This window comes from Pseudooceanicola sp. (assembly GCF_029213205.1).
GTDB lineage: Bacteria > Pseudomonadota > Alphaproteobacteria > Rhodobacterales > Rhodobacteraceae > Pseudooceanicola.
This window is the reverse complement of sequence record NZ_JARGNH010000004.1, coordinates 110,163-164,315: the sequence shown is the minus strand read 5'-3', so window position 1 is coordinate 164,315 and position 54,153 is coordinate 110,163. Positions and strand designations below refer to the sequence as shown.

Genomic DNA, 54,153 nt, shown 5'->3' with positions numbered 1-54,153 from the left:
GCCCCCTCCGGCGGCGCCGCAAATCGTCCCCCCTCACGTGTCCCTTCGCGGACAAGGATTTTACATGCAACCTGAATGGATCATGGGCCTCATCGGCGGCCTGGTAATTGGCGTGGCAGGTGCCGTCTACCTGCTTGGCAACGGCCGAATCATGGGCGCCAGCGGCATCATCGGCGGGCTCGTCGATGGGTCCGGCCGGGGCGGCAATACCGAACGCGCCGCCTTTGTCGCCGGGCTGTTCGGCGCACCGCTGATCGCGACGCTGTTTATTGGCACACCGGACACCCATGTCAGCACGAATCTGGCGGTGCTGGTCGCCGCCGGGCTGCTGGTCGGCATCGGTACAAGGATCGCCAATGGCTGCACCTCCGGCCACGGCGTCTGTGGCATCTCGCGGCTGTCATTTCGCGGCATGATCGCCACGGTGTTCTACATCCTCGCCGGCGGGCTGGTGATGGTTCTGTTCCGTCATGTTCTGGGAGTCGTGTGATGCGCAATCTGCTCGCCGTTGTGGCTGGAAGCCTGTTTGGCATCGGCCTGATGATTTCCGGCATGACCGACACCAGCCGAGTTCAGGGCTGGCTCGACCTGTTCGGCCAATGGGACCCGACGCTGGCCTTTGTCATGGGTGGGGCAATCCTGCCGATGATGGTGGCCTGGCGCCTGACCCGGCGCGGTCGACCGCTGGCCGGTGGCACATTCCCACCGCCGCCGCTGCCCGAAATCGACCGCAAGCTGGTGATCGGATCGGTCCTGTTTGGCGCGGGTTGGGGGCTTGGCGGGCTCTGCCCCGGACCCGCGGTCGCCTCGCTGTCCTATGGCGGCGTTGGCGGGCTGACTTTCCTGGTCGCGATGCTGGTCGGAATGTGGGTGGCACCGCCCCTGCGCAGCCGACTGGACAGCGCCGTTCCCGCCGAATAAGGCTAGCCGCATGGACATTCGCACACTCACCCCCCGCTATGCCGTGACGCCGCAGATCACCGCCGAAGACATCGACGCGATCAAGGCCGCCGGCTTCACCCGTGTGATCTGCAACCGCCCGGATGCCGAGAACCCGCCTGACCTTTTCGCCGCCGAAATCGAAGCGGCGGTGCGGGCTGCCGGGCTCGAGTTTGTGGCGTTGCCGCTGACCTATCCGACGATGACGCCCGAGGCGATCGCCCAGCATATGGCGGCGCTCGAAGCCGATGGGCCGGTGCTGGCCTATTGCGCCTCCGGCACCCGCTGCACCACGATCTGGGCGCTGGGGCGCGCCGGTCAGGGAGCGAATGTGGATGACATCCTCGCCGCGGCAGCTCGCGCCGGATATGATCTGGCGTCACTGCGTCCGCGACTGGACGATCTCGCCGCCTCGGCCTGATCGGGCTATTCGATCAGCGACAGGCCAGCCCGTGGCACGGCGGCAAAACCGGTGGTTTCGCTGTCCTGCCCGGCCTGCGGATCCGGCAGATCGTCGGCACCGCCGAACCCGGAAAATGACGGTTAGGTGAGGCGCGCGATGGTGACCAACTGCGCTTGCGCAATTAGCCAACCCGGCCCTATTGCGTGGCGATCGCGGGTTTTTCTGGCAGGCTGACCCGAAACGCCGCGCCGCCCTGCCCCGGCAGATAGGCGACGGCGCCGCCCAGCCGCGCCATCACCTCGCGGCAGATCGCCAGGCCCAGCCCGGCGCCCCCGGCCTTGTGATGCCCCACCCTTGAGAATTTCTCAAAGATCAGCCCGTGCATATCGGCGTCGATGCCAGAGCCGTTGTCGATGAAATCGACAATGATCAGCCCGTCGCGCCGCTGCACCGCCAATGTCAGCACCGGATCTGCCGCGTCGCAATATTTCTGCGCATTGGCGATCAGATTGATGAACACCTGCGCCAAACGGTCGAAATCGGTCTCGATCGCAATCATCTCATTGTCAGGCTCGCGCAGGATGGTCAGCCGCCCGCCCTGCACCGCCGTCGACACCGCCCGGTCCAGCACTTCGGCCAGGGTGCCAGAGCGGATGTTCAGGCTCACCTGACCATTTTCCAGCACGCTCAGATCCAGCAGGTCGTCCAGCAGCCGGGTCAGCCGCAGCGCCTCGTCATGGATGATCGAGGCATATTTGGCCCGCTCCGCCCCGGTCAGCCCGTCGGTATCGCGCAGGATTTCGGAAAACGCCCGGACCGAGGTCATCGGGGTGCGCAGCTCATGGCTGATCTGGCTCAGGAAGGCATCCTTCTGCACCGAAATCTGGGTCAACTTCTCGTTCACGGCCCGCAGCTGTCGGGCGCTGCGCGCCAGCTCTTCGGATTTGGTTTCCAACTGGCTGGAATATTCCATGATCTGCGCGGTCTCATCGGCCACCGCCATCAGCTCTTCAACCGAGACACTGGCGCCGCCGACGATCTGGCCGACCATCGCATGGGCGGTGGCGGCGCCGACCGACCCGGACAATTCCCGCTCAAGCCGTTGCAGGAATCCCGCCGAAGGTTCCGGCAGGAACCCGGCCAGGCCCTGCCGACGTGCCTCGTCCTGAAACAGCGCCTGCGCCTGACCGGCGCCCAGAATGCGCTGCGCCATGATCATCAGATCCTCGCTCTGCGCCGCGCCGCCCTGCCAACCCTGCGGCGCAGTGGAATGGGCAAAGACATTGACGAACTGGGCGCCCTGCAAGCGTTCCATCGGCGAGGGAAAGGTGAACACCGACACCAGAAAGAACGCCGTGGTGTTGCACAGCATCGACCAGAACACCCCGTGAATCAGCGGGTCCAGGCCGGTGATCCCGAACAGGCCATGCGGGCGCAGCCACCACATTCCAAATGGCCCGAATTCCAGGACGCTGGCGGGCAGGATCACCCCGGTGCCAACGCTGGGCAGGAACAGGCTCCACAGCCAGATCGCCGACCCGACGATCAGGCCAGACAGGGCGCCCAACCTTGTGGCGCCGCGCCAGAATATCCCGCCCAGCAGCGCCGGTAGAAACTGCGCCACGCCCGAGAACGAGATCAACCCGATCGAGGCCAGCGCCGCGCCGCCCCCCGACACCCGGTAATAAAAATAGCCGAGCAGCAGAACCCCCACGATCGACAGCCGCCGGGCCAGCAGCACCACATTGCGCACGTCGCCCGACACCGTGGCGCCGCCGCCATGGGCGCGCAGCCAGATCGGCATCACCACATGGTTGGACACCATCGTCGACAGCGCAATCGAGGCGACGATCACCATCGAGGTGGCCGAAGAAAACCCGCCGAGGAATGACAGCGTCGCCAGCCCCTCACGGCCCTGGCTCAGCGGCACGGTCAGCACAAACAGGTCGGGGTTCGATCCCGCCGGCAACAGCTCAAGCCCGGTCACCGCAATCGGCACCACGAACAGCGACATCAGCATCACATAGGCCGGAAAGGCCCAGGAGGCGGTGCGCAGATGGGTCTCGTTGTCATTCTCGACCACCAGCACCTGAAACATCCGGGGCAGGCAGAGAAAGGCCGCGGCAGACAGAAAGATCAGACCGCTCCAGCGCGAACTGGCCATCTGCCAATGACCCAGTTGCGAGGCATCGATCCGCGCCAGCGTTTCCGAGACGCCGCCGCCGACCCCCCAGACCACAAAGATCCCGACCGCCAGCAGCGCCACCAGCTTGACCACGGCCTCGACCGCGATGGCCATCACCACGCCATGGTGGCGCTCGTTGGCATCCAGGTTGCGGGTGCCGAACAATACCGTGAAGAACGCCAGCCCCGCCGCGACCCAAAGCGCGGTTGAGGCGCTGTCGCCGCCACGCCCGGCACCGGGCACCGACTCCGGATCGGCAGCGGCAAAGCTGGCAAAGCTTTCGACCACCGATTGCAATTGCAGCGCGATATAGGGGGTGGTGCCAACCACCGCCAGAATGGTCACAAGGACCGCCAGCAGGTTGGATTTTCCATAGCGCGAGGAAATCAGATCCGCGACGCTGGTGATCCGTTGCGAGCGCCCGATTCGCACCACCTTGCGCACCCCCCAGAGCCAGCCGATCATCACCAGGCTGGGACCGATATAGATCGTCAGATATTCCAGCCCCGACCGGGCCGCGTTGCCGACCGCGCCGTAAAACGTCCAGGCGGTGCAATAGATCGACAGCGACAAGGTATAGACCAGCGGCGAGTGCAGCCAGTGGGCGCGCCCACGCAGCGCCACCCGTTCAGCAGCAAAGGCCACCGCGAACAGCGCCGCCACATAGCTCAGGCAAACCACGATCAGCACATTCAGAGATCCCATCAGCCGCGGCCCCGTTCGTCAGACAGCAGCGGACGCGGGCCGCTTTTTGGATCGACCTCGGGTTCCAGCCGCCGCGAAGCCAGCCAAGCGGCCAGGACCACCAGCCCCGCCCAGACGCCAAACAGCCAGAGGATCGCATGCGAGGTAACGGTGCCGCCCGCGCCCTGTACCCAGAACAGCGGCACCATCAGCAGCAGCACCATCCCGATCACCGGCAACACCCGCGCCAGATCGGCGAGACGGCGGCGGCGATAGGTGCGGTGGTCCAGGAACACCTGCCTGGGGACATCGACCATGGGCTAGTCCCGCGCCAGGTCGCGCACCGCTTCAAGCACTTCGGCATTGGAAAAGGGCTTGGTCATGAACCGCGAGGCGCCATAGCTTTCTGCCAGTTCACGATCCTTGGACTGGCCGCGCGCGGTCAGCAGCAGCACCGGCAGATCGGCGGTTGTGGCGCTGGCGCGCAGCTCCTGCAGGATATCATAGCCCGAGCGCCCAGGCAGCATCACGTCGAGGATGACCAGATCGGGATTGCGGGTGCGCACCGCCTCGACCGCATCGACACCATTGAAATGGTTCGCCACGCGCCAACCGTCGCGGGACAGGATGAATCCGATTGCCTCGCTAATATTGGGTTCGTCCTCAATGACCAGAACGGTCTTGCTCATCCGGTCCTCCCCTCCCATCCGAGCCGCGCCAGCGTTGCGCATTGGAATTGTTATCTCTTACCCGGGGCGGCCTGTCAAAAGCCGAATTCCGCATCGCGGACAGGCAGGTGTCGCGTCACCCGGTTTCAGCCATGATCGACGGCTCGCGGCGGCCGCGGCAATTCAGCTTGGGACAGATCCGGCAGGTCACCCCAACCCGGCGGTCGCTGTCGTCATCCGGCGCGGCGGGGCTGGGCAGGATCAGCATATGCGCTTCGAACAGCGGCTCGCGTCCGGCCCGCATCACCCCGACCGGTTCGGCCACCGCATGGACGGTGAAGCGCCCCTCGGAGCGGCTGGCCAGGCGCAGGGTCTGGCGGATCGGCACCAACGGCCGCGACAGTGATTGGAACAGCGGCCAGAGCGGACAGGCGGCCCCAAAGCGCGGCAGCGGGAACGACGGCAACGGGCGGCGAAAGGTCAAGGTGCCGCTGGCATCGCAGACCACCAGCCCGAACGGCCCGCCCAGCTCTGCGGCCACCGCCCCCGGCAGGGTCGCCAGCCGTCGCATCATCCGCCCGGTTTCGACCCCGAAGCGCGCCGCCAGCGCCGCCGGGTCAATCTCATCCGCCGATCGGATCGCCTCGACCACTCCCGCCACCGGCAACCGCGCCACATCTTCGCGGTAGCGCGTCAGGATCCGGCGTGCCAGGTCGAGCGCCGCCGCCGAGGTCAGCCCCTCCTCGCCCCCCGTCAATACATCTTGCACCGTCGCGTCGCCGCCGCGCTCAAGCTCGGCGATGTGAAAGCCGCGCGCCGATAGAAACGCCTCGACCTCATCCTGCGGCGCGTTCAGCGTCGCATCCTTGCGCTGGCCGGCGTCCAGCTCGGCCACCAAATGCTGCGCGCCTTCGGACAGCCGCTGGCTGTCCTCGCTGATATTGCGGTGAAATCGCTCGCGCCATTCCGGCTCTAGCTCCTTGGTTTCGACCAGGATCGAAGCGGTGGAATGAATCGCGGTAATGGTCGAAAGCACCTCATGCAGCGAAGCTGCCAGATGCGGGTCATGGGTCAGCCGGTCGGTCAGCGCCTCAACCGTCTGTTCGAGGCTGGCAATGGCGCGGTGCTGTTCAGATGCCAGCGCCGCCCAGCCCGGAAATCGACCGGCAAATTCCTCAAGCATGTCCAGTTCGGCACCCGCCCGCGGCCGGTCGGCGGCGGCTTCTCGCAGGGTGGCGATCAGCGCCGCCTCCGCCCCCTCTGACAGCAGCGATGCCTCGACCTCCAGCGCCGCAGCGATGTCGAGCAGCAGCTTGCCCCCGATTCTGCGCCGGTTGTGTTCGATCAGATTGAGGTAGGAAGCCGAGATCCCAGCCCGCCGCGCCAGCTCGGCCTGGCGCAGGCCACGGATGACCCGCCGCTCACGGATCCGACTGCCGGTCAGGGTCGTTCTAAGCATGGTGTTTTTCCTGCAAAAACAGCGCGTTTCTGCACTGCAAAATAATTTCTTTACAAACCATACACCAAAATTGTGCATGTGTTTACAAAAAAATCATTAGGAATAAAGCGCTTGTTGCCTAGTTTTCATTTTCTCTGCGATAGTAACTTTGCACGAATGTGCGTTCTGGGCCGTGAGGAGACGCGCCCCGAACTCACCTAAACGGGAGGATTACATGTCCAATACCAACTTCACGCGTCGAGGCGTGCTCAAAACCGGCGCCGTCGCCGGGGCGGGCCTTGCCTTGCCCACCTATCTGTCGGCGGCCAGCCATTCGGGCTATACCAACGCCCCGCAGGGCAGCACTGTCACCCTCGGCTTCAACGTGCCGCAAACCGGCCCCTATGCTGACGAAGGCATGGACGAACTGCGCGCCTACGAGCTCGCGGTCGAACATCTGAATGGCGAAGGCGACGGCGGCATGATGTCGACCTTCTCGTCGAAGGCCCTGCAGGGCAACGGCGTCCTGGGCAAGAAGGTGGCCTATGTCACCGGCGACACCCAGACCAAATCGGATGCGGCCCGCGCTTCGGCCAAGTCGATGATCGAAAAAGATGGCGCCATCATGATTTCCGGCGGCTCGTCCTCCGGTGTCGCCGTGGCGGTCCAGGGGCTCTGCCAAGAGGCCGGGATCATCTTCATGGCGGGTCTGACCCACTCCAACGACACCACCGGCAAGGACAAGAAGGCCAATGGCTTCCGCCACTTCTTCAATGCCTATATGTCGGGCGCCGCCCTGGCACCGGTGCTGGCCAAGCAATACGGTCCGGACCGCAAGGCCTATCACCTGACCGCCGATTACACCTGGGGCTGGACCCAGCAAGAATCGATTCAGGCCGCAACCGAAGCGCTGGGTTGGCAGACCGTCAACAACGTGCTGACACCGCTGGCCCAGACCGATTTCTCGTCCTACATCGCACCGGTTCTGAATTCCGGCGCAGATGTTCTGGTCCTGAACCACTACGGCGGAAACATGGTCAATTCGCTGACCAACGCCGTGCAGTTCGGCCTGCGCGACAAGATGGTGAACGGCAAGCAGTTCGAAATCGTCGTTCCGCTCTATTCGGAACTGATGGCCAAGGGCGCCGGTCCGAACATCAAGGGTATCCTGGGGTCGACCAACTGGTCCTGGACGCTGCAAGACGAAGGCACCAAAGCATTCGTCAAATCGTTCGGCACCAAATACGGCTTCCCGCCGTCGAACGCCGCTCAGACCTGCTATGCGCAAACGATGCTCTATGCGGATGCTGCGGCACGGGCCGGGTCGTTCAACCCCTGCGCCATCGCCGAAGCCCTGGAAGGCTTTGAATTCGATGGTCTTGGCAACGGTCCGACGCTGTACCGCGCCGACGATCACCAGTGCTTCAAGGATGTGCTGGTCATGAAGGGCAAAGAGGACCCGGCAAACGAGCATGATCTGCTCGAAATCGTCGAAGTGACCCCGCGCGCGCAAGTCGAATATGCGCCGGATCACCCGATGTTTGCTGGTGGCAACCTCGGGACCTGCAACCCGGGCGCCTAAAACCCCAAGGGTGCGTGCCAAGGCACGCACCCTGTCGTTTTCGCCTGGCGCCTCTGGCCCCGGCGGGCCCTGATCCGCGGTAGGGTGCGTGCTTGCACGCACCACCGTCTTTCCCATGAGAGAGACAATGGACGCAATCATTCTGCAAATTCTGAACGGTCTGGACAAAGGATCGGCCTATGCGCTGATCGCGCTCGGACTGACCCTGATCTTCGGCACCCTGGGGGTGGTCAATTTCGCCCATGGTGCGCTGTTCATGCTCGGTGCCTTCTGCGCCGTCACCCTGAACAAACTGCTGAGCTTCAGCTTTGAAACCATCGATCCGACCAAGACGGATTTCCTTGGCAATCCAGCCAAGGTCAAAACCGCCTATGTCGAAAGCTGGTTCGGCCCCGATGTCGGCGCCGCAATCATTGATTGGTCGGTGCCACTGGCGATCCTGTTCTCGATTCCGATCATGGTCGGCATCGGCTATGTGATGGAACGCGGGCTGATCAAGCATTTCTACAAGCGCGAACATGCCGACCAGATTCTGGTGACCTTTGGCCTGGCCATCGTCATTCAGGAGTTGGTCAAGCATTACTACGGTGCCAACCCGATCCAGACCCCTGCCCCGTCGGCGTTTCGCGGCTCGCTCGATTTCGGCGCGATGTTCGGCTTTGATCCGAATGTGATCATCTATCCCTATTGGCGGCTGGTCTATTTCGCCTTTGCGGCGGTGGTGATCGGTGCGGTCTTTGCCTTTCTGCGCTTCACCACCTTTGGGATGGTGGTGCGCGCCGGCATGGCCGATCGCGAGACCGTCGGGCTGCTCGGCATCAATATCGACAAACGCTTCACCATCATGTTCGGCATCGCCGCGGCGGTGGCTGGGCTGGCCGGGGTGATGTATGCGCCGATCAATTCGCCCAATTATCACATGGGGATGGATTTCCTGGTGCTGTCCTTCGTGGTGGTGGTGGTCGGCGGCATGGGCTCTCTGCCCGGTGCCGTCGCGGCCGGGTTCCTGCTCGGCATCCTGGAAAGTTTCGCCTCGATGAACGAGGTCAAGTCGCTGCTCCCGGGCATCGACCAGATCATCATCTACCTCGTCGCCATTATCATTCTGCTGACCCGTCCTCGTGGCCTTCTTGGCCGCAAGGGCGTGATGGAGGAGTAATCCATGCTGGGTCTTCACAGCAAAGACTTCAAAACCCTGGTCATCGTGGCCGTGCTGACGATGTTGGCACCATTCATCCTCAACCCCTTCCCGAGCGGCAGCGCCATGGCGCAGTTCAACGCGGGCTATCCCGACCTGATGCAGCGATTTGTGATCTTTGGCATCTTCGCCATCGGCTTCAACATCCTGTTCGGGCTGACCGGCTACCTCTCCTTCGGCCATGCCGCCTTTCTCGGGGTCGGGTCCTATTCCGCGGTCTGGATGTTCAAGCTGCTCAGCATGAATGTCATTCCGGGGATCATCCTGTCGGTGATCGTCGCCGGGATCTTTGCGCTGATCATCGGCTTTATCTCGCTGCGGCGCACGGGGATCTATTTCTCGATCCTGACACTGGCCTTTGCACAGATGTCATTCAACCTGGCCTATTCGGTGCTGACCCCGATCACCAATGGTGAGACCGGGCTGCAACTGACCCTGAACGATCCGCGCATCCTCGGGGTTTCGGCCACCGAAAGCGGCGGCATCCCGGTGACCAACTTCTTTGGTGCCGAGATGCGCTCGACCTACGAACTGGTCGTCGGCGGCTGGGATTTCCAGTTCAACACCGGCTACTACTTCTGCGCAATGATGCTGCTGCTGGCCTTCTATCTGTCGATCCGCATCTTCCGCTCGCCATTCGGGCTGATGCTGCGGGCGATCAAGGCCAACAAGACGCGGCTGAACTACACCGGGCTGAACACCCGCCCCTATGCGCTGGCCGCCTTTGTGATCTCGGGCATGTATGCCGGTCTCGCCGGTGGTCTGCTGGCGTCGATGGACCCGCTGGCCGGGGCCGAGCGGATGCAATGGACCGCGTCGGGCGAAGTGGTGCTGATGACCATCCTTGGCGGGGCTGGCACCCTGATCGGGCCGGTGGTCGGCGCTGGTTTCATCAAGTATTTCGAGAATATCTTCTCGAAAATCAACGACAGCGTGTTGCATGGCTGGTTCGACTTCCTGCCGCAGGGCATGGAAAATGCGGCGGTCTGGGTGACCGAGCATTTCGTCGGACCGGGCTGGCACCTGACCCTCGGGCTGCTGTTCATGCTGGTGGTGACCTTCCTGCCGGGCGGGCTGGTCGAAGGCGGTCAGCGGTTGGCACGGCTGTTCCGGCGCAAGTCCGGTGACAAACCCGACGCCGCTTCGCAATCCAAACCTGCCGAATAAGGAGAGACCAAGATGGGCATCCTTGAAATCAAGAACGTAGGCAAACGCTTTGGCGGTCTGCAAGCGCTTGGCGATGTGAACCTCAGCATCGCCGAGAACAGCGTGCATGCGATCATCGGACCGAACGGCGCGGGCAAATCCACCCTGCTGAATGTGCTGGTGGGCAAGCTGATCCCGGACACCGGCAGCGTCATGTTCGACGGGCAGTCGGTGTTGGGGCGCACCCCCTATGAGATTAACCAGATGGGGATTTCCCGGGTGTTCCAGACGCCTGAGATTTTCGGCAACCTGACGGTTATTGAAAACATGCTGATCCCCTGCTTTGCCAAGCGCGACGGATCCTTTGAATTGAACGCGATCACCTCGATCGCCGGTCAAAAGGACATCATCGAAAAGGCCGAGCATATGCTGGAAAGCATGAACCTGGCCAACAAGCGGCACATGCATTCGGCCTCAATGTCGCGCGGCGACAAGCGGCGGCTGGAAATCGCCATGTGTCTGGCCCAGGAACCACGGCTGTTGCTGCTCGACGAACCCACCGCCGGGATGGCGCGGGCCGACACCAACAACACCATCGACCTGCTGAAGCGGATCAAGGACGAACGCGACATCACCATCGCGATCATCGAACACGATATGCATGTGGTGTTTTCCCTGGCCGAACGGATCACTGTGCTGGCTCAGGGCACCCCGCTGGTCGAGGACGTGCCGCAGAACATCAAAGGCCACCCCAAGGTGCGCGAAGCCTATCTCGGCGAAACGGCCGTGGCCTAAGGAGCGACAGAGATGAACGTCAAACCCGACTTTTCCAAAGGCAAGAACCTCGCCGAAACCGCCCCCGCGTTCCTGAGCGTCTGGGACATGGAATCCTATTACGGCGAAAGCTACATCGTCCAGAACATCAGCTTTAACGTGCATGAGGGCGAAATCCTGGCGCTTCTGGGCCGCAATGGCGCTGGCAAGACCTCGACGCTGCGCTCGATCGCGCGGATGGACGATCCGCAGGTGACGCATGGCGAGATCTGGCTGGATCACCAGCCGCTGCACCTGATGTCATCCTATCAGGCCGCACAGGCCGGGATCGGCCTGGTGCCCGAAGATCGCTGCATCATCCCCGGCCTCACCGTCGAGGAAAACCTGCAACTGGCGCAGATCGCCCCGCCAATCGGCTGGTCCCTGGACCGTCTTTATGAGCTGTTTCCGCGCCTCGGCGAGCGCCGCAAGCAAGAGGGCGTGACCCTGTCAGGCGGCGAACAGCAGATGCTGGCCATCGCCCGCGCCCTGGCCCGCGACATCAAGGTGCTGCTGCTCGACGAACCATATGAGGGGCTGGCACCGGTGATCGTGGACGAGATCGAAAAGACCCTGCGGATCATCAAGGAGCAAGGGATCACCACGATCCTGGTCGAACAGAATGCGGTGCGCGCCCTGGAACTGGCCGACCGCGCGGTGATCCTGGACACCGGCTCGGTGGTGTTTGACGCCAGCGCCGCCGAGGTGCTGGGCAATGCCGAGCTGCGCGCCGAATATCTGGCGATCTGAGATTTGCCATCCGCGTGTTGCATCTCGCGGGTGGTTGAGAGACGTTTGATCCGACAACCAAAAGACGAAGGCCCGACCATGACCGATGCAATCTATTCCCCGTCAGCCGATTTTGTGGCCAAGGCCCATGTCGACGCAGCCAAATACGCCGAGATGTATAAGGCCTCGATTTCTGACCCAGATGCCTTCTGGGCTGAGCAGGCCCGCGCCCGCGTCGATTGGATCAAACCGTTCAGCAAGGTCTCCGAGGTGGATTTCACCCTTGGCTCGGTCGGCATCAAATGGTTCGAAGACGGCACCCTGAATGTCGCCGCCAATTGCATCGACCGGCACCTGGAAACCCGGGGCGATCAGACCGCGATCATCTGGGAACCGGATGATCCCAAGGATGACGCGCTGCATATCTCGTATCGCGACCTGCACCGCAGCACCTGCCGGATGGCCAATATCCTTGAGGATATGGGCGTGCGCAAAGGCGACCGGGTGATCATCTATTTGCCGATGATCCCCGAGGCCGCCTATGCAATGCTGGCCTGCGCCCGGATCGGCGCGGTGCATTCCATCGTTTTTGCCGGGTTCTCGCCCGATGCGCTTGGCGCCCGGATCAACGGCTGCGATGCCAAGGTGGTGATCACCGCCGACCACGCCCCGCGCGGCGGCCGCGCCACGCCGCTGAAATCCAACACCGATCAGGCGCTGTTGCATTGCAAGGACAGCGTCAAGGTGCTGATGGTGCGCCGCACCGGGGCGCAGACCACCTGGATCGACGGGCGCGATCACGATTACAACGAATTGGCGCTTGAGGCGGACGATTATGCCAAACCCGCCGAGATGAACGCCGAGGATCCGCTGTTTGTCCTCTACACCTCAGGCTCCACCGGGCAGCCCAAGGGCGTGGTGCACACCACCGGCGGCTATCTGGTCTATGCGGCGATGACGCACCAGATCACCTTTGATTACCACGACGGTGACGTCTTTTGGTGCACCGCCGATGTCGGCTGGGTCACCGGCCACAGCTATATCATCTACGGACCGCTGGCGAATGGCGCCACCACGCTGATGTTCGAGGGCGTGCCGACCTTTCCCGACGCCGGACGGTTCTGGGCGGTCTGCGAAAAACACAAGGTCAACCAGTTCTACACCGCCCCCACCGCAATCCGGGCGTTGATGGGCCAGGGCAAGGAATGGGTCGAAAAATATGACCTCTCCGACCTGAAGCTGCTGGGCACCGTCGGCGAGCCGATCAATCCCGAGGCCTGGAACTGGTATAACGATGTGGTCGGCAAGGGCATCTGCCCGATCGTCGACACCTGGTGGCAGACCGAGACCGGCGGCCATATGCTCACCCCGCTGCCCGGCGCCACCGCGACCAAACCGGGATCGGCCACCCTGCCGTTCTTCGGGGTGCAGCCGGTGGTGCTCGACCCCCAAACCGGCGCCGAGATCACCGCCACCGAATGCGAGGGTGTGCTGGCCATCAAGGGCAGCTGGCCCGGCCAGATGCGCACGGTTTATGGCGACCACGAGCGCTTTGAGACGACCTATTTCAGCGATTACGAAGGCTATTACTTCGCCGGTGACGGCTGCCGACGCGACAAGGACGGCTATTACTGGATCACCGGCCGGGTCGATGACGTGATCAACGTCTCTGGCCACCGGATGGGCACTGCCGAGGTCGAATCCGCCCTCGTTGCCCATGTCAAAGTCGCCGAGGCCGCCGTGGTTGGCTACCCGCATGAGATCAAGGGCCAGGGCATCTATGCCTATGTCACCCTGATGAACGGGGTCGAGCCGGATGAGGCGCTGCGCAAGGAGCTGGAAACCTGGGTGCGCACCGAAATCGGCCCGATCGCCAAGCCTGACCTGATCCAATGGGCCCCCGGCCTGCCGAAAACCCGGTCGGGCAAGATCATGCGCCGGATCCTGCGCAAGATTGCCGAAAACGACTATGGCGCGCTTGGCGACACCTCGACCCTGGCCGATCCCAGCGTGGTGGACGAGCTGATCGAAAACCGGATGAATTGCTGATCCCCGCTGAGGGCGGATGGCGCTGGCGGGTCCGTTCGGGCCCGCCATTTTCATGCCAGGGCCGGCCCGGCCCCGGGGTTTTCGCCTGCCCGAGGCCACGACGGCGCATAGGTCACTTTTCACCGGCCTTTCCATCGCCTATAAGCGGCGGGTGCGGACCACAGCGAAGGGTCCCGTAATATCATCGAGGACAGCATGACCAACAAGTCGCACGAGACCGATGTTGATTTTATCCGGGCCCTTGCGGGCCTGCTGCGCGAAAACGATCTGACCGAGATCGAGGTTAAACGCGAATACGGCAAGGATGACGGGCTGAACGTCCGCGTCAGCCGCACCAACACCGTCGTGACAAGCGTCGCCGCTGCCCCGGCCGCCGCACCCATCGCAGCCGCACCCATCGCCGGGGCCCCGGTCGCCTTGGTCTCCAGCGGCGGCGGAGAAGATCCGGCCAGCCATCCCGGCGCGGTGACCTCGCCGATGGTCGGCACCGTCTATCTGCAACCCGAACCGGATGCCCCGGCTTTCGTCTCGGTCGGTGACAAGGTGGCCGAAGGCGACACGTTGCTGATCATCGAAGCGATGAAGACAATGAACCAGATCCCCGCCCCGCGTGCGGGCACGATCAAGCGCATTCTGGTCGAGGACAAATCGGCGGTCGAATACGGCGCGCCCCTGATGATCATCGAATAGGGCCACCGCAATGTTCGACAAGATCCTGATTGCCAACCGTGGAGAAATCGCTCTGCGCGTGATCCGTGCCGCCCGCGAAATGGGCATCCGCAGCGTCGCGGTGCATTCCACCGCCGATGCCGATGCCATGCATGTGCGGATGGCCGACGAATCCGTCTGTATCGGCCCGCCCGCTTCCAGCGAAAGCTACCTGCATATCCCGGCGATCATTGCCGCCTGCGAGGTCACCGGCGCCCAGGCGATCCACCCCGGCTATGGCTTCCTGTCGGAAAACGCCGGATTCGTGCAGATCGTCGAGGATCACGGGCTGACCTTTATTGGCCCGACGGCGGAACATATCCGCATCATGGGCGACAAGATCACCGCCAAGGACACGATGAAGGCGCTTGGCGTGCCCTGCGTGCCCGGCTCGGACGGCGGGGTTGCCGACCTTGCCACCGCCAAACGGCTGGGCGACGAGATCGGCTATCCGGTCATCATCAAGGCCACCGCCGGTGGTGGCGGACGCGGCATGAAGGTGGCGCAGACCGCCGCCGACATGGAAAGCGCCTTTCAGACGGCCCGCGCCGAAAGCAAGGCGGCCTTTGGCAATGATGAAGTCTATATCGAGAAATACCTGACCACCCCGCGCCATATCGAGATCCAGGTGTTTGGCGATGGCAAGGGCGGTGCCGTGCATCTGGGCGAACGCGATTGTTCGCTGCAACGGCGTCATCAGAAAGTGTTCGAAGAGGCGCCCGGCCCCTCGATCAGCGCCGAAATGCGTGCCGAAATCGGCAAGACCTGCGCCGATGCGATCGCCAAGATCGGCTATGCCGGGGCCGGCACCATCGAGTTTCTTTATGAGAACGGTGAATTCTTTTTCATCGAGATGAACACCAGGCTGCAGGTCGAACATCCGGTGACCGAGGCGATCTTTGGCGTCGATCTGGTGCGCGAACAGATCCGGGTGGCCGAGGGCTATCCCCTGTCCTTCACCCAGGACGATCTGCAAATCAACGGCCATGCCATCGAGGTGCGGATCAACGCCGAGCGGCTGCCCGATTTCGCGCCGCGCCCCGGGCGGATCAGCCATTACCACGCTCCCGGCGGCCTTGGCGTGCGGATGGATTCCGCACTCTATGACGGCTATTCGATCCCGCCCTATTACGACAGCCTGATCGGCAAATTGATCGTGCATGGCCGCGACCGGCCCGAGGCGCTGGCCCGGCTGCACCGCGCCCTGTCCGAACTGATCGTCGACGGGGTGGAAAACACCGTGCCGCTGTTCGACGCGCTGCTCGCCGAACCGGATATCCAGAGCGGTAACTACAACATTCACTGGCTGGAAAAATGGCTCGCGGCCAACCTCACCGCCTGAGCCGCCCCAGCTTCCGCCCCGAATAACGCGCAATCCAACCGCTCGCCTCCCCCTAATGGGGGGCGGGTCAGCGTGGGGGCCGCCACCCCCCCCCTCGCATCCGGCCTCGCCAAACCCTGCGCCCCATGCCACTCTGGCCCGGCCATGAAAGACTCGGACTCCCTCACCACCGCTCTGCTGTTGCATGCCTACACGCTGGGCATTTTCCCGATGGCCGAAAGCCGGGACGATCCGGATATCTTCTGGGTCGATCCGCGCCGTCGCGGGATCTTTCCGCTCGACGGGTTCCATGTCTCGCGCTCACTGGCCCGAACCCTGCGGCGGATGGACTATCAGGTCAGCGTCAACCGGGATTTCGCCGGGGTGGTCGATGCCTGCGCCGATCGCCCGGAAACCTGGATCAATGCCGAAATCGCGCAGCTCTACCTTGAACTGCATGAGCTCGGCCACGCCCATTCTCTGGAAATCAGCGCCGGGGGACAATTGATCGGTGGGGTTTACGGGGTGACCATCGGCGCAGCTTTCTTTGGCGAAAGCATGTTCTCGCGGCGCCGGGACGGGTCAAAAATCGCGCTGGTCTGGCTGGTGGATCGGTTGCGGCAGGCCGGGTTCACCCTGTTCGACACCCAGTTCATCACCCCGCATCTCGCCTCGCTCGGCGCCATCGAAATCTCGCGCGCCGAGTATCAAGCCCGCCTGCACGAAGCGTTGGCGCGCAGGGCGGATTTCACCGCGCCGCCGCCGCCGGACAATGCTCAGTCGGTCTTGCAGCGCATCACCCAGACGTCATAGCGGAAATGATCCAGCGCGTTCAGCGCCGGGGATGAGGCGACCATCCAGCCTGAAAACAACGGTTCGCTGGATTTCGACGGTTCGGTGATCACCAGAAAGGCATAGGCATCGCCATCCTGATCGCCATCGGGATAGCGGCATTCGCGCAGCGTGATGACCAGCCGACCGATCTGCGCCGATCCGCCTGCGCGCATGTCGAATTCCGAAACCTGACCGTTGAACTTGTCCAGCGCCTTCAGCCGCGCACCGGTGCCGATCCTGGTGCGTGCCTCTTCGGTGGTGGCGCCATCGATGCCATCGACCACCTGCGCCATGGCGCCCGTGGCAAGCGATACCAACACCGAAATCAGAGCCGCGCGCAGCATCATTCACCCGTTTTGGTGACGAATTTCATCAACAGGGCGACCAAGCTGATCGAGCCCTGGGTTTCCAGAACCTCGTCCCCGGATTCCAAATAAAATTCCGATCCGCCGGGCGAGAGTTCCAGGTAGTTGCCGCCGAGCAGGCCTTCGCTGGAAATCAGGACCGCGCTGTCATCGGGCACTTTGACACCGTCGCTGACGCTGAAGGTGGCGATGGCGCGATAGCTTTCCGGGTTCAGTGCGATATCGGTCACGGTGCCGACCTTGACCCCCGCCAATCGCACATCGGTGCCGATCTGGATGCCGTCGGCGGCGCGGAAGGAAGCGGTGAGCGGATAACCGGCGCCGCCCGGTGCCAGGCCGGCGATCTTGCCGGCATAGATGCCAAAGCCGATGGCCAGCGCCAGAACCGCGCCGCCGACCAAGACTTCTGTTGTGTTTTCAGCCATTCGAGTCGCCCTTTTATTCCGGGCTCCAGGCCTCGTAATCCTGGCGCGGCGCGGTATCGGATCGACGAATCGAACCGGACGGCGCATAGGCCAGCGGCGATCCGGTCAGGTTTTCCTGGTGCGGCTTTTCCCAGGCCCTATGCGACAGCGGCGCGTCGGTCGGGGCCTTGTCAAAGGTGTGATGTAGCCAGCCATGCCAATCCGGGCTGATCCGGCTGGCCTCGACCTCGCCATTGAACAGCACCCAGCGCCGCTTGCCATCGCGCGAGCGGAAGAACCGGTTGCCCTGATCATCCTCGCCCACCTTCACCCCCTTGCGGGAGGTGTAGAGCAACGTGTTGAGAGTGGCACCGTTCCACCATGTCAAAGCACGCAGAACCGAATTGAACAGGCCCATGGGCAACCTCCGGATTGGGTCTCTCTGATATGGCGCATCGGCGCGCTCAGGTCCAGCCCCGAGGCCCGATGTGAAGGCGCGACTTAAGGCCCTTCGTTGCCTCGCGCGACAATTTTCGCGGTAACCTCGATTTCGATCTTGTAGGCCGGGTCGATCAACCCGGCCTGGAACATCGTGGCCGCGGGCGGATGGGCGCCAAACACCTCGGCCAGCACCGGCCAGCAGGGCTCAAAATCGGCGACATCCGGCAGAATGTAATGCACCCGCACCACATCTGCGAAACTGGCCCCGGCCTCACTCAGCGCCTTGCCGATGACGTCGAGCGCGGCGCGGCATTGCGCGACCACGGTTTCACCCTGCCCGACGGTGCCCGCCACATGCACCCAGCCATCGGCGGTTTTCACCGCCCGGCAATAGCCGATCTTGGGTTCATAGGCGCCGCCCGATTCGATCCTGATATGTTCCATCTCGCCCTCTTGCTCTGGACTGCGCGGTGATCCTGCCCAGCTTTTTCAGAAAGCGCCAGAACCCGCAGCCTGTGCGGCGTGGCAAAATGCAAAGGGGCAAAACAAAACGGGCCGGTGCATTGCGGCACCGACCCGTTTCGATCTGTCAAGGCGGGCCGATCAACCGGCGCTGGTGCCTTCTTTCTTGGCTTCGGCGTGGATCATCAGCGGCGTCGCGGATGAAGTCACCGCCTCTTCGTTCACCACCACCTCTTCGACGCTGTCCATGCCGGGCAGATCGAACATGGTGTCGAGCAGGATATCCTCGAGGATCGAGCGCAGCCCGCGCGCACCGGTCTTCCGCTCGATCGCGCGTTTGGCGATCGCGATCAGCGAATCCTCGGTGAAGGTCAGCTTGGTGTCTTCCAGTTCGAACAGCCGCTGGTATTGCTTGACCAGTGCGTTTTTCGGCTGGGTCAGGATGGTAACCAGTGCATCGGCATCCAGGTCCTCAAGCGTGGCGATCACCGGCAGACGGCCGACGAATTCCGGGATCAGACCGAATTTCAACAGATCCTCGGGTTCGAGATCCTGAAAGATCTCGCCGACGCCGCGGTCGTCATTGTCACGCACATCGGCACCAAAGCCCATCGCGCTGCCCTTGCCGCGCGCGGCGATGATCCGGTCGAGACCGGCAAAGGCACCGCCGCAGATGAACAGGATATTGGTGGTGTCCACCTGCAGGAATTCCTGCTGCGGATGCTTGCGCCCGCCCTGCGGCGGCACCGAGGCAACGGTGCCTTCCATCAGTTTCAGCAGCGCCTGCTGCACCCCCTCGCCCGAGACATCGCGGGTGATGCTGGGATTTTCCGACTTGCGGGTGATCTTGTCGACCTCGTCGATATAGACGATGCCGCGCTGCGCCCGCTCGACGTTGTATTCGCTGGACTGCAACAGCTTGAGAATGATGTTTTCGACATCCTCACCGACATAACCGGCCTCGGTCAGCGTGGTGGCATCGGCCATGGTAAAGGGCACGTCGAGGATCCGCGCCAGCGTCTGCGCCAGCAGCGTCTTGCCACAGCCGGTCGGGCCAATCAGCAGGATGTTGGATTTCGCCAGCTCGATATCCGAAGATTTGGCGGAATGGTTCAGCCGCTTGTAATGGTTGTGCACCGCGACCGACAGAACCCGCTTGGCCTTGGACTGACCGATCACATAATCGTCGAGCACGCTACAGATCTCATGCGGGCTCGGCACCCCGTCCGAGCTTTTCAGCCCGGTGGTCTTGGTTTCCTCACGGATGATATCCATGCACAATTCAACGCATTCATCACAAATGAACACTGTCGGGCCCGCGATCAACTTGCGGACCTCGTGCTGGCTCTTGCCGCAGAAGCTGCAATAGAGCGTATTTTTGCTGTCACCACCCGAATTCGTCGCCATATCGCACCCTTTGCCCGAACCCGGGCGATTTTGGTCCGCCCAAGAGCGGCCCATGGTCTGAATTTCCTGTCAGACTAGGCCAGCCCCCGGGGCATCACAATGTCAAAATGCCTCACAAACCACTATGTGAGGCGTCGCCGTCACGCGGTTTCTTCATCCGGTTTGATACGGTTTTCGACGATTTCGTCGATCAGACCCCATGCCTTGGCATCTTCGGGCGCCATGAAGTTGTCACGCTCAAGCGCGCTTTCCACCGTCGCCAGATCCTGGCCGCTGTGTTTCACATAGATCTCGTTCAGGCGCTTTTTCAGTTTCAGCGTCTCTTCGGCATGGATCATGATATCCGTCGCCTGGCCCTGATAGCCGCCCGAGGGCTGGTGCACCATGATCCGGCTGTTGGGCAACGAGAACCGCATGCCCTTTTCGCCCGCCGTCAACAGCAATGATCCCATCGAGGCCGCCTGACCAATCACCAAGGTGCTGACCTTTGGGCGGATGTATTGCATCGTGTCATAGATCGACAGGCCCGAGGTGACGACGCCACCGGGGCTGTTGATATACATGCTGATTTCCTTGGACGGATTTTCCGCCTCAAGGTGCAGCAGCTGCGCGACAATCAGCGATGACATGCCGTCATGCACCGGGCCGGACAGGAAAATGATCCGTTCCTTCAGCAGACGCGAAAAGATATCATAGGCCCGTTCGCCCCGGCTGGTCTGCTCGACCACCATCGGAACGAGCGTGTTCATGTAGAATTCTGCGGGATCTTTCATCACGACCTGCCTAACTGACTGCTGACCACTAGCGGCCAGTTCCTAAGGGAGTCTTAGTCACGCGTGGAATGGGCTGCAAGGGCGCGGCGGGCAATTGATGGCCCCGCATGTCACATGCTTGTCACCTGTGGCGGACTATGGCATCGCCGACACGCCCGAGAGGCGCGAGCCGGAGTGAGCGAGATGCCGGAACCGACCAGATACGCGATCTATTACATGTGCCCGCCCGGCCCGTTGGCCGATTTCGGCGCCGGTTGGCTGGGCTGGGACGCGGCGCGGGGCCGGATCAGCCCGCATCCCGATGTCGCCGATCTGCCGCTGCCGATCGAGGCGATCACCCGAACCCCGCGCAAATATGGCTTTCACGGCACCATCAAACCGCCGTTTCAACTGGCCCCGGGCCGCGATGCTGCGGAACTTGAAGCGGCGGCGGTCGCGCTTTGCCAGGGGCTGGCGCCGGTCAGCCTCGACGGGCTGGCGCTGTCACGGCTCGGCGGATTTCTGGCGCTGACCGTCACCGGCGACACCGCGCCGCTGGCCGCGTTGGCGGCCGCCTGCGTCGCTGGCCTCGATGCCTTCCGCGCGCCCGCCCTTCAGCAGGAGCTGGCCCGCCGCCGCGTCAGCGGGCTGAGCCCGCAGCAAGAGGCGTTGCTGACCCGCTGGGGCTATCCCTACGTCATGGAGGAATTCCGGTTTCACATGACCCTGTCGGGCCGCCTGCCCGCCGAATCCGCCGATGCGATTCGATCCGCGCTGGCCCGCCGGATCACCCCGTTGCTGCCGCGCCCCTTTGCGGTTGGCGAGTTCTGCCTGATGCGGTCTGACACTCAGGGCCGGTTCCATCTGCTCCGCCGATTACCCCTGGGCGGATTGCCCTTGCGCAATGCAGATGCCGCGCCCGGGTGAGCATTGGCACGCACCGCAACTGACCCGGCCGGATCGCATTTGGTCGGCGGCCTGGGCCATGTTAGACTGGCGCGATCCAACCTCAGGGGAGCCCTCCCATGCGCCTGATCCTGATTCTCCTCACCCTCGCCTGGCCTGCCGCCCTCGCCGCCCAATCCACCTGTGCCGAAAAGCATCAGGCCCAGACCTGCGCCGAAGGCTATGTCTGGGACGTCGAGGCGGGCAGCTGCGTCCAGCAGATCACCAGCTAAGGCAGGCCAGACCGGCGGTCTTGCTGCACCTTATTGCTTGGCGTCGCGCAATGCCCGACGCAGGGATTTGCGTTCGTCGAAATCCGCCGTCACATCGCGCATGATCGCGGCGATGGCGGTGAGGTCGCCCTCCGGCCCGCGGATCGGCATGATCGAGAATTGCACCGAGATCTGCACCCCGTCCTTGCGGGTTGCCGGCACCGAAAGCAGATCGCCCGCCCCGTAGCGGGTCTCGCCGGTGCGCATGGTGTTGTCATACCCCTTCCAGTGCTGCGCCTGCAGCCGTTCCGGGGTGATGATATCGAGCGACTGACCCAGCGCTTCGGCTTCGCTGAACCCGAATATCCGTTCGGCGCCAGCGTTCCAGACCCGGATCACGCCCTCGCGATCCGAAACCACCAGGGCGTCGGGCATCCCGTCAAACAGCGCGAGTGCAATCTCTTCTCTATTCATTCTCTGGCGTCCTTTCATATTCGACACCCCGTTCGGTCAGAATAATATCGAGCGGGATATCATGGGGTTGCGGGAAAATCGTGGAGAGCTCGGCCGAGCCCAGCCCGATGCCGATGCTGTAGGGCCGCGGCCCGGCGGCAGCCAGCGTCCGGTCGAAGTAACCGCCGCCATAGCCCAGCCGATAGCCCGCCCGGTCCCAGCCCATCAGCGGCGCCAGAACCACATCGGGTTGGCAGACCGGCGCGTCCTGCGGTGGCACCGGAATATCCCAATGCCCGCGCTCCATCCTCGTGGCGGGCGTCCATCTGCGAAACACCAGCGGCGCCGCCTTTTGCTCGACCAGAGGCAGCGCCAGGCGCTGACCCTTGTCATGCAGCGCGGTCATCAAGGGGCGCAGGTCCGGCTCGTCCTTGATCGGCCAATAAAAAGCGACGATCGGGTTCGCGCCCCTCGCAGAGCGCCGCCCGATCACCCGCTCAAGCCCCGCCATCAGGGCGGTGGCGATGCTCAGACGGTCAGCCGAGGCAAGCGCCTTGCGCGCCGCGCGCAGGCGGATACGCTCGGCCTTGCGCCAGCGCGCCACGTCGCGGGCCTGTTCTGGATCAACCGCAAGCGGGTCAAAGTAGTCCGGCGCGATTTCGCCCGCCATGCAGGGCGGCGAAGAAAACCCGCCGGGGCATTTGAAGCTGTCAAAATCGGTGGTCAATTCCGCCCTCCCCGACAAAAGACCCCCCGTGATCCGCAGTCAGTCGACCAGCCGGACTCGGTTCTTCTTATTCCGAACTAGGCCTGTTAATATGTCCTGTAAATACCAATTCATGGATTTCAAATGCGTCTCACCTCCTTCACCGATTACGGATTGCGCATGCTGATGCGGATGGGCAGCGCCCCGGAACGGGCCTTTTCGACCGCCGAACTGGCCGCCGAATTTCAACTCTCGCGCAACCATCTCGCCAAGATCATGCAGGCGCTGGCCAAGGCCGGGCTGGTGCAGACCCGGCGCGGCGGCGGTGGTGGCGCCCGGCTGACGCGGCCACCCGAAGAGATTCGCCTGGGCGATGTGGTGCGCCTGCTGGAGGTGGGTCAAAGTCTGGTTGATTGCCTGCAGCCTGACGGCGGCACCTGCACGATTGACGGCGCCTGTCGGCTCAAATCCCGGCTGCGGGTCGCGGAGCTGGCCTTCATCGAAAACCTGAACAGCGCGACCCTGGCAGATGTGGTGCTGGAGCCGGTCCCAGCCTGATCCAGCCTAGATCCGCGTCGCCGTGGCCCTTGGCAAATGGCGCGATTCCAGGATCGGTCCCAAACCTTTGCTCACCACTTTTGCGCTGGATCCGCCGGATCAAGGGCCGGACAGGGCGAACAGGGGTCAGATGGGCCGTCTTGCACCGCTGGGACATCTGTCAGTCAACCGCTCCGCTTGCCGGTTGAGCCGCCGCCAGAACGCGGCGAGCGACCTCCTGCTGCGCGCCGAGGATGCGGACAAAGAGGAACCTGCGGACGCCTGACCGCAGGCGCCCTGCAGAGCGCGTGGACATTCCCCGCGCGCATGCCTAAGGCTGAAGGCATGACCCGCTTTGCCCGCCGCACAGCACCGTGCGCCCCCGCGCCGAGTCGCCCAGTCCCGGAGGGGGTCACGGCATGACCTTGCCCGATCCGCTTGCCGATCTGACACCCCCGGCGGACAATCGCCGCGCGATCCTGCTGATGGTCTGCGCGCTGTTCTTTTTCGCCGCGATGGATGCCAGCGCCAAGGCGTTGTCGCGCGAGGCCGGAACCGTGATGGCGCTCTGGGCACGCTATGCCGGTCAGGCGCTGCTGGTGTTCATCCTGGTCAGCCCGCGCCTGAAATCCGTCGCCAAGACCAACTTCCCCGGCCTGCAACTGGCGCGCTCGGCCCTTCTGATGGGGGCGACGACCTGCTTTTTCTTCGGCATCAGCCATATCGGCCTGGCCCAGGCCACCGCGATCATGGATCTGAACCCGGTGCTGATCACCTTGGGTGCTGCGTTTTTCCTGGGCGAAACCGTGGGCCCGCGCCGGATGTTCGCCATCGCTGCCGCGCTGGTCGGCGCGTTGATCATCATCCGGCCCGGCGGCGCGGTTTTTTCGCTCTGGTCGATGCTGCCGCTCGGCACCGCGGTCTGCTATGCCGGGTACACGCTGATCACCCGCTATGTCGGACGATCCGAAGATCCCTGGACCTCGCTGCTCTATGCGGCGCTGTTCGGGGCGCTGATCCTCAGCGCTATCGTGCCGTTCCACTGGGTGCCGCTGACCGCCTATACCGGCGGGTTGATGGTGCTGCTGGCCGGGTTCGGCACCTTCGGGCAATTGCTGCTGATCCGCGCCTTCACCAGCGGCGAGGCGGCGATGCTGGCGCCCTTCGGCTATGTCGGCTTGGTGTTCGCCACGATCTTTGGCGTCGTGATCTTTGGCGATTGGCCCGATTTCTGGACCTGGATCGGCGCCTCTGTCGTCGTCGCCTCGGGCATCTATGTCTGGCACCGTGAGCGCCAGATCCGCCCGCGCGACTGACCCGGGGCCGCCATGCGCCGCAAATCACCCCCACGCCGCGCCTTGCGAAAGCGGATCACCGACCGGGTGATCACCGCCCTGTTCGTCGCGGTGATCGGCGTGATGCGGCCCTTGCCCTATCGCCTGCGGGTGCCGGTCTTTGGCTGGATCACCACCACCCTGGTCGCACCGCTGGCCGGGTGGCGGCGTCGGATAGGCGCCAATCTGGCTCATGCCTGGCCCGAGTTGCCCGAGGCGGAGGTGGCGCGGCTGATGCGGCTGGTCCCCGACCGCATCGGGCGCAGCGTGATCGAATTCTTTTCCCCTGCCGACCTGATCGCCAGCCTGAAAGGGCTGGAGCTGGAAGGCCCGGGCGTTGCGGCGCTGGAAGCCGGGCTGGCAGAGCGGCAGCCGCTGATCCTCGCTTCCGGCCATATTGGCAATTACACGGTGTTCCGGGCGCTGATCGCGCAGCGCTACGGCCAGCTTGGCGCGCTCTACCGGCCGATGTCCAATGCCTCGTTCGACCGGCGCTATGTCGCGGCGCTGGATCAGAGCGCGACACCGTTGTTTGCCCGCAACCGGCGCGGGCTGAGCGATATGGTGACGTTTCTGCGGGCCGGAAATCCGGTGGCGATCCTGCATGATCAATTCATCGAGGACGGCGCCGCAATCGAGTTTTTCGGCCAGAAGGCGGCAACCGCCCTCTCCGCCGCCGATCTGGCGCGGCGCTACGGCGCGCCGCTGATCCCGTTCTATGCGATCCGCCAGCCTGACGGGCGCAGCTTTCGCCTGATTGTCGAGGCGCCAATTCCGCCGGGCGACCCCGCTGCGATGATGCAGGCGCTCACCGCCTCGCTTGAGGTGCAGGTGCGGGCGCATCCGGAACAATGGATCTGGACACATCGGCGCTGGGGACCGCTCCCGAAAGCCTAGCGACCGAGACCTAGCGCAGTCGCGCCGCCGCCTCGATCGCGCCGGGGCCTTTACGCTGCACCAGCACCACCACCGGCGCATCGCCTGCCGCATCGGCGGTCAGCGACAGCGGCTGGCGCGAATCCCAATCGGCGATCTGGTGCCATTCGGTGACCACATTCGCATAGGTCAGCGTCTGGCCAGCGTTTTCACCGCTCAGGATCTGCACCTTGGTAGAAGGCCGATAGCGGATCAGCTGCACGACCAGCGCCTCGCCAATCGGGCTGAGGGCATTGGCCTTGATCTCGACCTTGCCGGGGTGCAAACGGGCGATTGCCAGCTTGACCCGCGCGGCGGTCTTGGCGTGTTTCATCACCAATTCACTGACATCCATCGGATGGGTGCCAACCACATCGTCCTGACCGTGAATCACCATCTGCGGCGTATAGACCGAACGGCGCCCGGCGAACCGGGCATAGGATTTCTGCCGCTGGGTGTATTTCGGATCGGCAAAGATATCCTTCCAGCCAATGTAATCCCAGTAATCCACATGCAGCGCCAGCGCGATGATATCGTTGCGCGGCGCCAGACGGCCCAAGAAGGCATCGGCGGGCGGGCAGCTGGAACAGCCTTGCGAGGTATAGAGCTCAACTACCACCGGATTGTCCTGCGCCTGGGCAACGACAGCCGACCCGACCCATGTCATGATTGCAACCGCACGCAGGCCTGCAAGCATCCTCAACCTCATTCCGGCACGTCCTTGATTATCCCCAATCCCCTTCCGTCTAAGCAACAGCATCTGAAATAACCAATCAAGGTTTCGAGATTATCTCTGATCTGTGGCATTTTTCGACAGGTGCGCCGCGGGCGAGTCAATGCGCCCGGATTTTGTATGCAAATGTATGCAGATACCGCTTTGCCCCCTTGAACGCCCGCCGGAAAAGGGGCAAAAGCGGGCCAGCACAAACCCCTGTTCCACACGAAAGGGAGGCCACTTCATGCCCATCACCGTCGGAAAAGACACCGCCAAAACGCGCAAGACGCTCACGGCCGGTGGCAAGACCTATGCCTATTATTCGATTCCCGCCGCCGAAGCCGCCGGACTTGGCGATTTCTCGCGCCTGCCAGCCGCGCTCAAGGTGGTGCTGGAAAACATGCTGCGGTTCGAGGACGGCAAGACCGTTTCGACCGACGACATCCGCGCCTTTTCTGATTGGGCCAATAATGGTGGCAAGAACCCGGTCGAGATCGCCTATCGCCCAGCCCGGGTGTTGATGCAGGATTTCACCGGCGTGCCGGCGGTTGTTGACCTTGCCGCGATGCGCGACGGGATCAAGGCCCTGGGCGGCGATGTGCAAAAGATCAACCCGCTGAACCCGGTCGATCTGGTCATTGACCATTCGGTGATGATCGACGAATTCGGCAATCCCCGCGCCTTCCAGATGAACGTGGATCGCGAGTATGAGCGCAATATGGAACGCTACCAGTTCCTGAAATGGGGCCAGGGCGCGTTTGAAAACTTTCGCGTGGTGCCACCGGGCACCGGTATCTGCCACCAGGTGAACCTGGAATATCTGGCCCAGACCGTCTGGACCGACAAGGATCAGAACGGCGAAGAGGTGGCCTATCCCGACACGCTGGTCGGCACCGACAGCCACACCACCATGGTCAACGGTCTGGCCGTGCTCGGCTGGGGCGTCGGCGGGATCGAGGCCGAGGCGGCAATGCTGGGTCAGCCGGTGTCGATGCTGATTCCCGAGGTCGTCGGTTTCAAATTGACCGGCGAGATGATCGAAGGCACCACCGCCACCGACCTCGTCCTGAAAGTCGTTGAAATGCTGCGCGCCCATGGCGTCGTCGGCAAATTCGTCGAATTCTACGGTGACGGGCTGGACCGGCTGCCGCTGGCCGACCGCGCCACCATCGCCAACATGGCCCCCGAATACGGCGCCACCTGCGGCTTCTTCCCGATCGACAATGAAACCCTGCGCTACCTGCGCAACACCGGGCGCGACGAAGACCGCATCGCCCTGGTCGAGGCCTATGCCAAGGAAAACGGGTTCTGGCGCGGCGACGATTACGCGCCGGTCTACACCTCGACCCTGCATCTGGACATGAGCAGCATCGTGCCCGCAATCTCCGGCCCGAAACGGCCGCAGGATTACGTGCCGCTGACCAATGCCAAGGCCGCCTTTGCCCAGGAAATGGCCAACACCTTCAAACGCGACCCGGCCAAGCAGGTCGCGGTCAAGGGCGAAGATTACACCATGTCCTCGGGCAAGGTGGTGATCGCCTCGATCACCTCCTGCACCAACACCTCGAACCCCTATGTGATGATCGGTGCCGGCCTTGTCGCTCGCAAGGCCCGCGAATTGGGCCTGAACCGCAAGCCCTGGGTGAAAACCTCGCTGGCGCCCGGCTCTCAGGTGGTGTCGGAATATCTTGAGTCGGCTGGCCTGCAAGAGGATCTGGACGCCGTCGGCTTCAACCTGGTCGGCTATGGCTGCACCACCTGTATCGGCAACTCGGGCCCGTTGCAGCCAGAGATCTCGGCGGCCATCGCCGAGGGTGATCTGGTCGCCACAGCCGTGCTGTCGGGCAACCGCAACTTTGAGGGACGGATCAGCCCTGACGTGCGCGCCAACTACCTGGCCAGCCCGCCGCTGGTGGTGGCCTATGCGCTGGCTGGGGACCTGAACATCGACCTGACCACCGAACCGTTGGGCACCAGCAAGGATGGTCAGCCGGTTTACCTGAAAGACATCTGGCCGACGAACAAGGAAATCGCCGATCTGGTCGAAAAGACCGTGACCCGCGAAGCATTCCTGAAGAAATACGCTGATGTCTTCAAAGGCGACGAAAAGTGGCAGGCGGTCGAGACCAGCGATAGCGAGGTCTATGACTGGCCGCCGCAATCGACCTATGTGCAGAACCCGCCCTATTTCCGAGGCATGTCCAAGGAAGCCGGGGTGATTTCCGACATCAAGGACGCCAAGGTTCTGGCGATCCTCGGCGACATGATCACCACCGACCACATCAGCCCGGCCGGGTCGTTCAAGGACACCACCCCGGCCGGCAAATACCTGCTGGATCACCAGGTGCCGGTGCGCGAATTCAACTCCTATGGCTCGCGCCGGGGCAACCACGAGGTGATGATGCGCGGCACCTTCGCCAATATCCGCATCAAGAACGAGATGCTGGATGGGGTCGAGGGCGGCTACACCCTCGGGCCGGACGGCGCGCAGACCTCGATCTATGACGCCTCGATGGCCTATCAGGCGGCCGGCACGCCGCTGGTGATCTTTGGTGGCATCGAATACGGCGCCGGTTCCAGCCGCGACTGGGCGGCCAAGGGCACCGCGCTGCTGGGCGTCAAGGCGGTGATTGCCGAAAGCTTTGAGCGGATCCACCGTTCGAACCTGGTCGGCATGGGCGTCATCCCCTTTGAATTCGCCGGCGGCGACACCCGGAAATCACTGGGGCTGAAAGGCGATGAAACCGTTTCGATCAACGGGCTCGAAGGCGATCTTAAACCGTTGAGTGAAGTGTCCTGCACCATCACCTTTGCGGATGGGTCGAGCAAAGACATCAAGCTGAAATGCCGGATCGATACCGCGATCGAAAAGGAATATGTCGAAAACGGTGGCGTGCTGCATTACGTGCTGCGCGACCTCGCCTGATCCACATAAAACCCTGGTCGATCACCGGAAATTGCCTTGCCAGAGAAATCTGGCAAGGCTTTCTTGTGTTCAGCAGCGATCACAAAGGCACCTCAATATGAAACCAGTCACCGCAATCGCAATGGCCTGGCTCGCCGCGATCCCCCTCGCCGCCCCTGCAACCGCGCAGGACCCGGCCAAGGCGATGGTCGATGTCCGCGATGCCGGTATGCTGACCCGTGCCCAGCTTGAGGGTCAGGCGCTATTTGACGGCACGTGTGCCGCCTGCCACGGAACCGCCGGATCGGGGCAATTTGGCCTTGGCCCGCCGCTGATCCACCGGGTCTATGAGCCGTCTCATCACGGCAATGCCAGCTTTGTTCAGGCGGTCGCGCAGGGGGTGCGGGCCCATCACTGGCGGTTTGGCAATATGCCGCCACAGCCGGGCGTGACCAAGGACGAGGTGTTGTTGATCGTCAATTACATCCGCGCCCTGCAGCGCGCCAACGGCATCGACTGAGCCGAGCTCCACCTGCCCCGCCTAGACCCTGACCGCCTGCGCCACCAGGGTGACATAGACCTCTTCGATCTCATCCAGGGTCTTGCCGCCTTCGGGCCGGAACCAGGTGGTCAGCCCGGTCAGCATCGCGATGACCGCGCGGGTGCCGATCCTGACATCGCTCAGCCCGAACTGACCACAGGCAACACCCTGGCTCAGAATCACCTCCAGACGGTTTTCATAGGCGTTGCGCAGCGCCTCGATCCGTTCAAAATTTTCAGGCGCCAGGTTGCGCAGTTCCATATAGGCCATGAACACCGCATCGGGCCGCGCAGCGTGAAACCGGATGTGAAAGCGCACGAATCCCTCCAATGCGCGGGCCGGGTCCTGCGGCCAGTCCTGCGCGGCGCAGGCGGCCAAAAGGTCGGTCATATGGGTTTCCATCAGATCGCACAGCAGGCTCTGCTTGTCCGGCGTATGATTGTAGAGCGCCCCGACCTGCAACCCGACCTCGGCCGCGATCTGGCGCATCGACACGGCGGCATAGCCCTGGCGTGCAAACAGCCGCAGCGCCGCGGCGCGAATGCGCGGACCGGTTTCAGAGGCGCGGGATCCAGAGGTGCGGGCCATGGGCGGAACGTATCTGAACAGACGTTCAGCGCAAGCGATGCTGGACGCCATGCGGCGAATGCGGCATTCCTGACACATGGGTCAACGCGCGCGCCACCTGCTGTTTCCTGTCCTGCTGGCTCCGGCCCTGCTGGTGCTGACCGGCTGCGCGGATCTGCCGCCGCTCGACCGTTCCATCGACGCCGCTGCCAAATCCGCGCCCTACCCCGAACTGGTCGCCACCGACCGGCTGCTGGCCGGGATCGAGGAACCGCAGGTCGAGGCCAGCGATGACGCCGAGCTGGCCGCGCGCGGCGACCGCTTGCGTGCCCGCGCCGCCGCCCTGCGCCGCCGCACCAGCGGCGGCTGAGCCTTCGCGTTGCACGGCTCGGCGCAACAGGCTAATCCGGGGCAAACCAGAAGATGCACACCAAGCAAACACGGAGTCGAGCATGAGCACCCCCCTGCGCCTCGGGATCGCCGGATTGGGCACTGTCGGAGTTGGCGTGCTGCGCATCCTGCGCAAACAGGCCAAGCTGCTGCAGGCCCGCACCGGCCGCGAAATCGTCGTCACCGCCGTATCGGCCCGCAACCGAAGCAAGGATCGCGGCGTTTCGATCGCCGGATTCGCCTGGGAGGATGACCCCGTCGCCATCGCCCGGCGCACCGATGTCGATGTCCTTGTCGAATTGATAGGCGGCTCTGACGGCCCGGCCAAGGCCGCCACCGAGGCGGCGCTGCGGGCCGGCAAGGATGTGGTCACCGCCAACAAGGCGATGCTGGCCGTGCATGGCCAGGCGCTGGCCGAACTGGCCGAGGCCGAAGGTCGCCAGATCCGCTATGAGGCCGCCGTCGCCGGTGGCATTCCGGTGATCAAGACCCTGACCGAGGCGCTGGCGGGCAATGAATTCACCCGGGTGATGGGGGTGATGAACGGCACCTGCAATTACATCCTGACCCGGATGCAATCCTCGGGCCTGTCCTATGACGAGGTCTTTGAAGAGGCCAATCAGCTGGGCTATCTGGAGGCCGATCCGAACCTCGACGTCGGCGGTATCGACGCCGGTCACAAGCTGGCGCTGTTGGCCAGCATCGCCTTTGGCACCCGCGTCGCCTTTGACGCGATGGAGTTGGAAGGGATCGGGCGGATCACCATCGATGACATCCATCAGGCCGCCGATATGGGCTATCGGATCAAGTTGCTCGGCGTCAGCCGGATGACCGGGCGCGGGCTGGAACAACGGATGTCGCCCTGCCTGGTGCCGGCGGGTTCGGCGCTGGGTCAGCTGGAAGGCGGCACCAACATGGTGGTGATCGAGGGCGACAGCGTCGGCCAGATCGTGCTGCGCGGCGCCGGCGCCGGCGAAGGTCCGACCGGATCGGCGGTGATCGGCGATATCTGCGACCTTGCCCGGGGCGCCCGATTGTCCGTGTTCGGACAGCCCTCCGCCACGTTGGCGGCCGCGAAACCGGCGGTCTCGACCACACCGGCGGCGTTTTATCTGCGGATGGCGCTGCAGGACAAACCCGGCGCCCTGGCCAAGGTGGCGACGGTGCTCGGCGACAATGGCATTTCGATCCACCGGATGCGGCAATATGACCACGCGGCGGCGCTGGCGCCGGTGCTGATCGTCACCCACCGCTGCATGCGCGCCGATCTCGACCGCGCCATCGCCGCGATGGCCGCCACCGGGGTGGTCGAAGGCGTGCCGGTGGCGCTCAGGATCGAAGAGGTGTGAGCGGGACCACGCCCTGGGGCCAAGCGGGCCGTGTGGACACGGCGCACCCCGCCGGCACGGGGTGCGCCGCTGAGCCGGACAGAGGCCTCCGGCGGGAATATTTTTGGCAAGATGAAGCTGGGGGCGCCTCGAATGATGCGGTCTGATCATGTCTTTCCTCGGGATTGAAGCGTCACTTACCGGGCGGCGCTGGATCGGGCCGAATGTCGAGACCGACCGCGCCGCCGAGGCCCTGGTCCAGTCCACCGGGCTGGCGCGGCCAGTGGCGCAGGTTCTGGCGCGCGCCGGGGTCAATGCGGCCGAGGCAGAGGCGTTTCTGGCGCCGCAATTGCGTGATTTGCTACCCGATCCGCGGTCGCTGAAGGATATGGAGACCGCCGCCAGCCGATTCCTGCAGGCGGTGACGCAGCGCCAGCGAATCGCAATTTTTGCCGATTATGACGTCGATGGCGGCACCTCGGCGGCGCTGCTGATCGACTGGCTACGGCAGATGGGACGCAGGGCGACGCTCTATGTCCCGGATCGGATTGACGAGGGCTATGGCCCCAATGTCCCGGCGATGCAGGACCTGGGCAGCGCCCATGACCTGATCGTCTGCGTCGATTGCGGCACCCTGAGCCATGAACCGGTGGCGGCCGCGGGCTGCGACGTGATGATCCTCGATCACCATCTGGGCGGTGAGACCCTGCCCGATTGCACCGCGGTGGTGAATCCGAACCGGCAGGATGAAAGCGGCGATCTGGCGCATCTCTGTGCCGCCGCCGTGGTGTTCCTGCTGCTGGTCGAGGCCAATCGCCAGCTGCGCATTTCCGGGCAGACCGGGCCCGACCTGATGGCGATGCTGGATCTGGTGGCGCTGGCGACGGTGGCCGATGTGGCGCCGCTGATCGGGGTGAACCGGGCGCTGGTGCGCCAGGGCCTGCGGGTGATGGCACGGCGCGAACGCCCCGGCCTCGTCGCCCTCTCCGACGTTGGCCGCCTGACCACGGCGCCTGCGGCTTATCATCTCGGCTTTGTCCTCGGACCGCGGATCAATGCCGGCGGGCGGGTCGGCAAGGCCGACCTTGGCGCCCGGCTGCTGGCCTGCACCGACCCGGATGAGGCGCGGGCGATGGCCGACAAGTTGGACCAGCTGAACAGCGAGCGGCGCGAGATCGAGGCCCAGGTCCAGGCCGCCGCACTGGCCCAGGCCGAGGCCCGCGGGCTGGAGGCGCCGCTGGTCTGGGCGGCGGGCGAAGGCTGGCACCCCGGGGTCGTCGGCATCGTCGCCTCGCGGCTGAAGGAGGCCAGCAACCGCCCCGCCCTGGTGATCGGGCTGGACGGCGACGAGGGCAAGGGGTCGGGTCGGTCGGTCAATGGTGTCGACCTTGGCGCCAGCATCCAGCGTCTGGCCGCTGAGGGGCTATTGATCAAGGGCGGCGGGCACAAGATGGCCGCAGGCCTGACGGTTGCACGTGACCAGCTAGAACCGGCGATGGCGCGGCTCTGCGAACTGCTGGCCAAACAGGGCGCCGGCGTCGGTGGCCCCGCCGACCTGCGCCTCGACGGGGTGATGATGCCCGGTGCCGCGACGGTCGAACTGGTCGAACGAATCGAGGCGGCCGGACCGTTCGGCGCCGGCGCCCCGGCACCGCGCTTTGTGTTTCCGGATGCGGTTGTGCGCTATGCCAAACGGGTCGGCGAGCGCCATCTCAAGCTGAGCTTTGGCGACGGGCTCGGCGCGCGGCTGGAGGCGATCGCCTTTGGCGCCTTTGACGGCCCGCTCGGCCCGGCGCTGTCGGCGCCGGGGGCGGGTCGTTTCCACCTCGCCGGGCGGCTGGAGATCAACGATTGGGGCGGTCGCCAGAATGTGCAACTGCGCCTAGAAGACGCCGCGCCCGCCGTCACCGAATAGCCCCGGCTGCCGCAGAGTTGCAATTGGCGCAGGCCACCGCCCCGGCGCGGGCGCAGCGTTACTGCCATTTCCCTCGACCCACACCACATTTCCCCTTGCGGTGACCAATCGCATTGCCTAAAAGCCGCCTCACGCCAAGGTTTGGCCCGTTCGTCTATCGGTTAGGACGCCAGGTTTTCAACCTGGAAAGAGGGGTTCGACTCCCCTACGGGCTGCCAGTTTGCCAAATTTCCAGAAACCTTGCGATCTGAAGGCGCCATGCCGCTTTGTGCGACATCACATTCGGTGGCCTGATTGGACCATTCAACATGCTTTTCTGGCACCAATAACACCCGGCGTGAAGGGGATCGCCGCCCGGCGCGGGGCGTTCGCCGCGCGATTTCTGCCGCGTCAGCCTGGCCTGCTGCCGTCCGGGCCGAGATCATGCACCACTGCCACCGCCCCGGCGCCGTTCCCCGCCGGGCGATGGAAACGGTGCTGAGCGCGGCCACCGCGTTTGGCAGCGTAGAGGGCGGAATCGGCATCTGCCAGCATCTGTTCGGCCCGGGGCGGGTGATACGCCGTCGACAGGGTGATGCCGACGCTGGCAGACACCCGGCACAGGATATCGTCATGGGCGACCGGCTGTTCGATCCGGGCGATCAGGCGGCGGGCGATATCGCTGAGCCGGTCACGATCGCAGAGCCGGTGAAACAGCAGCACGAATTCATCGCCACCGACCCGCGCAACAGTGTCGACCTCGCGGGTTTCGGCGATCATTGCCCTGGCCACCTGTTTCAACACCGCGTCGCCCGCCGCATGGCCATGTCTGTCATTCACCTGTTTGAAATGATCGAGGTCGACATGCATCAAGGAAAAATCCTGTTCACCCTCAATCAGTTGCCCGAGGATATAGTCCAGCGCCCGGCGGTTGCGAAGGCCGGTGGCCGGGTCGGTCATGGCCTGTTCTTCGGCCACGATTCGGGCACCGTGAAAGCGCAGTGACATTTGCCGCAACGCCTCCATCGCCGCGGATTTCGCCTCGACCAGGAACAGCATTTCAACGGCCAGATCAGTGGGGGCGAAATCGGCATTGCTCAGCGGGTAGTCGCGCACCGCCTCGACGATGGAAATGCCGAACGAGAGGTTGACCACCGCGCCGCCGCCGGGCTGTGGCCACAGCACGCCGCTCAGGCTGGTGCGCGGCTGATCGCGCAACCGCAGGCGCAGCTTGATCCCCGCCGCCTGCCAGAGATCGGCCACGTCGTGCAGATCGCGGGGGCGCAGCAATTCGACCAGTTCCAGAAACCGCCGACCGACCAACGGCGCGTCCGGGCGCAGTTTTTGCAGGGTCGGGCCAACATGGATCATACGGCCGCTGGCATCCAGCAGCGCATGCATCGGGCACAGCAGGTCGAGCATGTCGGTGGGGCAATTCTGCATCCGCTAGCCCGTCCGCGCGCCCAGATCGAACTGTCGCCCTGCGGCGTAGCTGGCGACGACCAGCGCGATATCGATGCGCTCACGCCCCGCCACGCCGTCGTGATGCGCCAGGGTGACCAGAGCGCCGTAGTCATCGGCCATCGCTTGCAGGATCCCGACCAGCACATGGCCAAACCCCGGATGCGGTGACAGGCAGGTCAAGGTGAACCGATCCGGACCGGTCTGGCGCAGATCCAGCTGCGGCAGGTCCAGATCGGCCACCGCCAGCCGGGCCCGATCCGGCAATTCATCGAGCGAAAACAGAAACTCCTCATAGCTGGCGCCGCAAAAGCGCAGCAGGCGGCGGACCGCGTCACTGCCCGAATGCGAGACCAGATAGATCCCGACATCCTCAAGCACCGTGGCGCGGGGCCGTTTCAGACCGCGCGCCAGGGCGTCGATCAGCTGCTGGGTGATCTCGGGTTTATAGGTCATCATCGGTTCGAAATGGGTCAGGCCCAGCCCGGCGGATTCCACCACCCTGCCCCAGAACGCAGTGCCATAGGTGTCACTGGTGAACCTCTGCAGCGCCCTGTTGATCAATCCATGCATCGCAATCGCCATTCGCCATAATCAGGCACAGATTGCGCGGCGACGCTTAACGAAGCGCAAACCGGGGCGCGAACAGAGTCAATTGTCGGCAAAAACGGGTCTTGGGCAAAACGTCCGGCAGATCCTAGAAATCCGTTGGCGCGCCGCCTTCGGCTTTGCGGCGGGCGACGAAATCGGCCAATTCGTCATGGATCGCGATGTCCATCGGCGGCGCTTCGAATTCCTCAAGGATGCGCTTGTAGAGGTGATGCGCCCGTTCCACCGTCCAGATTGCGCCCGCCGCCTCCCAGGCCTCATAGTTGCGCCAATCGCTGAGAAACGGCTGATAGAAGGCTGTCGTGTAACGATCTTGTGTGTGTTGGGTGCCAAAGAAATGACCGTTGTGGCGGACCTCGCGAATCGCCTCCAGCCCGATATCGTCGGGGGTCGTCGCATAGGTGGCCGGGTCCATATAGCGCTGGATCTGCTGGATCACCTCGCAATCCATCACGAATTTCTCGGGACTGGCGATCAACCCGCCCTCCAGCCAGCCAGCGGCGTGATAGACCATATTGGTGCCCGATTGCACCGCCGACCACAGCGAATTCGAGGTTTCCCACATGGCCTGGCCGTCCGGCACATTGGCGGCGCAAACCCCGGAGGCGCGCAGCGGCAGGCGATAGAACCGCGCCATCTGCCCGGTCATCTGGGTGGCCCGCATATATTCCGGGGTGCCAAAGGCCGGGGCGCCGGATTTCATATCGACATTCGAAGTGAAGGTGCCGATCGCGCAGGCAACGCCCGGGTTGATCAGCTGCGCCAGCACGATCGCCGACAGCCCCTCGGCCAGGCTCTGCGCCACCGCGCCGGCCATCGTCACCGGCGCCATCGCCCCGGCAAGGGTAAAGGGGGTGACGATCAGACCCTGACCACGCCGCGCCAGCCGCATCCAGCCATCCAGCATCGGAAAGTCATGCTTGAGCGGTGAAGTCGAGTTGATATTCGTATACATTCGGGGGGTTGCGTCGAATTCCTCATGCGTCAACCCGCCCGCGATCCGGACCATCTCCATCACATCCTCGACCCGCTCGGCACCAAGGGAATAGGCATGTGCCACCTTGTCGGTCAGCGTCAGCTTGTCGAACAGCACGTCGAGATGGCGCACCGAGGCATGCACATCGACCGGTTCCACCGGATAGCCACCGGCGAAATGGATGCAGTTGAAATATTGGGTCAGCCGCAGCAGATTGGCGCAATTTTCACGGGTTCCGGGGACTTTCCGACCCAGTTCCAGATCCCAGTAATTGGGCGGTGAGGACACATTTCCAAACAGAATATGGCCGCCGCCCATGGTGATCTGCCGCTCGCGATTGCGCGGGGTGATGGTGAATTGCGCCGGGGCCTTGGCCACCCATTCCATCACGAAATCACGATCCATAAAGACGATGTCGCCATCGGTCTTGCAGCCCGCCAGACGCAAGATCTCCAGCGCCTCGGGGTTGAGAAAGGCGATACCGATCTCCTCGAGAATGGTCATCGCACCGTTGTGGATCGCCGCGATCCCGTCACCGTCCATCGGTTCGGTCGGATGGTCGCGGTTGATCGTCAGGTGCCAGGGGCGCTGTTCGATCGCCGCGCCGCCGCGCCGGGTGGCATGGCCCGCGCGGCCGCCGCTGCGCCTGCGTTTGGGGTGATCGGTCATCCAGCGCCCTCCTTGGCTCTGGATCACCTCAACCCCGGCACGCGGCGCCCGCGCCCCCATATGCGACGCAACAAGTCGTTTTCCCGCGATTTCTGCGCTTATGCGGGGTCGAGCCAGTCGGCCAGATGGCCGATGTCGGGAAACACCTGATCGGCAAACGGTGCCAGTTCTTTGGCTCGGGCCGGGCCGGTCAGAACCCCGATGCAGATCATGCCGGCCGCCCGTCCGGCGATCAGGTCATGGGTGCTGTCGCCAACCATCGCCACCCGGCCCGGCGCATGACCCTGGGCGTTGGCAAAGGCCAGCAGCGGGGCCGCGTCGGGTTTGGCGCCATAACCGCTGTCAAAGCCGATCACCATGTCGAACTGATCCAGCACCCCGGCCCGGTCCAGATGCGCGCGGGCGGCGAATTCGGTGTCATTGGTCATCACCCCGAGGGCCAGACCCCGGGCCCGCAGCCCGTCGAGGAACGGCACCAGCTCGATGGCTGGCATCTGCGGCACAGCGGCGGCGCGCTGCATCAGCAACTCTTCCATCGCCTCGAGCGACCAATCCGGCAAGGCCGAGACGATCAGCTCGGCCGCGTCGCGGTTGGTGCCTGCAATCACCGGGCTGTCGGGGCGAAACGATGCCGCACCCAGGTCATAGCGCAGCGCATCCGCCACCCGCTGTGCCGTCGCGACATCGCCGCCCGCGGTTTCGGTGATGATCGCCCCGGCCCAGACGTTCCAGGTGGCGGCGAAATCGAACAGGGTGCCGTCCTTGTCAAATAGGATCGCATCCACCTTCATGTTCTGCCCTCTGCCAGCTGCCTCATCGCCTGCAACATGGCGCCTGCCCAGAAGGACGGCAAGTGGTGGCAGCACATTGACAAACCTGCCGCAGCCGATACCGCTGATCCCATGCCGGACACAGCCTATCGCCTTCACGACTCTCCCGGATATCGCCTGTCGATCGCCGCGCGCCAGCAAGAGCGACGGCTGGACGAGGGACTGCGCCCGCTCGGCCTGACCCGGATCACCTGGTGCGTGCTGCTGGCGGTCGGCAATGAGGGGCTGTGCCAGCCCTCGGACATCGCCCAGTTCATCGGCATCGACCGCACCGCCACCTCGCGCGCGCTGCGCCTGCTGGAGTCGAACGGCCTGCTGGACCGCACCTCAGGTGAGGGCGACCGGCGCACAAGGCGGGTGACCCTGACCGAAGCCGGAACCAGGGCGCTGGCCGCGGGCGGCCCGATCGCCCGCGACAATGCCACCAGAATGGCCGCGCGCCTCGACCCGGCGGATCAGGTCGTGCTGAAACAGTTGATTGATCGTGAATTGCGCGACCTGAAGACCCTGTAGGCCCCGCAAATCAGGCCCGCAAACCAAGCCCGAAAATCGCTTCAAGTCCAATGGGTTCGCGATTCGCCTTGCAGCATCGCCAGGGCCATCATCGGCTGTTCATAGGCCAGCCCGTTGGCGTCACAGCAGCGGATCACCCAGGCATCGTCCATGGTCAGAAATTCAAGTACAGAGGCCAGAAAGCCCGGTTCGCCCATACGTTGCCGCAGATCCTCGGCGCTGGCGCCCGAGGCATTCTGAAACACCGGCAAAAGATCCTCATCACCGACCAGCCAGGCGAGGCAGGTCAGAGCGATGGTTTCGGCATTTTCCTGCGACATTTTGTGCAAATCCCCCTGATGCTCCCCTATAGCCTGCGTAATGAAAGGAAACGTTAACCTTTAACTACAAAAGATGATCCAATCGTAACCAACAGCGGAAAGTCCCAGGCGATGAGCGGCACGATCCTGCTCGCCGAAGAAACGGCGACCAACCGCATTGTCAATAGAGTGCTGTTGTCCGCCGCCTTTTCCCAGGTGCTCATCGCCTCCAGCGGCGAACAGGCGCTTGAGATTGCCGCGCGGCAATCTCCCGATGTGGTGCTGATCTCTGACGGCTTGCCGGATTGGCAAACGGCGGATCTCTGCGCCAGATTTCGCAGCCGTCCGGGCACTGTGGCGGCGGCGCTGATCGTGCTGACTGGCGATCCCGATGGCGCCAACCGTGCCTGCCTGCTCAATTCCGGGGCCGATGATGTGTTCACCCGGGGGCAGCCCGCAATGCTGCAGACCGCACGGCTGCGCGCGCTGATCCGCGCGCGCGGCACCGAAGAGGCGCTGGCCTTGCGCGAAACCACCGAGCGCAGTTTTGGCCTGGCCGAAGCCCCGGCGCCGTTCGAGGATCCGGGTCATGTCGCTCTGATCGCCTGCTCGGGCGGCACCGCAAGGGCCTGGAAAACCGCGTTGGACCAGGTGACCCGGCAGCAATTCCGGCCCTTTGACACCGAGGCGGCACGATGCTGGCTGCGTGCCGAGGGCAGCGCCGATGTGGTGGTGCTGGCGGTTGACACGTTGCCGCTGGAAACGCTGCAGCAGCTGATCGCCGATCTGCGCGCCCGCCCGGCCTCGCGGCATGCAGAAATCCTGCTGATCGCCGCTCAGGATACCAACCCGGCCCTCGCCGACGCGCTGGATCGCGGCGCCAGCGCGGTGATGACCGGCGGCTTTGACCCGGGCGAAGCGGCGGCGCGGATCAATGCCCTGCTGCGTCGCAAGAAGCTGGCCGACCGGATGCGCCGACGGATGCAGGACGGATTGCGCGCCTCGGTCACCGATGCGCTGACCGGCCTCTACAACCGCCGCTATGCGGAGCCATTCCTGGAACGTCTGGCCGTCGAATCCGCCGCCAGCCAGCGCCCGTTTGCGGTGGTTCTGGCCGATATCGATCACTTCAAGGCGGTCAATGACACCCATGGCCACAAGGCGGGCGATCGGGTGCTGATCCTGGTCGCCGACCTGCTGCGCGACAATCTCAGGGCGGGCGATCTGGTGGCGCGCTTTGGCGGAGAGGAATTCCTGATCGTGATGCCCGACACCGGCCGGGCCGAGGCGCATCTGGTTGCCGACCGGCTGCGCCTGCGCCTGGCCGAAACCCCGATCGCGGTTGCCGGACAGACCCGGCGCATCCAGATCACCACCAGCATCGGAATTTGCGTGAAGGTGGCGCAGCCGGGGGGGGACGCCGCCGATCAGGTCAGCCAGATGCTGGAACAGGCGGATCGGGCGCTCTACGCCGCCAAGGGTACGGGACGCAACCGGGTGGAGCTGGCGCGGATGGGGTAGCGCGGCACCGCGCCCGACCGATGCGGGCGCAGGCGCGGCAACTCACGGGCGCGGGAATTCAATCGTCGCGTTTCCGGTCGTGGCGCAGCCCCTCTTGCAGCCGGTCGGCATAAGCCGCGCGCTCTGCGACACTCATCTGGCGCAGGTGATCCAGCAGGATCTCCTGCCCGACCTTCTGACGCTCGGTCGCGGCGCCGAGCTGGCGCGACAGGCTGTCGGCGATCTCGTCGGCATCAAAGGGATCGCTGCGCAGCGCCGCGATCACCCGTTGGTATTCGTCGCGCATCGCCCCACGGTCGGGGCGGCCGCCGCGATAGGCCTCGCGCAGGGCGCGACCGATATCGCGGCGGTCCTCATGGGTCAGCGCTTGGGTCAGTGGTCCGCCGATCCGGTCGCTGCGTGGCGGCCGATCACGGCCTTCGGGCGGGCCAAAGACCAGCATGCCGCCAACCGCGCCCACCACCAACAGGTTCAGCGCCAGCGAGCCGAACAGCACCAGGCGCAGCCACAGGCGCGGCGCTTTCGGGGCCTCAGGTTCCGGGGCCAGGTTTTGTCTGTCGCTCATCTGTGCGTCCTATCCTTCACCGGCCAGCGTATCAAAGATCGACATCGTATCCACCAGATAGGCGTCCTCGCCGCTGACGCTCTGCCAGCCAAGGGCCGAGGCGCCTTCGGTCAGGATCGTCGGCGGGCTCATCCCGATCCAGATCCCGGCGACGGTAGCGGTGGCCAGACCAGCCATCGCCGGCCAGCCGCCGAGCAACGCCAGAAATTGCCTGAATATCCCGATCCGCAGCACCGGGCGCTCAACCGCAGGGCTGGTCAGAGCCTCTGCCTGGACCGCCAGCGCATCCTCAACCATCCGCGCCGCCAGGCTGTCGGGCAGCTCCGGCGCGGTGTCACGCGCCGTGGCGAACAGCTGATCGAGGTCATGGTCCATCCGCTCGGGGTCCATCCGCTCGGGGTCCATCCATCCGGGTCCGGTTCTGTCACTCATCACGATACCCCAATTCCTCGCGCCGATCCGCCAGAATGGCAGTCAGCGCCCGTTTGCCCCGGGCGGTCAGTGATTCAACCGCCTCGGCGCTGATCTCCATGATCTCGGCAATCTCCGGATTGGCGAGACCTTCGATATGGCGCAGGACCACCGCCTGGCGTTGCCGTTCCGGCAATTGGCCCAGGGCTGCATCCAGCGCCGCGCGGCGGTGCTTGTCCTGCATCGCCTGTGCTGCGCTCGGGCTGTCGTCAGCCGGATCTGCGGCCTCGTCCAGCCCCTTGTGACCGCCGCGCGCCTTGCGCAGCCGATCGGTGCAGAGATTGGCGGTGACCCGGTAAAGCCAGGTTGTCACCTTGGCCTCGCCCGGACGCCAATCCGGCGCCATCCGCCACAGCCGCAGCATCGCCTCTTGCGCGATGTCCTCGGCCTCGCTGCGATCGCCGATCAGCCGTGCCGCATGGGCATAGACCCGCGGGCCGAGCCGGTCGGTCAACAGCCGCGCCGCCGCCGGATCACCATTGGCATAAAGCACCAATAGCGCGTCGTCGTTCAGGTTGCTTAGCGCGTCGAGGGGCATATCCGGCATCGTCCGTTGGGGGTATCCGGTTGCGGCTTGGCGGGCAATCCCCCGGCGGTGCCGAGGGATCAAAGCGAGGCCCGACCCGTGGGGAATGCGATCGGACCCCGCTCACACGGCTCAGTTGTTGTCAGGCGCGTTGCGCCATTTCATACCCTGGCCGTGATCACCGTCACCCTTGCGGTGCTCACCCCGCTTCTGGTCATGGTCCCGGTCGCCCCGGCCCTTGGACCGCTCTTGCATCTGGGCGAATTCCTGTTCGGAGATCGCGCCGTCATCGTCGCGATCCAGCCGGTCGAACATCCGCGCCTGGTCGCGGTCGGCCGGCATCATTTCTTCCATGCTGAGATTGCCGTCCTTGTTGTCATCGGCGCGGTTCAGCATCCGCTCGGCCATCCGATCAAAACGCTTGCTGCGTGCCTGATCGGCGCGGGCCTCGGCCTGGGCAACCAGCTCAGCGCTGCTGAGCATGCCGTCGCCATCGGTGTCGGCCTTGGCAAAACGTGCGACCGCATGGGCTTTCAATTCGTCCTGGCTCAGCTTGCCGTCGCTGTTGGTGTCGACTTCGCTGAAGTCGATCTTGGGGCCATGCCGCCGGGCGCCACGGTCGTCAGCCGAAACCGAAACACTGCCTGCCAGAACTGCCAACCCGGCAACGCCAGCCAAAAGTATCGTGCGATTGAACATCGAAAACTCCTCAAGATGTCTATTGAAACCGGCCTCTGATGTCCGCTTTCTGTAATCTCATACGGGCCGGGAATGGGTTTCCGTCGCTGCCCGTCGAATTTTTTATTTTTCGCGACACGCCGCCGCAGGGGACAATCCGCCACCTTTCATCCGGCGTGAATTGACATACTTTAATGTCAGCCCCAGGAAAGAGAGCCCCGATGACCCAGGCCATCCCCTCCACCGCGCCCGAGCGCGATACAATATCTGCGATCCCCTCCACCACGCCCGAGCGCAATACGAAACGCGCGGTCTGGTCTGGTTTTCGACGCCGCTGCCCGAATTGCAATTCCGGCCCGATGTTCAAAGGGTTTCTGAAGGTGCGCGATCATTGCCCGGTCTGTCAGGAAGACTTTAGCCATCATCGCGCCGATGACGGCCCCGCCTATCTGACCATTCTGATCGTCGGCCACCTGACCGCACCGGCCCTGCTCGTCGCCTTCACCACCTTTCGGCCCGAGCCGCTGGTGCTGCTCACCGTGTTCCTGGTCGCGACCGTAGGCCTGTCGCTGTTCCTGCTGCCGCGCCTCAAGGGGGCGTTGGTGGCGTTTCAATGGGCCCGTAGGATGCATGGGTTCAGCGCCGTTCCCAGAGGTTGAGTACATATCCTTGCCGAACGACCAGTCAACGCTTGGCACGCCCCGATGACAGGGATAGGATCCGGAAACGGGCGCGCCGCCGTCCGGAAACATCCGACACCCAAGGAAACCACGCCCCGATGATCGACAAGACCGCTGTCCGCAACGCCGCCACCATCATTGTCCTGCGCGACCGCGCCACCGAACCCAAGGTGCTGATGGGGCAACGTGGCGCCAAGGCGGTGTTCATGCCGTCGATGTTCGTGTTTCCCGGCGGCGCCGTCGATGCCGATGACGGGGACGCCCCATTGGCGGCACCGGTGCCCTCGCCCTGTGTCGAGCGGCTGTGCGAAAACTGCGAAGGTGATATGAGCCACGCGCTGGCTGCCGCCGCGATCCGTGAATTGTGGGAAGAGACCGGTCAGATCCTCGGCCGACCCGGAGATTGGCCCGGCGCCCCACATGCGGATTGGGCCGATTTCGCCGCCACCGGCCATCTACCGGACGCCAGCCACCTGCAATTCGTGTTCCGTGCGATCACCCCGCCGGGACGTCCGCGCCGCTTCGACGCCCGGTTCTTTCTGACCGATGCCGAAAAACTGCAAAGCGACCCCGACGATTTCTCGCGCGCATCCGATGAATTGTCGCTACTGCAATGGATCCCGCTGGCCAAGGCGCGGGAATTCGATCTGCCGTTCATCACCGAGGTGGTGCTGGCCGAGGTCGAACAGCGCGCCCATGATCCGAGCCCGCCTGAATCGGTGCCGTTCTTTTCCAACAACGACCAGAACCGCGCCTTTTCCCGGCTCAAGGGCCAGATCAAGCGCAACGATCCAACCGGCTGAAACTGCGGTTAAAGCAGAAAGATCAACGCCAGCACGCTGGCCGAGATCAGCGCGATGCCCAGGGCTTCGCGCGATGAGATCCGTTCGCTGAAAAATGCATAGCCTGCCAGCAGGCTGACGATCACCTCGGTCTGGCCGACCGCATAGACATAGGTGGCGTTCTGCAGGGTGAAGGCGGTGAACCAGCACAGTGATCCGGCCAGTGACGCCAGCCCGATCAACCCGGCGCTGCGCCAGGCCGACAGCACCCGGCTGATCTGCCCTGGTTCGCGCAGCCGCAGCCAGATCGACATGCCGATCAGCTGTGACATCCCGACCGCCGCCAGCGCCACCGCCGCCCGGATCAGCGCCGAATCCGACGCGATTTCAAGCGTCGCACCGCGATAACAGACCCCGGAAAAGGCGAACAACAGCCCCGACCCGATCCCCAGCCCCGCCGCACGGTTGTTCAACCGGCGCCACCAGGGGCCATCGGATTGCGGCAATTCCGACAGGATCAGCACCCCGGTGACCCCGATAATGATCGCGCCCAGCCCCTGCAGCGACACCCCCTCGCCCAGCACCAGCACCGAAACAAAGGCGGTCAGCAGCACCTCGGTCTTTTTCAGAGTGATGCCGACGGCAAAGTTGCGGCTACGGAAGATCAGCAGGATACAGACCGTCGCCAGGATCTGGGTCAGCCCGCCGATCCAGGCATAGGCCCAGAAGGCCGGTGTGAAGGCGGGCAGGTCCAGATCCCGGAGATGCAGCAGAACCGCCACCAGAATCACGGTCAGCGGCGCCGAGTAGATAAAGCGCGCAAAGGTCGCGCCGCTGGCTGACAGGGCTGTCACGCTCAGCTTTTTCTGCAACATGAAGCGGGTCGTCTGAAACAGGACCGCGCCAAAGGTGATCAAGACCCAAGGTTCCATCGCCGATCTATGCCCGGTAATTATTACCAGGGCCAGAGTGGATGTGGCACCGGATCCTTGGCGCTAAAGAAATAGCGCCGGAACACCTCGGCATAGGACCGGTAGCGATAGCCGCCATTGCGCCCCAGATAGCGGGCACGGTTGTCGCGATAAAGTGCTGGAAGCCGATACCAGGCCGTGCGCGGATGCAGATGATGCACGGCATGCAGGTTGTTGTTCAGAAACAGCAGGGCCAGCGGGCCGCGATCCTCGACGATAACGCTGCGGCCACGGGCACGCTCATGTGCCTGATGCTCCAGAAACGTGCGGATTTTCAACATCGCCAGCGCGCCATAGGTCGACAGGAAGTAGGCCCAGATCGGCATATCGGCGACCAGCAGCAACCACAGAATGACCAGCGCCAGCGCCGGGATATGCCAGAGCCAGCCGGACAGAACCCCGCGCCGACCCCGCCGGATGTCGCCCAGATCGGCGCGCATAAAGGCCCATTGCCCGACCAGCGGCCCAATCAGCAGCCGCCCGGCCAAGGTATTGTTGAGGCGCAGCACCGCCCGCTGCCAGGGACGCAGCCACGCCCAGACCGCCGGATCCCAGTAATTGCTTTCCGGGTCGTCATAGGGATCGGTCAGGATTGAATCGTGGTGATGGTCAAGATGGCTGTCGCGGAACCGCCGATAGGGAATGCACAGCGCCAGCGCCGGAAACACCAGCGCCTCGTTCAGCCGTTTGTCCTGGGTCGGATGGCCGTGGATCGCCTCATGACAAAGCGAGGAGTGCAAGGTGATGCTGAGCAGGGTCAGTGCCATCCCGGCGGGCAGCCACAGCAGCGCGATCCAGGTGGTGGCGGCCATCCAGACCAGATAGCACCCCGCCAGCAACAGCAGCGTCGGCCATTCAATCACCCGGCCAGCATGTGACGGCTCAGCCATCGCGGCCCCAGGAGATCCGCGCCCAAATCCGCTCATAAACCGCGTACATCGCCAGCCCGAGACCGGCGTTCAGCAACGCCATCTGCCCGCCCAGCGCAATCGAGCCGGTAAAGAACAGGCCGACACCACACATCACCACCAGGCCCAGGCTGGCCCAAAGCGTTGATTTCACCAAAGTCCGTCGTCGCGTTTCCATAGGCCTCCGTCGCGCCGCTGTCCTCTGGCGCTTTCATCGAAGCGTTACCGGAACCGGCCCGGGTGCAGAATTCCGAATGTGATTAACAAAGCCGACATATGGTGATAACTAGAAACACATGACGGATTCTGTCGACAAACGCCAACGCGCCATCCAATTCCGTCATCGGCTGGGACAGGCGCTGTCCCGGCGTGGCATGAGCCAGAGCGCCCTGGCCCGCGCCACCGGGGTCGACCGCTCGACCGTGTCGCAATTGCTGAAAGGCACAGGCGCGCGCCTGCCGAATGCGCAGGTGATCGGCGAATGCGCCTCGGCACTTGGCGTCTCGACCGATTGGCTGCTGTCGCTGTCGGACCGACCGGAAACCGCTGCCGATTTGCTGGCCACCTCGCTGACCCTCACCGCCGCGCCGCGCGCGCTGGTGGATGAACAGATCTTTGCCTGGCATCAGGAGGCGGCGGGCTACAAGGTCCGCCATGTCCCCGCCGCCCTGCCCGATATGCTCAAGACCCGGGCGGTGCTGGAATGGGAATATACCCCGCATCTGGGCCGCACCACGTCACAGGCCATCGGCGCGTCCGAGGATCGCCTGCATTGGATGCGCGCGGCCAGGTCGGATTATGAAATCGCCCTGCCGCTGCATGAGATGGACAGTTTCGCCCGCGGCGAAGGCTATTACCGGGGCCTGCCCGCCGCCACCCGGCGCGAACAGATCGAGCAGTTTATCGAGTTGAATGAGGCGCTTTATCCGCGGCTGCGGCTCTACCTGTTTGATGCGCGGCGGCTGTTTTCCTCGCCGATCACCGTGTTCGGGCCGCTGTTGGCGGTGCTCTATGCCGGGCAGAACTACCTGGCCTTTCGCGACAGCGTGCGGGTGCAGGCCTTAACCGCGCATTTCGATCAATTGGTGCGCCAGGCCAGCGTCTCGGATCGTGAGATCACCGCGCATCTGACCCGGCTGTTGCGCCAGACCTAACGCGGATCGCCAACCGCACGCCCGGCCCCCTCGGGACGGGGCAGATCCGCCTGCGCCTTGGCCAGCGTCCGCATCGCCGCCGCCACCGGCGCGGCGGCAGGGCAGACCCGGCGACTGTCCAGGCTGACATGCAGCTGCAGATGTTCGCCGGTCGCCAGCAGCCGGTCACCGGAATACATTTCGTGCCAAAGCTGCATACGCTTGCCATCCCCCGCCAACAGGCGGCTTTCGATGCGCAGCGGCGCCCCGGCCCGGGCCTCGTCCAGATGCCGGATGTGGGTTTCCACGGTAAAGAAACTGCCGCCGGTGGCGATATAATCGGCATCGCAGCCAATGATCGCCATGATCGCGTCGGTGGCATGGCCAAAGGCATCCAGATAGCGCGACTCGGTCATGTGGCCGTTGTAATCCAGCCAGTCGAGCGGCACCGCCCGCGACACTGTCACAATCGGCCTTGTCGGATCGGCGACATCGGCCAGACGCCGGGGCAGGCCCAGATCGGCGGCGCGGGCCACATCGCGTTTGCGCAGAACCTTGCCGGCACCAGACCCTTCGGCCATCAGCGACCGCAGAATGCCGACCAGATTGCGGTCGCGCTGATCCTCAAGCTGGTCGAGGCTGAAATCGCCGGATTGGTCATCCGATTGTTCGGCGATCTGGGCGATCAGCTCATCGTCGAGCCTTGGCACATTGGTCAGCTTGCTCCAGGGCCAGTGCAGCGCCGGACCAAATTGCTTGAGGAAATGCGCCATGCCGCCGGGGCCACCGGCGATGCGATAGCTCTCAAACAGCCCCATCTGCGCCCAGCGCAAGCCAAAGCCCATGCGGATCGCCTCATCGACATCCTGGGTGGTGGCAACGCCATCCTTGATCAGCCACAGCGCCTCGCGCCAGACCGCTTCCAGCAGCCGGTCGGCAATATGGGCGGGGAGCTCGCCGCGCACCCGCAGCGGGAACATGCCCAGGTCGGTCAGGACATCATGGGCGTTTTCCAACATATCCGGGTGGTTCCTGGCACTGTGCACAACCTCGACCAGCGGCAGCAGATAGACCGGGTGGAACGGATGCGCGACGATGATCTGGCCGGGATTGTTTGAGGCCAGCTGCAGCTCGCTTGGGGTGAATCCCGAGGTGGACGAGGCCAGAACCGCCGCAGGATCGGCATGTTCCTGCAGCTTTTGATAGAGCGTTTGTTTCAGTTCCAGCCGCTCCGGCACACTTTCCTGAATCCATTCCGCGTCGCTGACCGCCTCGGACATCAAAGAACAGAACCGCAGGCGCCCCTCGGCGGGCAAGGCGACATCGCCCAGCCCCGGCAGGGCGCGCCGGGCCCGGTCGATCACCGCCTCGACCCGCGCCGCCGCCCCCGGTTCCGGGTCGAACACCCGCACCTCCCAGCCGTTCAGCAGGAATCGCGCCGCCCAGCCCGCGCCGATGACGCCGCCGCCGATGATCGCCACCGACCGGGTCATGGCGCCACCGCCAGCGGCGCGCGACGGGTCAGCCCGAGGTCGGCGCGCATCGCCGCCGCATCCCGCACCTGCCCGCCCAGCGCCTCGATTATGGTCACCGCCCGGGCGACCAGGTCGGCATTGGTCGCAGGCTGGCCCTGGCCGAGCCAGAGGTTGTCCTCAAGCCCGACCCGGACATGACCGCCCGCCAACACACTGGCGGCAACATAGGGCATTTGCTGGCGACCAATCCCGAAGGCGGAAAAGCGCCAGCCTGCGGGCAGGTTGCCAACCATCGCCAGAAAGGTCGCCAGATCATCCGGCGCACCCCAGGGCACCCCCATGCAGAGCTGCACCAGCGCCGGGGTCGCCAGATGCCCCTCTTCGGCCAATTGCCGGGCAAACCAGAGATGGCCGCTGTCAAAGCATTCAACCTCGGGCGTCACCCCCATGTCGCGGATCATAACCGCCATCGCGCGCAGCATCCCCGGGCTGTTGGTCATCACATAGTCGTTTTCGGCAAAATTCATCGTGCCGCAATCGAGGGTGCAGATTTCGGGGCGACAGTCGGCGACATGCGCCAGCCGCTCGGCGGCGCCGATCATGTCGGTGCCATCAGCGGGCGGCAGCGGCGCCTCTGCGCCGCCCAGCACCAGATCACCGCCCATCCCGGCGGTCAGGTTCAGCACCACATCGACATCGGCGGCGCGGATCCTTTCCGTCACCTCACGATACAGTTTCTGGTCACGCGACGGGGCGCCGGTGTCAGGATCACGCACATGGATATGCACCGCCGCTGCACCGGCCCGCGCCGCCGCGATGGCGCTGGCGGCGATGTCGGCGGGGGCACGCGGCACATGTAGGGATTTGTCCTGCGTCTGACCTGATCCGGTCACGGCGCAGGTGATGAAAACCTCACGGTTCATCCGCAGCGGCATTGGTCCCCCCACCGCGTGGCAGCGCGGCTAACTGTATACCCCGACGATGGAAGGCGGCGCGGCGGCGCGGTGCAAGCTGAAAACGCCAACACCGACACCTATTGTGTCAGATGTGGTCAATTGGGCATGGCAATCAGAACGGCATCGGATGCGCGCGGCTGGCGATTTCGATATCGGCAAGGGCCGCATCGCTCAGGCGCAGATCGGTCTGCGACAGGATGCGGTCAAGCTGCGCCAGGTCGGTGGCGCCAAATACCACCGAGGCGGTGGTCGGCCGCCCCGCCACCCAGGCCAGCGCCATGCCGACAATATCCAGGTCATGCTTGAAGGCGATGTCGAGATACGCATCCACCGCCAATTCGGCGCACGGCGTCCGGCGCCCGCCCAGATCCGGCATCAGCGCGATCCGTGCCATCGCAAGTCGCTTGCGCCCCTGGTATTTGCCGGTCAGCAGCCCGACCGCCAGCGGTGCATAGGCCAGCAGCCCCAGATCCTCGTTGCGACAGAGTTCTGCCATGTCGAACTCATGTTGGCGGCAGAGCAGCGAATATTCGTTCTGCACGCTCACCGGGCGCGGCCCGGCCCCGGCCTCGGCCAGCCGCAGCCACTGCGCCATGCCCCAGACGGTTTCATTGCTCAGTCCGAAGTGGCGGATGGTGCCGCGCCGCTGCTCGACCGCAAGCGCGCCAAGGGAATCAGCCATAGTCTGCACGATGGCAGCCGGGTCCGGCCTATGGGCGACGGCGGGCTCTGCCCCGCGTTTGTGATAGGTGTCGCGGTTCGGCCAATGGAATTGGAACAGGTCGATGTAATCGGTCCTCAGCCGACGAAGGGCACCCTCAACCCCGTCGCGGATCGTCTCTGGCCCGATTGGCGCGCCGTGACGCACCAGGTTCTGGCCGATGCCGCTGTGCTGGGTTGCCAGAATGACATCGCTGCGGCGGCTGTTCTTTTCGAACCACAGCCCGATGATCCGCTCGCTCCGCCCCACGGTTTCCGCCCGCGGCGGCGCGGCCGGATAGATCTCGGCGGTGTCGATCAGGTTGATGCCATGCGCCAACGCCCTGTCGATCTGACCATGGGCGATATCCATCGGCGTCGGCCCGCCCCAGGTCATGGTGCCGAGGCCATAGCGGCTGACCTTCAGGTTGCTGCGCCCAAGTGGGGATTTTTGCATGCTGGCTCCATCGCGATCCGCGCTGTTCTACAAGGCTGAGGTTACCGAAAGTCGAACGCAGGAGCGTGGGGCGCGACAAACAATTCACCCGCCGCCGGGGCGATCCTGCCGCACCCCCCTTGGCAGCGGCAGCAAGGATGGCCACTTTCAGTGCAGGAAATGCGCTTCACCCGAGGGGAGAGAAACCTGATGGATATTCGATTTGATGGCAAGACCGCGCTGGTCACCGGCGCGGCATCCGGCATCGGCGCGGCGATAGCCCGCGACCTGGCGGCCAGCGGTGCCCGGGTGGTGCTGGCCGATCTCGATCTGGCCAAGGCGCAAGCCATGGCCAAGACCATTGGCCATGGCGCGCTGGCGACCCAGGCCGATGTCTCCGATCCCGATCAGGTCAAGGCGATGGTCGATTTCGCGGTCAAGGAAACCGGGGCGCTGCACCTGATGGTCAACAATGCCGGGGTCGGTGGCGCCGGAGAGCCAACCGGCAATTACCCGGTCGACACCTGGCAAAAGGTGATCAGCATCAACCTGAACGGGGTGTTTTACGGGCTGCGCTATGGCATACCCGCGATCACCGCGGCAGGCGGCGGCGCGGTGGTCAACATCGCCTCGATCCTCGGCTCGGTCGGATTTGCCACCGCCCCGGCCTATGTCGCGGCCAAGCATGGTGTTGTCGGGCTGACCAAGACCGCAGCGCTGGACCATGCCGCCGACAAGGTGCGGATCAATGCCATCGGCCCCGGCTTTATCCACACGCCGCTGGTCGATGAGCGTTTCGATCAGGCGACCAGCGATTATATCTCCTCGCTACATGCGCTGGGGCGGATGGGCACACCCGAAGAGGTGTCTTCGCTAGCGCTCTACCTGTTGTCAGACCAGGCCAGTTTCATCACCGGGTCATATCACCTTGTCGATGGCGGCTATACCGCGCGCTGAGGCGGCGAATAAGACCAGGCAGGGCGCCCGGGTGCCCTGCCCTCTGGCCCTCAGGCGCTGCGCCCGCTAAACGGATGCCAAAGCAGTCAAGGGGCGCGCGACATGGCACGGCATCTGATCACTTCGGCCATTCCTTATATCAACGGGATCAAGCATCTGGGCAATTTGGTCGGCAGCCAATTGCCCGCCGACCTCTTTGCCCGCTACCAGCGCGGTCGTGGCCACGAGGTGATGTTTATTTGCGCCACCGACGAACACGGCACGCCTGCGGAGCTGGCCGCCGCCAAGGCCGGCAAGCCGGTGGCCGAATATTGCGCCGAGATGCACGAGGTGCAGGCCGATATCGCCCGCCGGTTCGCGCTCAGCTTCGATCATTTCGGGCGCTCCTCCAGTGCGCATAACCAGAAGCTGACCCAGCATCTTGCCGTGAAGCTGTTTGAAAACGGGTTGATCGAAGAGCGCTCTGAGACCCAGATGTATTCGCCCACCGACGGGCGGTACCTGCCGGACCGCTATATCGAGGGCACCTGCCCCAATTGCGGCTTTGAAAGCGCCCGTGGCGATCAATGCGACAATTGCACAAAGCAGCTTGACCCGGTTGACCTGATCAACCCGCATTCCACCATTTCTGGCGCCACCGATCTGGAGATGCGCGAGACCAAGCACCTGTATCTGCTGCAATCCAAGATGCGCGCGCAGCTTGAAAAATGGATCGACACCCGCGAAGGCTGGCCGGTTCTGACCACTTCGATCGCCAAGAAATGGCTGACCGACGGCGACGGGCTACAGGATCGCGGCATCACCCGCGACCTGAACTGGGGCGTCCCGGCGCAGTTCGACGGCGCCCCGTGGAGCGGCATGGACGGCAAGGTCTTCTATGTCTGGTTCGACGCCCCGATCGAATATATCGCCTGCGCCATGGAATGGGTCGATGCCGGCAAGGGCACCGATTGGGAGCGCTGGTGGCGCACCGACAAGGGCGCCGAGGACGTGACCTATACCCAGTTCATGGGCAAGGATAACGTGCCGTTCCACACCCTCAGCTTCCCCGCCACCATCCTCGGCAGCGACGAGCCGTGGAAGCTGGTCGATTACATCAAGTCGTTCAACTATCTGAACTATGACGGCGGCCAGTTCTCGACCTCGCGCGGGCGCGGGGTGTTCATGGATCAGGCGTTGGAGATCCTGCCGCCCGATTACTGGCGCTGGTGGCTGCTGAGCCATGCGCCCGAAAGCTCGGACGCGGAATTCACCTGGGACAATTTCCAGACCTCGGTGAACAAGGATCTGGCCGACGTGCTGGGCAATTTCGTCAGCCGGGTCACCAAGTTCTGCCGCTCCAAATTCGGCGAGTCGGTACCAGAGGGCGGCGCCTATGGCGAACAGGAACAGGCGCTGATCGCCGATCTGGCGGCGCGCATCGCCGCTTATCAGGCGCATATGGACGCGATCGAAGTGCGCAAATCGGCGCAGGAATTGCGCGCGATCTGGGTGACGGGCAACGAGTATCTGCAAAGCGCCGCGCCCTGGGCGGTGTTCAAAGAGGACCCGGATCGCGCCGCCGCCATCGTGCGGTTGTCGCTGAACCTGATCCGCCTCTACGCCCTGCTCTCTGCCCCCTTCATCCCGGATGCCGCCGCCACCCTGTTGGCCGCCGTCGACCCTGAGGACAATTCCGGGCAGGCCTGGCCAACCGGCGCCGCGGTGGATTTCGAGGCGCTGCCAGGTGGTGCCCCGTTCAGCGTTCCGGACAACCTCTTTGCCAAGATCGAGGATGCCCAGCGCGAGGATTGGCAGAACCGCTTTGCCGGGGTGCGTGACTGACCTGCATCGGGCCCGGCGCGATCCGCGACCGGGCCGACGCGCCGTGCGGCGCCGCCGAATGGGTGGCAGCGCAGGCGGCTGACTGACCTGCCCGGCCTGGCGCGTAAGCAGAACATGCAGGCGCCCCTCTCATCGATGCGTCGTATCGATTCCCGGGCAATGGAGACCCAAACCGCTGTCGCTCCGACCACAGATCCTTCAGTCGATGCCCGTCAAGGCACAGGCCCGTTTCTGACTGTATCGT

General features: G+C 64.1%; 58 protein-coding genes and 1 tRNA gene. 30 read left to right on the top strand and 29 right to left on the bottom strand.

Annotation, left to right across the window (positions count from 1 at the left end; all coding sequences use genetic code 11):
• Positions 1-64: 64 nt before the first annotated feature.
• The 3 genes from P1U48_RS05485 to P1U48_RS05475 are packed head-to-tail and all read left to right on the top strand — an operon-like array spanning position 65 to position 1,360.
• Positions 65-490 carry a YeeE/YedE thiosulfate transporter family protein gene (locus P1U48_RS05485; RefSeq protein ID WP_301067866.1) on the top strand — a complete coding sequence of 142 codons (426 nt, stop codon included), beginning with the start codon at positions 65-67 and terminating at the stop codon, positions 488-490.
• The gene (locus P1U48_RS05480; protein WP_301067865.1) at positions 490-921 is read left to right on the top strand and encodes a DUF6691 family protein; all 432 of its coding nucleotides are present in this window, start codon (positions 490-492) and stop codon (positions 919-921) included. The genes P1U48_RS05485 and P1U48_RS05480 overlap by 1 nt, the downstream gene beginning before the upstream one ends.
• A gap of 10 nt (positions 922-931) precedes the next feature.
• Positions 932-1,360 (top strand): TIGR01244 family sulfur transferase, encoded by a 429-nt coding sequence (locus P1U48_RS05475; RefSeq protein ID WP_301067864.1) that lies wholly within the window; start codon positions 932-934, stop codon positions 1,358-1,360.
• A 178-nt stretch (positions 1,361-1,538) separates the two neighbouring features.
• Here the strand turns inward: P1U48_RS05475 and P1U48_RS05470 are convergent, their stop codons facing one another.
• The 4 genes from P1U48_RS05470 to P1U48_RS05455 all read right to left on the bottom strand — a co-directional run bounded on the left by P1U48_RS05470 (position 1,539) and on the right by P1U48_RS05455 (position 6,338).
• Positions 1,539-4,232, bottom strand: coding sequence for an ATP-binding protein (locus P1U48_RS05470; RefSeq protein WP_301067863.1), 2,694 nt, complete (start codon positions 4,230-4,232; stop codon positions 1,539-1,541).
• Positions 4,232-4,528 (bottom strand): hypothetical protein, encoded by a 297-nt coding sequence (locus tag P1U48_RS05465; protein ID WP_301067862.1) that lies wholly within the window; start codon positions 4,526-4,528, stop codon positions 4,232-4,234. The genes P1U48_RS05470 and P1U48_RS05465 overlap by 1 nt, the downstream gene beginning before the upstream one ends.
• A gap of 3 nt (positions 4,529-4,531) precedes the next feature.
• Positions 4,532-4,900 carry a response regulator gene (locus tag P1U48_RS05460; RefSeq protein ID WP_301067861.1) on the bottom strand — a complete coding sequence of 123 codons (369 nt, stop codon included), beginning with the start codon at positions 4,898-4,900 and terminating at the stop codon, positions 4,532-4,534.
• Positions 4,901-5,015: 115 nt separating this feature from the next.
• A complete protein-coding gene (locus P1U48_RS05455) occupies positions 5,016-6,338 on the bottom strand; it encodes a helix-turn-helix transcriptional regulator (protein WP_301067860.1) in 1,323 nt (440 codons plus the stop codon).
• 214 nt (positions 6,339-6,552) lie between these two features.
• On the opposite strand from P1U48_RS05455, the gene P1U48_RS05450 reads away from it, so the two are divergent.
• From P1U48_RS05450 to aat, 9 genes are all read left to right on the top strand, one after another.
• The gene (locus P1U48_RS05450) at positions 6,553-7,899 is read left to right on the top strand and encodes a substrate-binding protein (RefSeq protein ID WP_301067859.1); all 1,347 of its coding nucleotides are present in this window, start codon (positions 6,553-6,555) and stop codon (positions 7,897-7,899) included.
• A 127-nt stretch (positions 7,900-8,026) separates the two neighbouring features.
• A complete protein-coding gene (locus tag P1U48_RS05445; protein WP_301067858.1) occupies positions 8,027-9,058 on the top strand; it encodes a branched-chain amino acid ABC transporter permease in 1,032 nt (343 codons plus the stop codon).
• 3 nt (positions 9,059-9,061) lie between these two features.
• On the top strand, positions 9,062-10,264 hold the full coding sequence (locus tag P1U48_RS05440) for a branched-chain amino acid ABC transporter permease (RefSeq protein ID WP_301067857.1): 1,203 nt from the start codon (positions 9,062-9,064) through the stop codon (positions 10,262-10,264).
• A gap of 12 nt (positions 10,265-10,276) precedes the next feature.
• Positions 10,277-11,038, top strand: coding sequence for an ABC transporter ATP-binding protein (locus tag P1U48_RS05435; protein WP_301067856.1), 762 nt, complete (start codon positions 10,277-10,279; stop codon positions 11,036-11,038).
• 12 nt (positions 11,039-11,050) lie between these two features.
• Entirely contained in the window at positions 11,051-11,806 is a 756-nt protein-coding gene (locus P1U48_RS05430; RefSeq protein WP_301067855.1) for an ABC transporter ATP-binding protein, read from the top strand.
• Positions 11,807-11,884: 78 nt separating this feature from the next.
• Complete coding sequence (gene acs / locus P1U48_RS05425) at positions 11,885-13,834, top strand: acetate--CoA ligase (protein ID WP_301067854.1); 1,950 nt, start codon at positions 11,885-11,887, stop codon at positions 13,832-13,834.
• Positions 13,835-14,029: 195 nt separating this feature from the next.
• The gene (gene accB, locus P1U48_RS05420; protein ID WP_301067853.1) at positions 14,030-14,524 is read left to right on the top strand and encodes an acetyl-CoA carboxylase biotin carboxyl carrier protein; all 495 of its coding nucleotides are present in this window, start codon (positions 14,030-14,032) and stop codon (positions 14,522-14,524) included.
• A gap of 10 nt (positions 14,525-14,534) precedes the next feature.
• Complete coding sequence (accC, locus tag P1U48_RS05415) at positions 14,535-15,884, top strand: acetyl-CoA carboxylase biotin carboxylase subunit (RefSeq protein ID WP_301067852.1); 1,350 nt, start codon at positions 14,535-14,537, stop codon at positions 15,882-15,884.
• A 144-nt stretch (positions 15,885-16,028) separates the two neighbouring features.
• Positions 16,029-16,676: a leucyl/phenylalanyl-tRNA--protein transferase gene (gene aat / locus P1U48_RS05410; protein ID WP_301067851.1), complete on the top strand. Its 648-nt coding sequence runs from the start codon at positions 16,029-16,031 to the stop codon at positions 16,674-16,676.
• Here aat and P1U48_RS05405 read toward each other — a convergent pair.
• From P1U48_RS05405 to P1U48_RS05380, 6 genes are all read right to left on the bottom strand, one after another.
• Positions 16,640-17,044 (bottom strand): DUF2155 domain-containing protein, encoded by a 405-nt coding sequence (locus P1U48_RS05405; RefSeq protein WP_366142864.1) that lies wholly within the window; start codon positions 17,042-17,044, stop codon positions 16,640-16,642. The genes aat and P1U48_RS05405 overlap by 37 nt on opposite strands.
• Positions 17,041-17,487, bottom strand: coding sequence for an outer membrane lipid asymmetry maintenance protein MlaD (mlaD, locus tag P1U48_RS05400; protein ID WP_301067850.1), 447 nt, complete (start codon positions 17,485-17,487; stop codon positions 17,041-17,043). Before mlaD ends, P1U48_RS05405 begins: the two co-directional genes overlap by 4 nt.
• A gap of 13 nt (positions 17,488-17,500) precedes the next feature.
• Positions 17,501-17,884 carry an NADH:ubiquinone oxidoreductase subunit NDUFA12 gene (locus P1U48_RS05395; RefSeq protein ID WP_301067849.1) on the bottom strand — a complete coding sequence of 128 codons (384 nt, stop codon included), beginning with the start codon at positions 17,882-17,884 and terminating at the stop codon, positions 17,501-17,503.
• A gap of 83 nt (positions 17,885-17,967) precedes the next feature.
• Complete coding sequence (locus tag P1U48_RS05390) at positions 17,968-18,351, bottom strand: RidA family protein (protein WP_301067848.1); 384 nt, start codon at positions 18,349-18,351, stop codon at positions 17,968-17,970.
• 159 nt (positions 18,352-18,510) lie between these two features.
• Positions 18,511-19,776: an ATP-dependent Clp protease ATP-binding subunit ClpX gene (clpX, locus tag P1U48_RS05385; protein ID WP_301067847.1), complete on the bottom strand. Its 1,266-nt coding sequence runs from the start codon at positions 19,774-19,776 to the stop codon at positions 18,511-18,513.
• 140 nt (positions 19,777-19,916) lie between these two features.
• The gene (locus P1U48_RS05380; protein ID WP_301067846.1) at positions 19,917-20,549 is read right to left on the bottom strand and encodes an ATP-dependent Clp protease proteolytic subunit; all 633 of its coding nucleotides are present in this window, start codon (positions 20,547-20,549) and stop codon (positions 19,917-19,919) included.
• Positions 20,550-20,732: 183 nt separating this feature from the next.
• Between P1U48_RS05380 and P1U48_RS05375 the strand changes: the two genes are divergently transcribed.
• Together P1U48_RS05375 and P1U48_RS05370 are read left to right on the top strand one after the other, a co-directional pair.
• Entirely contained in the window at positions 20,733-21,455 is a 723-nt protein-coding gene (locus P1U48_RS05375) for a DUF1045 domain-containing protein (RefSeq protein ID WP_301067845.1), read from the top strand.
• 98 nt (positions 21,456-21,553) lie between these two features.
• Complete coding sequence (locus P1U48_RS05370; RefSeq protein WP_301067844.1) at positions 21,554-21,706, top strand: hypothetical protein; 153 nt, start codon at positions 21,554-21,556, stop codon at positions 21,704-21,706.
• Between the two features lie 30 nt (positions 21,707-21,736).
• Here P1U48_RS05370 and P1U48_RS05365 read toward each other — a convergent pair whose 3' ends face one another.
• Positions 21,737-22,159 carry a PAS domain S-box protein gene (locus P1U48_RS05365; protein ID WP_301067843.1) on the bottom strand — a complete coding sequence of 141 codons (423 nt, stop codon included), beginning with the start codon at positions 22,157-22,159 and terminating at the stop codon, positions 21,737-21,739.
• Positions 22,152-22,865, bottom strand: coding sequence for a 5-formyltetrahydrofolate cyclo-ligase (locus tag P1U48_RS05360; protein WP_301067842.1), 714 nt, complete (start codon positions 22,863-22,865; stop codon positions 22,152-22,154). The genes P1U48_RS05365 and P1U48_RS05360 overlap by 8 nt, the downstream gene beginning before the upstream one ends.
• A 123-nt stretch (positions 22,866-22,988) precedes the next feature.
• Between P1U48_RS05360 and P1U48_RS05355 the strand changes: the two genes are divergently transcribed.
• From P1U48_RS05355 to P1U48_RS05345, 3 genes are all read left to right on the top strand, one after another.
• Entirely contained in the window at positions 22,989-23,402 is a 414-nt protein-coding gene (locus P1U48_RS05355; protein ID WP_301067841.1) for an Rrf2 family transcriptional regulator, read from the top strand.
• Positions 23,403-23,800: 398 nt separating this feature from the next.
• A complete protein-coding gene (locus tag P1U48_RS05350; RefSeq protein WP_301067840.1) occupies positions 23,801-24,697 on the top strand; it encodes a DMT family transporter in 897 nt (298 codons plus the stop codon).
• Between the two features lie 12 nt (positions 24,698-24,709).
• Positions 24,710-25,612, top strand: coding sequence for a lauroyl acyltransferase (locus P1U48_RS05345; protein WP_301067839.1), 903 nt, complete (start codon positions 24,710-24,712; stop codon positions 25,610-25,612).
• 10 nt (positions 25,613-25,622) lie between these two features.
• On the opposite strand, the gene P1U48_RS05340 is transcribed toward P1U48_RS05345, so the two are convergent.
• Positions 25,623-26,297 carry a thioredoxin family protein gene (locus P1U48_RS05340; protein WP_301067838.1) on the bottom strand — a complete coding sequence of 225 codons (675 nt, stop codon included), beginning with the start codon at positions 26,295-26,297 and terminating at the stop codon, positions 25,623-25,625.
• Between the two features lie 292 nt (positions 26,298-26,589).
• Here P1U48_RS05340 and acnA point away from each other — a divergent pair, with 292 nt between their 5' ends.
• Together acnA and P1U48_RS05330 are read left to right on the top strand one after the other, a co-directional pair.
• Positions 26,590-29,271: an aconitate hydratase AcnA gene (acnA, locus tag P1U48_RS05335; protein ID WP_301067837.1), complete on the top strand. Its 2,682-nt coding sequence runs from the start codon at positions 26,590-26,592 to the stop codon at positions 29,269-29,271.
• A gap of 97 nt (positions 29,272-29,368) precedes the next feature.
• On the top strand, positions 29,369-29,770 hold the full coding sequence (locus P1U48_RS05330) for a cytochrome c (protein ID WP_301067836.1): 402 nt from the start codon (positions 29,369-29,371) through the stop codon (positions 29,768-29,770).
• A 21-nt stretch (positions 29,771-29,791) separates the two neighbouring features.
• On the opposite strand, the gene P1U48_RS05325 is transcribed toward P1U48_RS05330, so the two are convergent.
• Positions 29,792-30,379 carry a TetR/AcrR family transcriptional regulator gene (locus P1U48_RS05325; RefSeq protein WP_301067835.1) on the bottom strand — a complete coding sequence of 196 codons (588 nt, stop codon included), beginning with the start codon at positions 30,377-30,379 and terminating at the stop codon, positions 29,792-29,794.
• 76 nt (positions 30,380-30,455) lie between these two features.
• On the opposite strand from P1U48_RS05325, the gene P1U48_RS05320 reads away from it, so the two are divergent.
• From P1U48_RS05320 to P1U48_RS05305, 4 genes are all read left to right on the top strand, one after another.
• Positions 30,456-30,728 (top strand): hypothetical protein, encoded by a 273-nt coding sequence (locus P1U48_RS05320; RefSeq protein ID WP_301067834.1) that lies wholly within the window; start codon positions 30,456-30,458, stop codon positions 30,726-30,728.
• 82 nt (positions 30,729-30,810) lie between these two features.
• Positions 30,811-32,097, top strand: coding sequence for a homoserine dehydrogenase (locus P1U48_RS05315; RefSeq protein ID WP_301067833.1), 1,287 nt, complete (start codon positions 30,811-30,813; stop codon positions 32,095-32,097).
• 148 nt (positions 32,098-32,245) lie between these two features.
• Positions 32,246-33,991: a single-stranded-DNA-specific exonuclease RecJ gene (recJ, locus tag P1U48_RS05310; RefSeq protein ID WP_301067832.1), complete on the top strand. Its 1,746-nt coding sequence runs from the start codon at positions 32,246-32,248 to the stop codon at positions 33,989-33,991.
• 143 nt (positions 33,992-34,134) lie between these two features.
• Positions 34,135-34,209, top strand: a tRNA-Glu gene (locus P1U48_RS05305).
• 172 nt (positions 34,210-34,381) lie between these two features.
• Here the strand turns inward: P1U48_RS05305 and P1U48_RS05300 are convergent.
• The 4 genes from P1U48_RS05300 to P1U48_RS05285 all read right to left on the bottom strand — a co-directional run bounded on the left by P1U48_RS05300 (position 34,382) and on the right by P1U48_RS05285 (position 38,476).
• Positions 34,382-35,392, bottom strand: coding sequence for a GGDEF domain-containing protein (locus P1U48_RS05300; RefSeq protein ID WP_301067831.1), 1,011 nt, complete (start codon positions 35,390-35,392; stop codon positions 34,382-34,384).
• Positions 35,393-35,416: 24 nt separating this feature from the next.
• Positions 35,417-36,004: a heme NO-binding domain-containing protein gene (locus P1U48_RS05295; protein ID WP_301067830.1), complete on the bottom strand. Its 588-nt coding sequence runs from the start codon at positions 36,002-36,004 to the stop codon at positions 35,417-35,419.
• A gap of 124 nt (positions 36,005-36,128) precedes the next feature.
• Entirely contained in the window at positions 36,129-37,685 is a 1,557-nt protein-coding gene (locus P1U48_RS05290) for a trimethylamine methyltransferase family protein (protein ID WP_301067829.1), read from the bottom strand.
• A gap of 98 nt (positions 37,686-37,783) precedes the next feature.
• Positions 37,784-38,476, bottom strand: coding sequence for an HAD family hydrolase (locus tag P1U48_RS05285; protein ID WP_301067828.1), 693 nt, complete (start codon positions 38,474-38,476; stop codon positions 37,784-37,786).
• A gap of 111 nt (positions 38,477-38,587) precedes the next feature.
• Between P1U48_RS05285 and P1U48_RS05280 the strand changes: the two genes are divergently transcribed.
• Positions 38,588-39,028 (top strand): MarR family transcriptional regulator, encoded by a 441-nt coding sequence (locus tag P1U48_RS05280; protein WP_301067827.1) that lies wholly within the window; start codon positions 38,588-38,590, stop codon positions 39,026-39,028.
• Between the two features lie 41 nt (positions 39,029-39,069).
• Here P1U48_RS05280 and P1U48_RS05275 read toward each other — a convergent pair whose 3' ends face one another.
• A complete protein-coding gene (locus P1U48_RS05275; protein WP_301067826.1) occupies positions 39,070-39,348 on the bottom strand; it encodes a DUF3572 domain-containing protein in 279 nt (92 codons plus the stop codon).
• A gap of 111 nt (positions 39,349-39,459) precedes the next feature.
• On the opposite strand from P1U48_RS05275, the gene P1U48_RS05270 reads away from it, so the two are divergent.
• Positions 39,460-40,848, top strand: a complete 1,389-nt coding sequence (locus P1U48_RS05270) for a diguanylate cyclase (RefSeq protein ID WP_301067825.1) — start codon at positions 39,460-39,462, stop codon at positions 40,846-40,848.
• A gap of 58 nt (positions 40,849-40,906) precedes the next feature.
• On the opposite strand, the gene P1U48_RS05265 is transcribed toward P1U48_RS05270, so the two are convergent.
• The 4 genes from P1U48_RS05265 to P1U48_RS05250 all read right to left on the bottom strand — a co-directional run bounded on the left by P1U48_RS05265 (position 40,907) and on the right by P1U48_RS05250 (position 43,109).
• Complete coding sequence (locus P1U48_RS05265) at positions 40,907-41,413, bottom strand: periplasmic heavy metal sensor (protein WP_301067824.1); 507 nt, start codon at positions 41,411-41,413, stop codon at positions 40,907-40,909.
• Between the two features lie 9 nt (positions 41,414-41,422).
• The gene (locus P1U48_RS05260; protein ID WP_301067823.1) at positions 41,423-41,845 is read right to left on the bottom strand and encodes a dihydroorotate dehydrogenase; all 423 of its coding nucleotides are present in this window, start codon (positions 41,843-41,845) and stop codon (positions 41,423-41,425) included.
• Complete coding sequence (locus P1U48_RS05255; protein WP_301067822.1) at positions 41,838-42,431, bottom strand: RNA polymerase sigma factor; 594 nt, start codon at positions 42,429-42,431, stop codon at positions 41,838-41,840. The genes P1U48_RS05260 and P1U48_RS05255 overlap by 8 nt, the downstream gene beginning before the upstream one ends.
• 111 nt (positions 42,432-42,542) lie before the next feature.
• The gene (locus P1U48_RS05250; protein ID WP_301067821.1) at positions 42,543-43,109 is read right to left on the bottom strand and encodes an EF-hand domain-containing protein; all 567 of its coding nucleotides are present in this window, start codon (positions 43,107-43,109) and stop codon (positions 42,543-42,545) included.
• Between the two features lie 200 nt (positions 43,110-43,309).
• On the opposite strand from P1U48_RS05250, the gene P1U48_RS05245 reads away from it, so the two are divergent.
• Together P1U48_RS05245 and P1U48_RS05240 are read left to right on the top strand one after the other, a co-directional pair.
• Positions 43,310-43,747, top strand: a complete 438-nt coding sequence (locus tag P1U48_RS05245) for a DUF983 domain-containing protein (RefSeq protein WP_301067820.1) — start codon at positions 43,310-43,312, stop codon at positions 43,745-43,747.
• Between the two features lie 119 nt (positions 43,748-43,866).
• Positions 43,867-44,571 (top strand): NUDIX hydrolase, encoded by a 705-nt coding sequence (locus P1U48_RS05240; RefSeq protein ID WP_301067819.1) that lies wholly within the window; start codon positions 43,867-43,869, stop codon positions 44,569-44,571.
• An 8-nt stretch (positions 44,572-44,579) separates the two neighbouring features.
• On the opposite strand, the gene P1U48_RS05235 is transcribed toward P1U48_RS05240, so the two are convergent.
• From P1U48_RS05235 to P1U48_RS05225, 3 genes are read right to left on the bottom strand one after another with little or no spacing between them, the layout of a single operon-like run.
• A complete protein-coding gene (locus P1U48_RS05235; protein ID WP_301067818.1) occupies positions 44,580-45,482 on the bottom strand; it encodes a DMT family transporter in 903 nt (300 codons plus the stop codon).
• Between the two features lie 23 nt (positions 45,483-45,505).
• Entirely contained in the window at positions 45,506-46,411 is a 906-nt protein-coding gene (locus tag P1U48_RS05230; protein WP_301067817.1) for a fatty acid desaturase, read from the bottom strand.
• Complete coding sequence (locus P1U48_RS05225) at positions 46,404-46,583, bottom strand: DUF2061 domain-containing protein (protein ID WP_366142863.1); 180 nt, start codon at positions 46,581-46,583, stop codon at positions 46,404-46,406. The genes P1U48_RS05230 and P1U48_RS05225 overlap by 8 nt, the downstream gene beginning before the upstream one ends.
• A gap of 142 nt (positions 46,584-46,725) precedes the next feature.
• Here P1U48_RS05225 and P1U48_RS05220 point away from each other — a divergent pair, with 142 nt between their 5' ends.
• Complete coding sequence (locus tag P1U48_RS05220) at positions 46,726-47,583, top strand: helix-turn-helix transcriptional regulator (protein ID WP_301067815.1); 858 nt, start codon at positions 46,726-46,728, stop codon at positions 47,581-47,583.
• Here P1U48_RS05220 and P1U48_RS05215 read toward each other — a convergent pair.
• The 3 genes from P1U48_RS05215 to P1U48_RS05205 form a co-directional block, all read right to left on the bottom strand.
• The gene (locus P1U48_RS05215) at positions 47,580-49,055 is read right to left on the bottom strand and encodes a carnitine 3-dehydrogenase (protein WP_301067814.1); all 1,476 of its coding nucleotides are present in this window, start codon (positions 49,053-49,055) and stop codon (positions 47,580-47,582) included. The two genes, P1U48_RS05220 and P1U48_RS05215, sit on opposite strands and share 4 nt — an antisense overlap.
• On the bottom strand, positions 49,052-49,972 hold the full coding sequence (locus P1U48_RS05210) for a 3-keto-5-aminohexanoate cleavage protein (RefSeq protein ID WP_301067813.1): 921 nt from the start codon (positions 49,970-49,972) through the stop codon (positions 49,052-49,054). The genes P1U48_RS05215 and P1U48_RS05210 overlap by 4 nt, the downstream gene beginning before the upstream one ends.
• Before the next feature lie 133 nt (positions 49,973-50,105).
• Positions 50,106-51,149 (bottom strand): aldo/keto reductase, encoded by a 1,044-nt coding sequence (locus P1U48_RS05205; protein WP_301067812.1) that lies wholly within the window; start codon positions 51,147-51,149, stop codon positions 50,106-50,108.
• Between the two features lie 189 nt (positions 51,150-51,338).
• On the opposite strand from P1U48_RS05205, the gene P1U48_RS05200 reads away from it, so the two are divergent.
• Positions 51,339-52,085, top strand: a complete 747-nt coding sequence (locus P1U48_RS05200) for a glucose 1-dehydrogenase (protein WP_301067811.1) — start codon at positions 51,339-51,341, stop codon at positions 52,083-52,085.
• A 102-nt stretch (positions 52,086-52,187) separates the two neighbouring features.
• Positions 52,188-53,909 (top strand): methionine--tRNA ligase, encoded by a 1,722-nt coding sequence (gene metG / locus P1U48_RS05195; RefSeq protein ID WP_301067810.1) that lies wholly within the window; start codon positions 52,188-52,190, stop codon positions 53,907-53,909.
• Positions 53,910-54,153: the final 244 nt, after the last annotated feature.

What these genes read in the sequence shown, in the direction of transcription:
- P1U48_RS05485 (WP_301067866.1), top strand. Translation starts at nt 65, where the DNA reads ATGCAACCTGAATGGATCATGGGCCTCATCGGCGGCCTGGTAATTGGC.
- P1U48_RS05480 (WP_301067865.1), top strand. Translation starts at nt 490, where the DNA reads ATGCGCAATCTGCTCGCCGTTGTGGCTGGAAGCCTGTTTGGCATCGGC.
- P1U48_RS05475 (WP_301067864.1), top strand. Translation starts at nt 932, where the DNA reads ATGGACATTCGCACACTCACCCCCCGCTATGCCGTGACGCCGCAGATC.
- P1U48_RS05470 (WP_301067863.1), bottom strand. Translation starts at nt 4,232, where the DNA reads ATGGGATCTCTGAATGTGCTGATCGTGGTTTGCCTGAGCTATGTGGCG.
- P1U48_RS05465 (WP_301067862.1), bottom strand. Translation starts at nt 4,528, where the DNA reads ATGGTCGATGTCCCCAGGCAGGTGTTCCTGGACCACCGCACCTATCGC.
- P1U48_RS05460 (WP_301067861.1), bottom strand. Translation starts at nt 4,900, where the DNA reads ATGAGCAAGACCGTTCTGGTCATTGAGGACGAACCCAATATTAGCGAG.
- P1U48_RS05455 (WP_301067860.1), bottom strand. Translation starts at nt 6,338, where the DNA reads ATGCTTAGAACGACCCTGACCGGCAGTCGGATCCGTGAGCGGCGGGTC.
- P1U48_RS05450 (WP_301067859.1), top strand. Translation starts at nt 6,553, where the DNA reads ATGTCCAATACCAACTTCACGCGTCGAGGCGTGCTCAAAACCGGCGCC.
- P1U48_RS05445 (WP_301067858.1), top strand. Translation starts at nt 8,027, where the DNA reads ATGGACGCAATCATTCTGCAAATTCTGAACGGTCTGGACAAAGGATCG.
- P1U48_RS05440 (WP_301067857.1), top strand. Translation starts at nt 9,062, where the DNA reads ATGCTGGGTCTTCACAGCAAAGACTTCAAAACCCTGGTCATCGTGGCC.
- P1U48_RS05435 (WP_301067856.1), top strand. Translation starts at nt 10,277, where the DNA reads ATGGGCATCCTTGAAATCAAGAACGTAGGCAAACGCTTTGGCGGTCTG.
- P1U48_RS05430 (WP_301067855.1), top strand. Translation starts at nt 11,051, where the DNA reads ATGAACGTCAAACCCGACTTTTCCAAAGGCAAGAACCTCGCCGAAACC.
- acs (WP_301067854.1), top strand. Translation starts at nt 11,885, where the DNA reads ATGACCGATGCAATCTATTCCCCGTCAGCCGATTTTGTGGCCAAGGCC.
- accB (WP_301067853.1), top strand. Translation starts at nt 14,030, where the DNA reads ATGACCAACAAGTCGCACGAGACCGATGTTGATTTTATCCGGGCCCTT.
- accC (WP_301067852.1), top strand. Translation starts at nt 14,535, where the DNA reads ATGTTCGACAAGATCCTGATTGCCAACCGTGGAGAAATCGCTCTGCGC.
- aat (WP_301067851.1), top strand. Translation starts at nt 16,029, where the DNA reads ATGAAAGACTCGGACTCCCTCACCACCGCTCTGCTGTTGCATGCCTAC.
- P1U48_RS05405 (WP_366142864.1), bottom strand. Translation starts at nt 17,044, where the DNA reads ATGATGCTGCGCGCGGCTCTGATTTCGGTGTTGGTATCGCTTGCCACG.
- mlaD (WP_301067850.1), bottom strand. Translation starts at nt 17,487, where the DNA reads ATGGCTGAAAACACAACAGAAGTCTTGGTCGGCGGCGCGGTTCTGGCG.
- P1U48_RS05395 (WP_301067849.1), bottom strand. Translation starts at nt 17,884, where the DNA reads ATGGGCCTGTTCAATTCGGTTCTGCGTGCTTTGACATGGTGGAACGGT.
- P1U48_RS05390 (WP_301067848.1), bottom strand. Translation starts at nt 18,351, where the DNA reads ATGGAACATATCAGGATCGAATCGGGCGGCGCCTATGAACCCAAGATC.
- clpX (WP_301067847.1), bottom strand. Translation starts at nt 19,776, where the DNA reads ATGGCGACGAATTCGGGTGGTGACAGCAAAAATACGCTCTATTGCAGC.
- P1U48_RS05380 (WP_301067846.1), bottom strand. Translation starts at nt 20,549, where the DNA reads ATGAAAGATCCCGCAGAATTCTACATGAACACGCTCGTTCCGATGGTG.
- P1U48_RS05375 (WP_301067845.1), top strand. Translation starts at nt 20,733, where the DNA reads ATGCCGGAACCGACCAGATACGCGATCTATTACATGTGCCCGCCCGGC.
- P1U48_RS05370 (WP_301067844.1), top strand. Translation starts at nt 21,554, where the DNA reads ATGCGCCTGATCCTGATTCTCCTCACCCTCGCCTGGCCTGCCGCCCTC.
- P1U48_RS05365 (WP_301067843.1), bottom strand. Translation starts at nt 22,159, where the DNA reads ATGAATAGAGAAGAGATTGCACTCGCGCTGTTTGACGGGATGCCCGAC.
- P1U48_RS05355 (WP_301067841.1), top strand. Translation starts at nt 22,989, where the DNA reads ATGCGTCTCACCTCCTTCACCGATTACGGATTGCGCATGCTGATGCGG.
- P1U48_RS05350 (WP_301067840.1), top strand. Translation starts at nt 23,801, where the DNA reads ATGACCTTGCCCGATCCGCTTGCCGATCTGACACCCCCGGCGGACAAT.
- P1U48_RS05345 (WP_301067839.1), top strand. Translation starts at nt 24,710, where the DNA reads ATGCGCCGCAAATCACCCCCACGCCGCGCCTTGCGAAAGCGGATCACC.
- P1U48_RS05340 (WP_301067838.1), bottom strand. Translation starts at nt 26,297, where the DNA reads ATGACATGGGTCGGGTCGGCTGTCGTTGCCCAGGCGCAGGACAATCCG.
- acnA (WP_301067837.1), top strand. Translation starts at nt 26,590, where the DNA reads ATGCCCATCACCGTCGGAAAAGACACCGCCAAAACGCGCAAGACGCTC.
- P1U48_RS05330 (WP_301067836.1), top strand. Translation starts at nt 29,369, where the DNA reads ATGAAACCAGTCACCGCAATCGCAATGGCCTGGCTCGCCGCGATCCCC.
- P1U48_RS05325 (WP_301067835.1), bottom strand. Translation starts at nt 30,379, where the DNA reads ATGGCCCGCACCTCTGGATCCCGCGCCTCTGAAACCGGTCCGCGCATT.
- P1U48_RS05320 (WP_301067834.1), top strand. Translation starts at nt 30,456, where the DNA reads ATGGGTCAACGCGCGCGCCACCTGCTGTTTCCTGTCCTGCTGGCTCCG.
- P1U48_RS05315 (WP_301067833.1), top strand. Translation starts at nt 30,811, where the DNA reads ATGAGCACCCCCCTGCGCCTCGGGATCGCCGGATTGGGCACTGTCGGA.
- recJ (WP_301067832.1), top strand. Translation starts at nt 32,246, where the DNA reads ATGTCTTTCCTCGGGATTGAAGCGTCACTTACCGGGCGGCGCTGGATC.
- P1U48_RS05300 (WP_301067831.1), bottom strand. Translation starts at nt 35,392, where the DNA reads ATGCTCGACCTGCTGTGCCCGATGCATGCGCTGCTGGATGCCAGCGGC.
- P1U48_RS05295 (WP_301067830.1), bottom strand. Translation starts at nt 36,004, where the DNA reads ATGCATGGATTGATCAACAGGGCGCTGCAGAGGTTCACCAGTGACACC.
- P1U48_RS05290 (WP_301067829.1), bottom strand. Translation starts at nt 37,685, where the DNA reads ATGACCGATCACCCCAAACGCAGGCGCAGCGGCGGCCGCGCGGGCCAT.
- P1U48_RS05285 (WP_301067828.1), bottom strand. Translation starts at nt 38,476, where the DNA reads ATGAAGGTGGATGCGATCCTATTTGACAAGGACGGCACCCTGTTCGAT.
- P1U48_RS05280 (WP_301067827.1), top strand. Translation starts at nt 38,588, where the DNA reads ATGCCGGACACAGCCTATCGCCTTCACGACTCTCCCGGATATCGCCTG.
- P1U48_RS05275 (WP_301067826.1), bottom strand. Translation starts at nt 39,348, where the DNA reads ATGTCGCAGGAAAATGCCGAAACCATCGCTCTGACCTGCCTCGCCTGG.
- P1U48_RS05270 (WP_301067825.1), top strand. Translation starts at nt 39,460, where the DNA reads ATGAGCGGCACGATCCTGCTCGCCGAAGAAACGGCGACCAACCGCATT.
- P1U48_RS05265 (WP_301067824.1), bottom strand. Translation starts at nt 41,413, where the DNA reads ATGAGCGACAGACAAAACCTGGCCCCGGAACCTGAGGCCCCGAAAGCG.
- P1U48_RS05260 (WP_301067823.1), bottom strand. Translation starts at nt 41,845, where the DNA reads ATGAGTGACAGAACCGGACCCGGATGGATGGACCCCGAGCGGATGGAC.
- P1U48_RS05255 (WP_301067822.1), bottom strand. Translation starts at nt 42,431, where the DNA reads ATGCCGGATATGCCCCTCGACGCGCTAAGCAACCTGAACGACGACGCG.
- P1U48_RS05250 (WP_301067821.1), bottom strand. Translation starts at nt 43,109, where the DNA reads ATGTTCAATCGCACGATACTTTTGGCTGGCGTTGCCGGGTTGGCAGTT.
- P1U48_RS05245 (WP_301067820.1), top strand. Translation starts at nt 43,310, where the DNA reads ATGACCCAGGCCATCCCCTCCACCGCGCCCGAGCGCGATACAATATCT.
- P1U48_RS05240 (WP_301067819.1), top strand. Translation starts at nt 43,867, where the DNA reads ATGATCGACAAGACCGCTGTCCGCAACGCCGCCACCATCATTGTCCTG.
- P1U48_RS05235 (WP_301067818.1), bottom strand. Translation starts at nt 45,482, where the DNA reads ATGGAACCTTGGGTCTTGATCACCTTTGGCGCGGTCCTGTTTCAGACG.
- P1U48_RS05230 (WP_301067817.1), bottom strand. Translation starts at nt 46,411, where the DNA reads ATGGCTGAGCCGTCACATGCTGGCCGGGTGATTGAATGGCCGACGCTG.
- P1U48_RS05220 (WP_301067815.1), top strand. Translation starts at nt 46,726, where the DNA reads ATGACGGATTCTGTCGACAAACGCCAACGCGCCATCCAATTCCGTCAT.
- P1U48_RS05215 (WP_301067814.1), bottom strand. Translation starts at nt 49,055, where the DNA reads ATGACCCGGTCGGTGGCGATCATCGGCGGCGGCGTCATCGGCGCGGGC.
- P1U48_RS05210 (WP_301067813.1), bottom strand. Translation starts at nt 49,972, where the DNA reads ATGCCGCTGCGGATGAACCGTGAGGTTTTCATCACCTGCGCCGTGACC.
- P1U48_RS05205 (WP_301067812.1), bottom strand. Translation starts at nt 51,149, where the DNA reads ATGCAAAAATCCCCACTTGGGCGCAGCAACCTGAAGGTCAGCCGCTAT.
- P1U48_RS05200 (WP_301067811.1), top strand. Translation starts at nt 51,339, where the DNA reads ATGGATATTCGATTTGATGGCAAGACCGCGCTGGTCACCGGCGCGGCA.
- metG (WP_301067810.1), top strand. Translation starts at nt 52,188, where the DNA reads ATGGCACGGCATCTGATCACTTCGGCCATTCCTTATATCAACGGGATC.